This is a genomic window from Pseudomonas sp. PS02290, from assembly GCF_029960075.1.
Taxonomy (GTDB): Bacteria; Pseudomonadota; Gammaproteobacteria; order Pseudomonadales; family Pseudomonadaceae; genus Aquipseudomonas.
Genome location: NZ_JASCOY010000029.1, coordinates 1 through 54,605, shown reverse-complemented (window position 1 = coordinate 54,605; position 54,605 = coordinate 1). Strand labels below are relative to the sequence as shown.

General features: G+C 58.1%; 63 protein-coding genes and 1 tRNA gene (1 of these 64 running past the window's edge). 28 read left to right on the top strand and 36 right to left on the bottom strand.

Going from position 1 to position 54,605, the window contains the following annotated elements; all coding sequences use genetic code 11:
• A protein-coding gene (locus tag QMX88_RS15000; protein ID WP_282370598.1) for a DUF2442 domain-containing protein crosses the window boundary here: on the bottom strand, positions 1–114 show its 5' end (the start). The gene continues 435 nt to the left of window position 1, outside the view; only the first 114 of its 549 coding nucleotides appear in the window; it begins with the start codon at positions 112–114; the stop codon falls past the left edge of the window.
• Complete coding sequence (locus QMX88_RS14995; protein WP_282370596.1) at positions 111–341, bottom strand: DUF4160 domain-containing protein; 231 nt, start codon at positions 339–341, stop codon at positions 111–113. The genes QMX88_RS15000 and QMX88_RS14995 overlap by 4 nt, the downstream gene beginning before the upstream one ends.
• Positions 342–547: 206 nt before the next feature.
• Here QMX88_RS14995 and QMX88_RS14990 point away from each other — a divergent pair, with 206 nt between their 5' ends.
• The 3 genes from QMX88_RS14990 (at position 548) to QMX88_RS14980 (ending at position 3,873) form a co-directional block, all read left to right on the top strand.
• Positions 548–1,393: an AAA family ATPase gene (locus tag QMX88_RS14990; protein ID WP_282370594.1), complete on the top strand. Its 846-nt coding sequence runs from the start codon at positions 548–550 to the stop codon at positions 1,391–1,393.
• A 45-nt stretch (positions 1,394–1,438) separates the two neighbouring features.
• Positions 1,439–2,617 (top strand): vWA domain-containing protein, encoded by a 1,179-nt coding sequence (locus tag QMX88_RS14985; RefSeq protein WP_282370592.1) that lies wholly within the window; start codon positions 1,439–1,441, stop codon positions 2,615–2,617.
• Positions 2,618–2,940: 323 nt separating this feature from the next.
• Positions 2,941–3,873 (top strand): hypothetical protein, encoded by a 933-nt coding sequence (locus QMX88_RS14980; protein ID WP_282370591.1) that lies wholly within the window; start codon positions 2,941–2,943, stop codon positions 3,871–3,873.
• Positions 3,874–3,894: 21 nt separating this feature from the next.
• Here the strand turns inward: QMX88_RS14980 and QMX88_RS14975 are convergent, their stop codons facing one another.
• The 7 genes from QMX88_RS14975 to QMX88_RS14945 form a co-directional block, all read right to left on the bottom strand.
• A complete protein-coding gene (locus QMX88_RS14975; protein WP_192170916.1) occupies positions 3,895–4,494 on the bottom strand; it encodes a hypothetical protein in 600 nt (199 codons plus the stop codon).
• Between the two features lie 106 nt (positions 4,495–4,600).
• Positions 4,601–5,533 carry a biotin-dependent carboxyltransferase family protein gene (locus tag QMX88_RS14970; protein ID WP_282370589.1) on the bottom strand — a complete coding sequence of 311 codons (933 nt, stop codon included), beginning with the start codon at positions 5,531–5,533 and terminating at the stop codon, positions 4,601–4,603.
• Positions 5,530–6,234 (bottom strand): 5-oxoprolinase subunit B family protein, encoded by a 705-nt coding sequence (locus QMX88_RS14965; protein WP_282370587.1) that lies wholly within the window; start codon positions 6,232–6,234, stop codon positions 5,530–5,532. Before QMX88_RS14965 ends, QMX88_RS14970 begins: the two co-directional genes overlap by 4 nt.
• The gene (locus QMX88_RS14960) at positions 6,231–6,995 is read right to left on the bottom strand and encodes a 5-oxoprolinase subunit PxpA (RefSeq protein WP_282370585.1); all 765 of its coding nucleotides are present in this window, start codon (positions 6,993–6,995) and stop codon (positions 6,231–6,233) included. Before QMX88_RS14960 ends, QMX88_RS14965 begins: the two co-directional genes overlap by 4 nt.
• Before the next feature lie 344 nt (positions 6,996–7,339).
• Positions 7,340–7,864, bottom strand: coding sequence for a DUF2937 family protein (locus QMX88_RS14955; protein WP_282370583.1), 525 nt, complete (start codon positions 7,862–7,864; stop codon positions 7,340–7,342).
• Positions 7,865–7,877: 13 nt separating this feature from the next.
• Complete coding sequence (locus QMX88_RS14950; protein WP_282370581.1) at positions 7,878–8,651, bottom strand: class II glutamine amidotransferase; 774 nt, start codon at positions 8,649–8,651, stop codon at positions 7,878–7,880.
• 51 nt (positions 8,652–8,702) lie between these two features.
• The gene (locus tag QMX88_RS14945) at positions 8,703–9,218 is read right to left on the bottom strand and encodes an MFS transporter (protein ID WP_282370579.1); all 516 of its coding nucleotides are present in this window, start codon (positions 9,216–9,218) and stop codon (positions 8,703–8,705) included.
• A gap of 151 nt (positions 9,219–9,369) precedes the next feature.
• Here QMX88_RS14945 and QMX88_RS14940 point away from each other — a divergent pair, with 151 nt between their 5' ends.
• Together QMX88_RS14940 and QMX88_RS14935 are read left to right on the top strand one after the other, a co-directional pair.
• On the top strand, positions 9,370–11,436 hold the full coding sequence (locus QMX88_RS14940; protein ID WP_282370577.1) for a S9 family peptidase: 2,067 nt from the start codon (positions 9,370–9,372) through the stop codon (positions 11,434–11,436).
• Between the two features lie 118 nt (positions 11,437–11,554).
• Entirely contained in the window at positions 11,555–12,022 is a 468-nt protein-coding gene (locus QMX88_RS14935; protein ID WP_282370575.1) for a Crp/Fnr family transcriptional regulator, read from the top strand.
• 12 nt (positions 12,023–12,034) lie between these two features.
• Here QMX88_RS14935 and QMX88_RS14930 read toward each other — a convergent pair whose 3' ends face one another.
• A complete protein-coding gene (locus tag QMX88_RS14930; protein WP_282370573.1) occupies positions 12,035–12,322 on the bottom strand; it encodes a hypothetical protein in 288 nt (95 codons plus the stop codon).
• Positions 12,323–12,433: 111 nt separating this feature from the next.
• Between QMX88_RS14930 and QMX88_RS14925 the strand changes: the two genes are divergently transcribed.
• From QMX88_RS14925 to QMX88_RS14910, 4 genes are all read left to right on the top strand, one after another.
• Positions 12,434–13,120: a spermidine synthase gene (locus QMX88_RS14925; protein ID WP_282370571.1), complete on the top strand. Its 687-nt coding sequence runs from the start codon at positions 12,434–12,436 to the stop codon at positions 13,118–13,120.
• Between the two features lie 70 nt (positions 13,121–13,190).
• Positions 13,191–13,562, top strand: a complete 372-nt coding sequence (locus tag QMX88_RS14920; protein ID WP_074890657.1) for a YajD family HNH nuclease — start codon at positions 13,191–13,193, stop codon at positions 13,560–13,562.
• A gap of 164 nt (positions 13,563–13,726) precedes the next feature.
• Positions 13,727–14,215: an RNA methyltransferase gene (locus QMX88_RS14915; RefSeq protein ID WP_065986778.1), complete on the top strand. Its 489-nt coding sequence runs from the start codon at positions 13,727–13,729 to the stop codon at positions 14,213–14,215.
• Positions 14,216–14,300: 85 nt separating this feature from the next.
• On the top strand, positions 14,301–14,672 hold the full coding sequence (locus QMX88_RS14910) for a YgaP family membrane protein (RefSeq protein WP_108122086.1): 372 nt from the start codon (positions 14,301–14,303) through the stop codon (positions 14,670–14,672).
• A 62-nt stretch (positions 14,673–14,734) separates the two neighbouring features.
• On the opposite strand, the gene QMX88_RS14905 is transcribed toward QMX88_RS14910, so the two are convergent.
• Positions 14,735–15,184 carry a YcgN family cysteine cluster protein gene (locus QMX88_RS14905; protein ID WP_192170907.1) on the bottom strand — a complete coding sequence of 150 codons (450 nt, stop codon included), beginning with the start codon at positions 15,182–15,184 and terminating at the stop codon, positions 14,735–14,737.
• 306 nt (positions 15,185–15,490) lie between these two features.
• On the opposite strand from QMX88_RS14905, the gene QMX88_RS14900 reads away from it, so the two are divergent.
• Positions 15,491–16,084 carry a nitroreductase family protein gene (locus QMX88_RS14900; protein ID WP_282370559.1) on the top strand — a complete coding sequence of 198 codons (594 nt, stop codon included), beginning with the start codon at positions 15,491–15,493 and terminating at the stop codon, positions 16,082–16,084.
• Positions 16,085–16,208: 124 nt separating this feature from the next.
• Here QMX88_RS14900 and QMX88_RS14895 read toward each other — a convergent pair whose 3' ends face one another.
• From QMX88_RS14895 to QMX88_RS14875, 5 genes are all read right to left on the bottom strand, one after another.
• Positions 16,209–17,141: a D-2-hydroxyacid dehydrogenase gene (locus QMX88_RS14895; protein ID WP_282370557.1), complete on the bottom strand. Its 933-nt coding sequence runs from the start codon at positions 17,139–17,141 to the stop codon at positions 16,209–16,211.
• Between the two features lie 131 nt (positions 17,142–17,272).
• Positions 17,273–17,566: a YcgL domain-containing protein gene (locus tag QMX88_RS14890; RefSeq protein WP_122537448.1), complete on the bottom strand. Its 294-nt coding sequence runs from the start codon at positions 17,564–17,566 to the stop codon at positions 17,273–17,275.
• Positions 17,563–18,696, bottom strand: coding sequence for a ribonuclease D (gene rnd, locus QMX88_RS14885; RefSeq protein ID WP_192170904.1), 1,134 nt, complete (start codon positions 18,694–18,696; stop codon positions 17,563–17,565). Before rnd ends, QMX88_RS14890 begins: the two co-directional genes overlap by 4 nt.
• A 140-nt stretch (positions 18,697–18,836) precedes the next feature.
• Positions 18,837–19,496 (bottom strand): class I SAM-dependent methyltransferase, encoded by a 660-nt coding sequence (locus tag QMX88_RS14880; RefSeq protein ID WP_282370551.1) that lies wholly within the window; start codon positions 19,494–19,496, stop codon positions 18,837–18,839.
• On the bottom strand, positions 19,489–21,138 hold the full coding sequence (locus tag QMX88_RS14875) for a phosphoethanolamine transferase (RefSeq protein WP_282370609.1): 1,650 nt from the start codon (positions 21,136–21,138) through the stop codon (positions 19,489–19,491). The genes QMX88_RS14880 and QMX88_RS14875 overlap by 8 nt, the downstream gene beginning before the upstream one ends.
• Before the next feature lie 258 nt (positions 21,139–21,396).
• On the opposite strand from QMX88_RS14875, the gene QMX88_RS14870 reads away from it, so the two are divergent.
• Positions 21,397–21,741 (top strand): toxin, encoded by a 345-nt coding sequence (locus tag QMX88_RS14870; RefSeq protein WP_282370549.1) that lies wholly within the window; start codon positions 21,397–21,399, stop codon positions 21,739–21,741.
• A complete protein-coding gene (locus tag QMX88_RS14865) occupies positions 21,738–22,055 on the top strand; it encodes a helix-turn-helix domain-containing protein (protein ID WP_122623063.1) in 318 nt (105 codons plus the stop codon). Before QMX88_RS14870 ends, QMX88_RS14865 begins: the two co-directional genes overlap by 4 nt.
• 25 nt (positions 22,056–22,080) lie before the next feature.
• Here QMX88_RS14865 and QMX88_RS14860 read toward each other — a convergent pair whose 3' ends face one another.
• Together QMX88_RS14860 and QMX88_RS14855 are read right to left on the bottom strand one after the other, a co-directional pair.
• The gene (locus QMX88_RS14860) at positions 22,081–23,757 is read right to left on the bottom strand and encodes a GMC family oxidoreductase (RefSeq protein ID WP_282370545.1); all 1,677 of its coding nucleotides are present in this window, start codon (positions 23,755–23,757) and stop codon (positions 22,081–22,083) included.
• Positions 23,758–23,888: 131 nt separating this feature from the next.
• Positions 23,889–25,577, bottom strand: coding sequence for an NAD-dependent malic enzyme (locus QMX88_RS14855; protein ID WP_282370543.1), 1,689 nt, complete (start codon positions 25,575–25,577; stop codon positions 23,889–23,891).
• A gap of 397 nt (positions 25,578–25,974) precedes the next feature.
• Between QMX88_RS14855 and QMX88_RS14850 the strand changes: the two genes are divergently transcribed.
• Positions 25,975–26,205: a DUF6555 family protein gene (locus QMX88_RS14850; RefSeq protein WP_192170897.1), complete on the top strand. Its 231-nt coding sequence runs from the start codon at positions 25,975–25,977 to the stop codon at positions 26,203–26,205.
• Between the two features lie 48 nt (positions 26,206–26,253).
• Here the strand turns inward: QMX88_RS14850 and QMX88_RS14845 are convergent, their stop codons facing one another.
• The 4 genes from QMX88_RS14845 to QMX88_RS14830 all read right to left on the bottom strand — a co-directional run bounded on the left by QMX88_RS14845 (position 26,254) and on the right by QMX88_RS14830 (position 28,281).
• Entirely contained in the window at positions 26,254–26,925 is a 672-nt protein-coding gene (locus tag QMX88_RS14845; protein ID WP_282370540.1) for a class I SAM-dependent methyltransferase, read from the bottom strand.
• Between the two features lie 150 nt (positions 26,926–27,075).
• Positions 27,076–27,435 carry a hypothetical protein gene (locus tag QMX88_RS14840; protein WP_282370538.1) on the bottom strand — a complete coding sequence of 120 codons (360 nt, stop codon included), beginning with the start codon at positions 27,433–27,435 and terminating at the stop codon, positions 27,076–27,078.
• 89 nt (positions 27,436–27,524) lie between these two features.
• Positions 27,525–27,896, bottom strand: coding sequence for a hypothetical protein (locus QMX88_RS14835; protein WP_282370536.1), 372 nt, complete (start codon positions 27,894–27,896; stop codon positions 27,525–27,527).
• Between the two features lie 7 nt (positions 27,897–27,903).
• A complete protein-coding gene (locus QMX88_RS14830) occupies positions 27,904–28,281 on the bottom strand; it encodes a hypothetical protein (RefSeq protein ID WP_282370535.1) in 378 nt (125 codons plus the stop codon).
• Between the two features lie 269 nt (positions 28,282–28,550).
• On the opposite strand from QMX88_RS14830, the gene QMX88_RS14825 reads away from it, so the two are divergent.
• The 5 genes from QMX88_RS14825 to QMX88_RS14805 all read left to right on the top strand — a co-directional run bounded on the left by QMX88_RS14825 (position 28,551) and on the right by QMX88_RS14805 (position 33,971).
• Positions 28,551–30,062: a tyrosine-type recombinase/integrase gene (locus QMX88_RS14825; protein WP_282370534.1), complete on the top strand. Its 1,512-nt coding sequence runs from the start codon at positions 28,551–28,553 to the stop codon at positions 30,060–30,062.
• A gap of 889 nt (positions 30,063–30,951) precedes the next feature.
• Positions 30,952–31,464 carry a hypothetical protein gene (locus tag QMX88_RS14820; protein ID WP_282370532.1) on the top strand — a complete coding sequence of 171 codons (513 nt, stop codon included), beginning with the start codon at positions 30,952–30,954 and terminating at the stop codon, positions 31,462–31,464.
• Complete coding sequence (locus QMX88_RS14815) at positions 31,464–31,700, top strand: hypothetical protein (RefSeq protein ID WP_282370530.1); 237 nt, start codon at positions 31,464–31,466, stop codon at positions 31,698–31,700. Before QMX88_RS14820 ends, QMX88_RS14815 begins: the two co-directional genes overlap by 1 nt.
• Positions 31,697–32,101: a hypothetical protein gene (locus tag QMX88_RS14810; protein ID WP_282370528.1), complete on the top strand. Its 405-nt coding sequence runs from the start codon at positions 31,697–31,699 to the stop codon at positions 32,099–32,101. Before QMX88_RS14815 ends, QMX88_RS14810 begins: the two co-directional genes overlap by 4 nt.
• A gap of 694 nt (positions 32,102–32,795) precedes the next feature.
• Entirely contained in the window at positions 32,796–33,971 is a 1,176-nt protein-coding gene (locus tag QMX88_RS14805) for a hypothetical protein (protein WP_282370526.1), read from the top strand.
• On the opposite strand, the gene QMX88_RS14800 is transcribed toward QMX88_RS14805, so the two are convergent.
• Complete coding sequence (locus QMX88_RS14800) at positions 33,968–34,666, bottom strand: hypothetical protein (protein ID WP_282370524.1); 699 nt, start codon at positions 34,664–34,666, stop codon at positions 33,968–33,970. The genes QMX88_RS14805 and QMX88_RS14800 overlap by 4 nt on opposite strands.
• Positions 34,667–34,668: 2 nt before the next feature.
• Complete coding sequence (locus QMX88_RS14795; RefSeq protein ID WP_282370523.1) at positions 34,669–35,154, bottom strand: hypothetical protein; 486 nt, start codon at positions 35,152–35,154, stop codon at positions 34,669–34,671.
• A gap of 299 nt (positions 35,155–35,453) precedes the next feature.
• Here QMX88_RS14795 and QMX88_RS14790 point away from each other — a divergent pair, with 299 nt between their 5' ends.
• Positions 35,454–35,669: a hypothetical protein gene (locus QMX88_RS14790; protein ID WP_282370521.1), complete on the top strand. Its 216-nt coding sequence runs from the start codon at positions 35,454–35,456 to the stop codon at positions 35,667–35,669.
• A 124-nt stretch (positions 35,670–35,793) separates the two neighbouring features.
• Here the strand turns inward: QMX88_RS14790 and QMX88_RS14785 are convergent, their stop codons facing one another.
• Positions 35,794–35,922, bottom strand: coding sequence for a hypothetical protein (locus QMX88_RS14785; RefSeq protein WP_282370520.1), 129 nt, complete (start codon positions 35,920–35,922; stop codon positions 35,794–35,796).
• A gap of 216 nt (positions 35,923–36,138) precedes the next feature.
• On the opposite strand from QMX88_RS14785, the gene QMX88_RS14780 reads away from it, so the two are divergent.
• The gene (locus QMX88_RS14780) at positions 36,139–36,708 is read left to right on the top strand and encodes a recombinase family protein (RefSeq protein ID WP_282370519.1); all 570 of its coding nucleotides are present in this window, start codon (positions 36,139–36,141) and stop codon (positions 36,706–36,708) included.
• Between the two features lie 301 nt (positions 36,709–37,009).
• Here the strand turns inward: QMX88_RS14780 and QMX88_RS14775 are convergent, their stop codons facing one another.
• On the bottom strand, positions 37,010–37,384 hold the full coding sequence (locus QMX88_RS14775) for a Rap1a/Tai family immunity protein (protein WP_282370518.1): 375 nt from the start codon (positions 37,382–37,384) through the stop codon (positions 37,010–37,012).
• 270 nt (positions 37,385–37,654) lie between these two features.
• Between QMX88_RS14775 and QMX88_RS14770 the strand changes: the two genes are divergently transcribed.
• Positions 37,655–38,323, top strand: a complete 669-nt coding sequence (locus QMX88_RS14770) for an OB-fold protein (RefSeq protein ID WP_282370516.1) — start codon at positions 37,655–37,657, stop codon at positions 38,321–38,323.
• 201 nt (positions 38,324–38,524) lie between these two features.
• Here QMX88_RS14770 and QMX88_RS14765 read toward each other — a convergent pair whose 3' ends face one another.
• From QMX88_RS14765 to dapA, 7 genes are all read right to left on the bottom strand, one after another.
• On the bottom strand, positions 38,525–39,349 hold the full coding sequence (locus QMX88_RS14765) for a DUF2971 domain-containing protein (protein WP_282370513.1): 825 nt from the start codon (positions 39,347–39,349) through the stop codon (positions 38,525–38,527).
• Between the two features lie 455 nt (positions 39,350–39,804).
• Entirely contained in the window at positions 39,805–40,320 is a 516-nt protein-coding gene (locus tag QMX88_RS14760) for a DUF6945 domain-containing protein (protein WP_282370511.1), read from the bottom strand.
• 266 nt (positions 40,321–40,586) lie between these two features.
• Positions 40,587–40,676 (bottom strand) — tRNA-Ser (locus tag QMX88_RS14755).
• 104 nt (positions 40,677–40,780) lie between these two features.
• Positions 40,781–41,494: a phosphoribosylaminoimidazolesuccinocarboxamide synthase gene (purC, locus tag QMX88_RS14750; protein WP_192170882.1), complete on the bottom strand. Its 714-nt coding sequence runs from the start codon at positions 41,492–41,494 to the stop codon at positions 40,781–40,783.
• 60 nt (positions 41,495–41,554) lie between these two features.
• Positions 41,555–42,313 carry an MBL fold metallo-hydrolase gene (locus tag QMX88_RS14745; protein WP_192170881.1) on the bottom strand — a complete coding sequence of 253 codons (759 nt, stop codon included), beginning with the start codon at positions 42,311–42,313 and terminating at the stop codon, positions 41,555–41,557.
• Positions 42,314–43,429: an outer membrane protein assembly factor BamC gene (gene bamC, locus QMX88_RS14740; protein ID WP_282370505.1), complete on the bottom strand. Its 1,116-nt coding sequence runs from the start codon at positions 43,427–43,429 to the stop codon at positions 42,314–42,316.
• 17 nt (positions 43,430–43,446) lie between these two features.
• Positions 43,447–44,325, bottom strand: coding sequence for a 4-hydroxy-tetrahydrodipicolinate synthase (gene dapA / locus QMX88_RS14735; RefSeq protein ID WP_282370503.1), 879 nt, complete (start codon positions 44,323–44,325; stop codon positions 43,447–43,449).
• A 313-nt stretch (positions 44,326–44,638) separates the two neighbouring features.
• On the opposite strand from dapA, the gene QMX88_RS14730 reads away from it, so the two are divergent.
• Positions 44,639–45,202, top strand: coding sequence for a glycine cleavage system protein R (locus tag QMX88_RS14730; RefSeq protein WP_037014004.1), 564 nt, complete (start codon positions 44,639–44,641; stop codon positions 45,200–45,202).
• 10 nt (positions 45,203–45,212) lie between these two features.
• Positions 45,213–45,686, top strand: a complete 474-nt coding sequence (locus QMX88_RS14725) for a peroxiredoxin (RefSeq protein WP_282370500.1) — start codon at positions 45,213–45,215, stop codon at positions 45,684–45,686.
• Positions 45,687–45,801: 115 nt separating this feature from the next.
• On the opposite strand, the gene QMX88_RS14720 is transcribed toward QMX88_RS14725, so the two are convergent.
• Positions 45,802–46,872, bottom strand: a complete 1,071-nt coding sequence (locus QMX88_RS14720; RefSeq protein WP_133772851.1) for an AI-2E family transporter — start codon at positions 46,870–46,872, stop codon at positions 45,802–45,804.
• A gap of 37 nt (positions 46,873–46,909) precedes the next feature.
• Positions 46,910–47,161 carry a sulfurtransferase TusA family protein gene (locus tag QMX88_RS14715; protein WP_282370497.1) on the bottom strand — a complete coding sequence of 84 codons (252 nt, stop codon included), beginning with the start codon at positions 47,159–47,161 and terminating at the stop codon, positions 46,910–46,912.
• 146 nt (positions 47,162–47,307) lie between these two features.
• On the opposite strand from QMX88_RS14715, the gene QMX88_RS14710 reads away from it, so the two are divergent.
• The gene (locus QMX88_RS14710; RefSeq protein WP_282370495.1) at positions 47,308–48,744 is read left to right on the top strand and encodes a M48 family metalloprotease; all 1,437 of its coding nucleotides are present in this window, start codon (positions 47,308–47,310) and stop codon (positions 48,742–48,744) included.
• 91 nt (positions 48,745–48,835) lie between these two features.
• On the opposite strand, the gene nadA is transcribed toward QMX88_RS14710, so the two are convergent.
• Complete coding sequence (gene nadA, locus QMX88_RS14705) at positions 48,836–49,894, bottom strand: quinolinate synthase NadA (protein WP_192170876.1); 1,059 nt, start codon at positions 49,892–49,894, stop codon at positions 48,836–48,838.
• Between the two features lie 254 nt (positions 49,895–50,148).
• On the opposite strand from nadA, the gene QMX88_RS14700 reads away from it, so the two are divergent.
• The 4 genes from QMX88_RS14700 (at position 50,149) to QMX88_RS14685 (ending at position 54,543) form a co-directional block, all read left to right on the top strand.
• Positions 50,149–52,008: an ABC transporter ATP-binding protein gene (locus tag QMX88_RS14700; protein WP_282370493.1), complete on the top strand. Its 1,860-nt coding sequence runs from the start codon at positions 50,149–50,151 to the stop codon at positions 52,006–52,008.
• 145 nt (positions 52,009–52,153) lie between these two features.
• Entirely contained in the window at positions 52,154–52,756 is a 603-nt protein-coding gene (locus QMX88_RS14695) for a TetR/AcrR family transcriptional regulator (protein ID WP_192170874.1), read from the top strand.
• Positions 52,757–52,971: 215 nt separating this feature from the next.
• Positions 52,972–53,745: an alpha/beta fold hydrolase gene (locus QMX88_RS14690; protein WP_282370491.1), complete on the top strand. Its 774-nt coding sequence runs from the start codon at positions 52,972–52,974 to the stop codon at positions 53,743–53,745.
• Between the two features lie 108 nt (positions 53,746–53,853).
• Positions 53,854–54,543, top strand: coding sequence for a type 1 glutamine amidotransferase domain-containing protein (locus QMX88_RS14685; RefSeq protein ID WP_282370489.1), 690 nt, complete (start codon positions 53,854–53,856; stop codon positions 54,541–54,543).
• Positions 54,544–54,605 lie beyond the last annotated feature (62 nt).

Below are 54,605 nucleotides of genomic sequence, written 5' to 3'. Positions count from 1 at the left end.
AAATGCAGCGATGTCGCTGCTCAGGTCGAGGACGTATTTCACGTCGTTGATAAATGTCAGCGCCAATTTTTGGTGAGCCAGCGCCTCTACGGTCTTGAGGCGTGGACGTTTCATGGATGCCATCGTTTCCATTCCTCCAGCAGTTCTGTTTGGTGGGCCCTTACCCATTCGAGCGCCTCCCTGAGTACGCCGGCCGGGGCGTGGCCGAGCATGGGTTCAACCAACTGCAGACAGATCAACACATCCAGCCCGCCACCGGTGAGGTGCACGTGAGGCGGCAGGTGACCCTTTTCCCGCAGTTGAATCCTGTATTTGTCCCTGAATCTGTATTTAGTCGACATGCGCTGCAAGGTATCGCTATTTTGGCGATACCTCAACGGTCGTTACAATTTTTAGCCGGTCAGGTCGTGACGCCCCATTCAGATACTGAATAAAGCGTCTGCGTTCACAGTGGCGCGAGGTGCGCGGTATAGTCGCTGCACTCTTTGCGCCCTATCTTGCGCGGTTAAGGCCTACGGCCTGTTCGCGCTGTTCGAGGATTTTCCCGATGAAATTCGAAGGCACCCACGCCTACGTCGCCACAGACGATCTGAAGCTTGCGGTCAATGCCGCCATTACCCTGGAGCGCCCGCTGCTGGTCAAGGGCGAGCCCGGCACCGGCAAGACCATGCTCGCCGAGCAACTGGCCGAATCCTTCGGCGCGCGGCTGATCACCTGGCACATCAAATCGACCACCAAGGCGCACCAAGGCCTCTACGAGTACGACGCGGTCAGCCGCCTGCGCGACTCGCAACTGGGCGTCGACAAAGTCCACGACGTTCGTAATTACCTGAAGAAGGGCAAGCTCTGGGAAGCCTTTGAATCCGAAGAGCGGGTGATTCTGTTGATCGACGAGATCGACAAGGCGGACATCGAATTCCCCAACGACCTGCTGCAAGAACTCGACAAAATGGAGTTCTACGTTTACGAGATCGACGAGACGATCAAGGCCAAAAAGCGCCCGATCATCATCATCACGTCCAACAACGAAAAAGAGCTGCCGGACGCGTTTCTGCGCCGTTGCTTCTTCCACTACATTGCGTTCCCCGATCGCACCACGCTGCAGAAGATCGTCGACGTGCATTACCCGAACATCAAGAAGGACCTGGTCAGCGAAGCACTGGACGTGTTCTTCGATGTGCGCAAAGTCCCGGGCCTGAAGAAAAAACCCTCGACCTCCGAACTGGTGGACTGGCTCAAATTGCTGATGGCCGACAACATCGGCGAAGCGGTTCTGCGCGAGCGCGACCCCACCAAAGCCATCCCGCCGCTGGCCGGCGCGCTGGTCAAGAACGAGCAGGACGTGCAGCTGTTAGAGCGTCTGGCGTTCATGAGCCGTCGCGGCAATCGCTGAGCCTTTTTGGTCAAGCTTATTTAGATCAAGCGCGGGACGCCGACTATGTTGCTCAACCTGTTCAACGAAATGCGCGCTGCCAAAGTGCCGGTTTCGTTGCGTGAACTGCTCGACCTCATTAACGCGCTCAAGCAGCGTGTGACGTTCGCTGACATGGACGAGTTCTATTACCTGTCGCGCACGATTCTGGTGAAGGACGAGCGCCATTTCGACAAGTTCGACCGGGCGTTCGGCGCGTACTTCAATGGCCTGGAAAAGCTCGACGATCACCTGCAGGCGTTGATCCCCGAAGACTGGCTGCGCAAGGAATTCGAGCGCTCGCTGACCGCTGAAGAACGCGCGCAGATTCAGTCCCTGGGCGGCCTGGACAAGCTGATTGAAGAATTCAAGAAGCGTCTGGAAGAGCAAAAGGAACGCCACGCCGGCGGTAATAAATGGATCGGCACCGGCGGCACCAGCCCGTTCGGTTCAGGCGGTTACAACCCCGAGGGAATTCGGGTGGGCGACGCCGGCCAGCGTCAGGGCAAGGCCGCGAAGATCTGGGATCAGCGCGAGTACAAGAACCTTGATGATGGGGTTGAACTGGGCACGCGCAACATCAAAGTGGCCCTGCGGCGCCTGCGCAAGTTCGCGCGTCAGGGTGCGGCAGACGAACTGGACATCGACGGCACGATCGACCACACCGCCCGCGACGCCGGCCTGCTGAACATCCAGATGCGCCCGGAACGCCGCAACACCATCAAGCTGTTGCTGCTGTTCGACATCGGCGGTTCGATGGACGCCCATGTGAAGATCTGCGAAGAACTGTTCTCGGCCTGCAAGACCGAGTTCAAGCACATGGAATATTTCTACTTCCATAACTTCGTCTACGAATCGGTGTGGAAGAACAACCAGCGCCGTACCTCCGAGCGCACCGCCACCCAGGACCTGCTTCACAAATACGGCGCGGATTACAAAGTCATCTTCATCGGCGACGCCGCCATGGCGCCCTACGAAATCACCCAACCGGGCGGCAGCGTCGAGCACTGGAACGAAGAAGCGGGCTACGTCTGGATGCAGCGGTTCATGGCCAAGTTCAAGAAGATCATCTGGATCAATCCCTACCCCAAAGACGCCTGGGCCTACACCACCTCCACCAACATTGTGCGGGACTTGATCGAAGACCAGATGTACCCGCTGACCCTGCGGGGGCTGGAGGAAGGGATGCGGTATTTGGCTAAGTGATGCTGAGATCGTAAGAGCGTGGCTCGTCCCGCGATCGGCGGCGCAGTCGTCGTGAAACCGGATTGTGCGGTACATCAGGCTGAACGCCTTCATCGAGTCATAGGCCGCATCGCGCACATATACGCTCTCACCGAATGAGAACGTATATGTTTTTACATCCTCGGCATTGACATGGACTGCAGGTAGCTGATTACGTCATTTCATCAGTTAAGAATTAACTGATCATCGCAGCCTAACAAAGCGAGTTAGCCACTGTACTAAACGGAAAACATTCCGGCGATTACGGCTGTTTGATATTTAGAAAACAATAAATGGAATTGACAATGAAGAACAATACATCCAAAACAACTGCCCTGCACATGGCAATGATGTTGACATTCATCGGCTTCAGCAGCGGACCAGCAGGTGCAATGGGATTTTTTGGTGCGGAACAAAATAAGCCGCTCAACCTTGAGATGAGCGATCTCATTACAGCAATGAGTGGCGAACCACCTGTAGAAATTTTAAAAGCCGCCGAACCTAAAATCATGGAGCTACCCGACAAACTAACGCGCGTGTTTGGCAGAACCAATAACGAGAATGAAAAAGTGCACTATAGCTTCACAGCTGCTCGCGGGCAGAGGGTTATGATTTACAACTTACCCACTAGAGCCGAGGGACCGGATTGGAACGTCGAGTACAAAATTGATAAAGATTGGATTCAGGTACCGGCCAAGCACAGCTTCATATCCTCGGAGCTGCCACCCAACCAGAAAGTTCTAATGAGAATTTCCAGATCTCCTGGCATGACTATGGAGACTGGCGACAGTTATGTGGTGGAGTTCGGCTCAGCGCCTTATATCGACAGGAAAAGAACTGTACTCTCTGGAGATTACCAATGGTTTCTACCCTATTTTCACGACCATTTCTTTAGACACTCGTTGAGCTGGAGAACTTTGGTAACGGACTCAAAAGGACACCCAGTGGAGGGCGCAATGGTCCACCTCGTCCTGAACCCCGATGAGCACCAACCCCACAAATTAACGATCAAAGAATACATCACCGATCCCTCAGGTTATATCTCTGGCAATATGAGATTCGACGATTGCATCGGTAGAAACACAACCCCTCCCTTCACCGAAGCCCTCAACAGCGGACTAAAATGGAGGGCCACCTATAACACTGGATACTGGAATTTCTCTGTCAGAGGGAATGATATCGGCGGTCTTGAAACATCGCCCTTAACGCAAATGTGCTCAGCCACCACCGTTCGATAACTTCCGCCGAACCCAGTAGGATCAAGCTGTGCTACTGGGTTTTCCGCCTGCTGGCGAAAAAAACCTCGCATACTTTGCGTCCAACCCTTCCAACGTTCGATGAACGATCCCTGCCAAAATGAATATGTATTCCCGTGCCGCTCCACTGAGTGCTTTATCCTCATTCATCAAGCTGTACAGAACGCTCTCTTCCTGCTGCGCCAGCTCAAAACCTAACCCAACCGGTTTAATTAAACCTGCCTCATCAATGGAAAAGGTGAAGGCCTTTCTTGCCAACTCTGAGTTGTTATGCTCAAGCTTTGCTTTTAAAGCGTCTCGCATGCCTTCCATGTCCGTCGCCAGCAATTCAGCTGCCCGGCTGCGAGCATCCAGCTTTACCTGTTCGCGAAACTCCCAAGGACTCAGGGACCTAAAGAAAACACCGCCATCACCAGACGGTCTCAGCGCTCCATCAAGCTTGACTTCATGATATTCAACGTCCGGTGCAGGGGCCTTGAGCACTGCAGCCTGCGTCTGCTCTGTTCCGGAATCGAGTAGCACCTCCCGTTTTATCGTGTCGTTAGTAGTCTCAACACCCCGCGGGGAAGAGTGATTTTGATTGACGACCAATGTCAGGTCCATATCTGCACCTCATATCAAGAACACATGAAGTGCTTAACGACCCTCGCTCGAAAATAGTGACCTCTTAATCCTGACCAGAATTTCTGATAACTACGTAGGACATAAGCTACAGCGCCAAACAACCCGCGAGCGATTGCAAAATCCCCACCTGCTCCCGATGCGCTACCTCCTGCACCACCGCCTTCATCCGCACCACACTCCCCGGCAGTTTCTGCGCCAGCCGGGCCAGTGACAGCGGCGTCAGCGCGCCGAGCCTCGGATAACCACCGATGGTCTGGCGGTCGTTGAGCAGGACGATCGGCTGACCATCCGGCGGGACCTGAATCGCGCCCAGCGGAATGCCTTCGGAGATCATCGGTTTGCCCTGGTAAACCAGTTCCGGCCCGAGCAAGCGCATGCCCATGCGATCGGCACGGCTGTCGAGGGTCCAGTCGCTGTTGAACGCATCGAATAGACTCAGGCCGCTGAACTGGCCGATCTGCGCGCCCAGCACCACGTCCAGCGGACGCTGATCGGAAAAGTCGGGGATGAGGTGATCGGGAAGCGCGTGCAGCTCAAACGACGCCCCTGAATAAGTCAGTTGATCGCCTTCAGCCAGCGCTTTACCGCTTCCTTCGAGCCCGCCCAGCCCTTCGCGCGTGACGGTGGCGCAGCTGCCGAGCACATCGACTGCCGCAAATCCGCCGGGCGCGGCGAGATACGCGCGAGCACCCGTGATAGGCCGGGTAAAACGTAGTTGCTGACCTTTGCGAACGAAGAAGCTGCGCCACGGCGCAATCGGTCGTTCGTCGAGCACGGCGTTCAGATCCGCACCGGCCAGCGCCAGGCAGCAGTCGGATTCGGCCAGCAGCGTCAGACCGCCCAGGGTCACTTCGACAACGGCAGCGTCCAGCGGGTTATTCAACAGTGTGTTGGCCCACGACATCGACACCCAATCCAGCGCCCCGCCTTGGGTAACGCCGAGGTGTCTTACGCCAAAACGTCCCGTGTCCTGCAACAGGCACAGCGGCGTGCTGCTTTTTACCGTGAGCGCGCTCATGCCAGGCCCTCCAGCGGCGTGTCGTCGCCGCCCAGACGCATGAACTCGGCGTGATCAACCGCGGCAAACCGCACGGTATCGCCGGGCTGCATCAGGCTGTAACCGTCGATTTCGCGATCAAAGAGTTTGGCTGGGGTGCGCCCGAGGATGTTCCAGCCGCCGGGCGACTCCAGCGGATAGGCCGCAGTTTGCCGCTCGGCGATGCCGACGCTTCCCGCCGCCACGCGCTTGCGAGGTGTCTTGATGCGCGGCGCGGCGAGGACTTCTTCCACCAGCCCCATGAACGCGAACCCCGGTGCAAAACCCAGCGCGAAGACTTGATACTCGCGCTGGCTGTGGCGGCGAATCACCTCCTCCACCGACAACCCGCTCTGCTTGGACAACAGGCTTAACTCGGGCCCGACGCTTAAGTCGTACCAGACCGGCAACACATGCTGCCGACCGCTTTGGGTGGAGTCGGGTGCAAGATCAGTCAGCGCCTCGGTAATGATTGCCCGAGCCTGTGTCGGACTCAGCGCCAACAGATCGTAATGCACCATCAGCGTGGTGTAGGACGGCACCAGATCAATCAAATGCGCAGCGAAACCCTCGCGCAGACGCAACGTCGCGGCGAGCATCCACGGCATGTTGGCCTCGTCGATGGCGTCGAACAGGCGGACCATCAGGCAATCAATGGCGACGACTTCGATGCGCAGGTTCACAGGGCAGACGGTCCGGCATCAGCGCTGTTCAACGCCTGACGAATGCGCTGGACTGCGTCGATGGAGCTAGCGTTGTCGCCGTGCACGCACAGGGTGTGGGGCGTGAGTCGCAGCTCGCTGCCATCGCTGGCAATCAACGCTTCGCCTCGTGACAAGGTCATGGCCTGGGCGATGATGACTTCTGCATCGTGATGCACAGCTCCCGGCAGATTGCGGGAGACCAGACGCCCTACGCTGTCGTAGGCGCGATCGGCGAAGGCCTCGAACCAGAGCGTGACGCCGAATTCATCGGCAATGGCCTGCGCTGACGAGTTGTCGCGCATGGCCAGCAGCATCAGCGGCAGTTCCGGGTTGTAACGGGCGATGGCTTCGATGACCGCGCGCAGCTGGGTCGGGTTGGCCATCATGTCGTTGTACATCGCGCCGTGGGGTTTGACGTAGCTGACGTGGCTGCCTTGGGCGCGGCAAACGCCGTCGAGTGCGCCGATCTGGTAATGCAGCAGGTCTTGAATCTCTTGCGCAGAACAGGCCATCGAGCGACGGCCGAAACCCACCAAATCCTGATAAGCCGGGTGCGCGCCAATGGTGACGTTGTTGGCCAGCGCCAGCGCGACGGTTTTGCGCATGACGCTCGGATCACCGGCATGAAAGCCGCAGGCGATGTTGGCGCAATCGATGTAGGGCATGACCTCGGCGTCCAGACCCATGGTCCAGGCGCCGTAGCTTTCGCCGATATCACAATTCAATAACAGGCGGCTCAATGGCGTGACTCCTGTGCGAACGAAACGGGGAGAAGCTCGAGTGTACGCGCGGGGTTGTCAGGTTGGCAGCGCGGGAACACAGGGCTGTGCGTTGGGAGCATTCTTCGGCGCGGATGGCTCGAGCGTCCAACTAATTAAAGCGCGGGGCGAGGATAAGAAAAAGTGAACGGTGCGGGGGATCTTTGCTGACCGGGACGGCCCCTTCCTGGCTGAAGCCGGTCCCACTGGGTGCGCGGCGTGTCAGGAAGTCCCAATGGGCACGCGCGGTCTTTAGCGGGACCGGCTTTAGCCGGGAAGGCGTCAGCGAGACCACTGCCCAATCAAGCCAATGCCGGCAATGGGCCTCAGCGCCAGTCGCGACCCACCGGTCGCACGTGATGCCGACCCACAAACACCCAATCAATGAACACCACAATACTTTCGATGACCAGCGAGAACAGCAGCGCGCACATCAGGCCCCAGCCGATGACTTCCGGCGACAGCAGCACCTGCCAGGTATAACCATTCCAGGTTTCGGTGCGGATGTTGGTGTCGGCGGCGGTCAGCACATGCCAGGCGCGGGCATACCACGGGCCTTGCAGGGCCTGCCATTCGCGGTCGAGGGTCTGATTGCGGGTGAGCAGGTTGCTGATGTTGTCGGCGTCGGTGCGGAACACCGGGTCGTCGCTGCTGCGGTAATGCTGGATCAGCGCCTGGACGTCGCCATTGAAGAACCGCAGGGCGGTCTCGTTATAGCCGCGCAGGCTTTGCTGCGCTTCCAGCATGTGCGCTTCGACGCGCTTGCTGTAATCGCTGATGAAGCCTGGAATCTGCACGCCTATCAACAGGCCTGCCGTGAACAACACCAGTCGTATATAGCTGCGCAGCATAGATCCCTCTCTTTCAGGCCGAGCCTTCGGCAACGCATTCGCCGCGGCGCCAAAGACTCCAGTGACCCGGCTCGTAACGGTTCCAGGTCTCGTTTTCGGTGAGCGGCTCGGTGGCAATCACCGTCACCACATCGTTGGGCGTGGTTTCCGCCTGGAAATCGACGATGACGTCGACGTCTTTCAGACGCGCCGGCCCGAACGGGGCGCGGCGGGTGATGTGCACCAGCTTGGTCGAACAGTAGCAAAACAGCCAGTCGCCATCACTGAGCAGCGCATTGAACACGCCTTTGCTGCGGTATTCGTTGCAGGCTTCGACCAGGGTCGGCAGCAGTTGCTCGATCTCGACCGGCTCGGGGAACGCTTCGCGCACCCGGTTGAGCAGATCGCAGAACGCCGCTTCACTGTCGGTATCGCCCACCGGCCGATAGAACGTAGCGCCGGGATTGAAATCCGCGAGCTGGCCGTTATGGGCGAAACACCAGTTGCGCCCCCACAGTTCGCGCACGAAAGGATGGGTGTTGGACAGGCAGACCTTGCCGACGTTGGCCTGACGAATGTGGCCGATGACCACTTCGCTCTTGATCGGGTAACGCTGGACCAGCTGTGCGACTTCCGACTCGCTGCTCGCGGCAGGGTCCTGAAACAGGCGCAGGCCGCGGCCTTCGTAGAAACCGATGCCCCAACCATCGCGGTGCGGACCGGTGCGACCACCGCGCTGGATCAGCCCGGTGAAGCTGAACACGATGTCCGTTGGTACGTTGGCACTCATGCCCAGGAGTTCACACATGCTCAGGTCTCGGTGCGTTGACGCACGCGTCCGGGAAGACGCCGGTCACGATCACAGCTTGGGTTCGACGCGATAACGGCCGCTCGGCCCCGGCGTTGACGCAGCCACTGGCGTTGAAGCGGGCGAGTGGCTGGCGAAGCGCCCTGCCCCTTGATCGGCATAAGGCTCGTCGTGTTCCTTTTGCTCGGCAGCGGCCTGTGCAGCGGCGGCTTCGGCGTGGGCCAGACGGGCTTTTTTCTTGCGCAGGAACGGCAAGCGGATCAAGGCGAAGATGAGGTAGAGCCCCAGGGCGATGGCGCCGTAGGTGGAGAGGTCGAGCACGGCGCGCCAGACGTTGTTGCCGACTTTCAGCGCCAGATCCAGCACGCTGATCGCCAGCGCCGGGGCGTATTGGTCCTTGGCCGGATCGACGATGGTCGGGCAGAACAACAGCACGGCGCCGATCACGCGCAAGGGTTCGCGCAGGTAGCGCCACATCCAGCCGGTCAGCTTGAACCACACCAACAGACAGCCCAACGCGGCGAACGCGTAAAGGCCCCAGGCAATCAGATAGTCGTTGTCGGTCATGACGTCCGTGGTAAGGCAGGTAAAGAGGCGCTTATGATAACGACTTTTCACCAGCCCGGCTTCCCCGGCTTCAGTTATCGGTCTGCCGCGTGTCCAGCACCGGGCAGCGCGACCGATCCCGTTCAGATGAGCCCACGTGAGAGAGCCCAGCATGCCTTCCGCCCCACACACTTCCAACGCCCCCGTCGCCCCCGTTGCCCGCAAGGCTGACGGCGCCGACCCGTACGCCTGGCTGCAAAACCGCGACACCGATGAAGTGCTCGATTACCTCAAGGCCGAGAACGCCTGGCAGGAACAGCAGCTCGCCGACCTGCAGCCGTTGCGCGAAACCCTGTTTCAGGAGATCAAGGGCCGTATCCTCGAAACCGACCTGTCACTGCCCTCCCCCTGGGGCCCGTATCTTTACTACACCCGCACCACCGAGGGCGACGAATACGCCCGTCACTACCGCTGCCCGCGTCCGGCCGATGACTCCCAGACCCTCGACGAAAGCGCTGAAGAGTTGCTGCTCGACCCCAACGAACTGGCCGGCGGTGGCTTCTTCTCCCTCGGCGCGTTCAGCATCAGCCCCGACCATCAACGCTTGGCCTACAGCCTCGACACCAGCGGCGAAGAGGTTTATCGGCTGTACGTCAAAGAGCTGAGCAACGGCGCGATCAGCAGTCTGCCGTTCGAAGACTGTGACGGCAGCATGACGTGGGCGAACGACAGCCAGACGCTGTTCTTCGGCGAGCTGGACGATACCCATCGTCCGCACAAGCTGTACCGCCATAAACTGGGCGACGCATCCGCCGAGCCGGTGTTCACCGAGCCCGACGGGCGCTTCTTCCTGCATTGCTACCGCAGCAGCTCGGAGCGGCAGTTAATTGTGGGGCTGGACAGCAAAACCACCAGCGAGGCCTGGGTGCTGGACGCCGACACACCCCAGCAGAAGTTCGTGTGCATGGCGCCGCGCAGCGAGGGGCACGAATACTCAGTGGATCACGGCCTGATTGAGGGCAAGTGGAGCTGGGTCATCCGCAGCAATCAGGACGGCATCAACTTTGCGCTGTACCACGCACCCGAAAAACCCGACGGCGCACCTGAGCGGAGCGACTGGCAGAACCTGATTGCCCACAGCGAGACGGTCATGCTCGACGGCTTCAGCCTCAACGCCAAAGGCCTGACCTTGAGCCTGCGCGAAGGCGGCTTGCCAATCGTCGAAGTCCATCCCCAAGGTCTGCCGGCCTATCGCGTGCAACTGCCGGATGCGGCGTACAACCTGTATGTGCAGGACACCCTTGAGTTCGAGAGCGACAAAATTCGCCTGCGCTATCAATCACTGAATCGTCCGCCGCAGGTCTGGCAATTGTCGCTGGCCACCGGGGAGCAGGTCGTACTCAAGGAAACGCCCGTACTGGGTGTGTTCGACGCCGATGCCTACGTCAGCCAGAGGTTGTGGGCGACAGCCGCCGACGGTACGAAAGTGCCGATCAGCCTGGTGGTCAAACGCGAGCTGGCCGGTCAGACCGTTCCGCTGTATCTGTACGGCTATGGCGCATACGGCGAAAGCCTGGACCCGTGGTTTTCCCACGCGCGGCTGAGCCTGCTCGACCGCGGCATCGCTTTCGCCATCGCCCATGTGCGCGGCGGCGGTGAGCTGGGCGAGGCCTGGTACCGCAACGGCAAGCAGGAGCACAAGCAGAACACCTTCAGCGACTTCATCGCCTGCGCCGAACACTTGATCCCGGAGAACATCACCACTGCCGAACAACTGGTGATCAGCGGCGGCAGTGCTGGCGGCCTGTTGATTGGCGCGGTGGTCAATCAGCGTCCGGAGCTGTTCAAGGCGGCCATCGCTGAAGTGCCGTTCGTCGATGTGCTCAACACCATGCTCGATCCCGATCTGCCGCTGACCGTCACCGAGTACGACGAATGGGGCAACCCGCAAGAGCCCGATGTTCACGCGCGCATCAAGGCCTACGCGCCTTATGAAAACGTCACGGCGCAGCAGTATCCGGCCATGCTGGTGATCGCGGGCTATAACGACAGCCGTGTGCAGTATTGGGAAGCGGCCAAGTGGGTGGCGAAACTGCGTGATCTGAAAACCGACGACAACCTGCTGTTGCTCAAGACCGAACTGGGCGCGGGCCACGGCGGCATGAGCGGGCGTTATCAGGGATTGCGTGACGTAGCACTCGAATACGGCTTTATTCTGAAAGTGCTGAACCTTGCCTGACGAAATCTGCGCAGGCGGTGTGTCACATGGCAAGCCCCGGACGCTGTAAAGTCCGGGGCGGCTCTCACGCCAGTCAGTGCTTCACGCAATCCCCCTGAACACTCAACAAGAACTCGCCATGTCTACATTACTCAACAAAGAAATCCGCGACATGCTGATGGACTGCGGTCTGTTCATCGCCCTGACGCCCGCGGAATTTGCCGCGGCTGCGGGATACTTCAGCATCAGCAACATTGAAAAAGGTGACGCGATCTTCAACGAAGGCGACGCGGGCACGTTCATGTGCATCATTCATTCGGGCACGGTGTCGGTGCAGAAGCTCAACAGCGACGGTCATCCGGTGGAGACCGCCACTCTGCGCAGTGGCAGGGCGTTTGGCGATATGGCGGTGCTGGACGGCGAACGCCGCTCGGCCACGTGCGTTGCCGCGTCTTCGTGCGATCTGTTGAACCTGGGCAAGGACTCGCTGGACAAGATGCTCAACGAAGCGCCGAAAGTGGCGGCGAAGATCATCCGCGCGATCGCGGTGGCGATGTCGAAGCGGCTGCGCATGATGGATGGGCAGGTGGTGGCGCAGCAGGATTAAGCAGAACGGCCTTCAGGGATTCGGCTTGGCGGACGGCTGCAAGCCCGGCAACGGCTCATCGTCCTTTGGCGGACCTGGCTGGGGAATCTTCGGCAGCAGTGGCGGGTTGCCCTGTCCACCTGCGTGGGGAATGCCCGGCGGTGCAACTTGCGGGTACGGCGTTGGCGTTGCGGTGCCGGGCGAACCGGCGGACGCCGCAATGGGCTCGGGCGTATTCAGAACAGGTTGCAGGCTCTCGGCAGACGCTTGCGACACGCCGAGCACAGTGATGACAATCGTCAGTAGAATGGAGCACTTCATCGTTGGCCTCCCCTGCCAATCTTTCGCTTATCGCTCAGGCTACTCCTGCGCAACCCATCGCGCTCTGACAAATTGCGCTGTATGCGGCCCGATCCTTTTGACGAGTTATCCATGAAACGTTTTGTTCTGCTCGACACCACTCCGATCCCCGATAACGGCGGCGCCTTGTGCCTGTTCGAGTACGGCGAGGATTTTGTCATCAAGATCCAGGGTGGCGACGGCGGCCAGTTGATGAACACGCGCATGCACGGTTCCGAAGACGCCCTGGCCGAAATCCCCTGCAAGAAGGTCGCGTCCCGCCTCAACCCGCGGGTGCTCATCGGCGGACTGGGCATGGGCTTCACCCTGGCGTCGGCACTCAAGCACTTGGGCAAGAACGGCGAAGTCGTCGTCGCTGAGCTGGTGCCGGGCGTCGTCGATTGGAACCGTGGTGCGCTGGGTGAGAAGTCGGGCAATCCGTTGCAGGACCCACGCGCCAAGGTGGTGGTGCAGGACGTCGCCCAAGTGCTGAAAGCCGAACCCCAGGGCTTTGACGCGATCATGCTCGACGTCGACAACGGCCCTGAAGGCCTGACGCAAAAATCCAACAGCTGGCTGTATTCGGCCGGTGGTCTTGCGGCATGTGCCAGCGCGCTGCGGCCCAAAGGCGTATTGGCCGTATGGTCCGCCAGTGCAGATGCGGCCTTCAGCGACAAACTGCGCAAGGCCGGTTTCAAGGCCGAAGAGGTCAAGGTCTACGCCCACGGCAACAAGGGCACACGGCATACCATCTGGATCGCTGAAAAACTCAAGGGCTGATCGACGGGCAAAGCGCTAGACTTGCCTGCATTGCTCTCCATCGCCAACAGAACACGAAACAGGTGACGCCATGAGTTCGGCCAACACGCCAACCAATACTTCCAAACTGGACCGCATCCTCGCCGACAACCAGCGTGACCGTGAAATGGGTTACCGCGACAAAGCCCTGCGCATGTACCCCCATGTCTGCGGCCGCTGCGCCCGGGAATTTGCCGGCAAACGCCTGAGCGAGTTGACCGTTCACCACCGCGACCACAACCACGACAACAATCCCCAGGACGGCTCCAACTGGGAACTGCTGTGCCTGTACTGCCACGACAACGAACACTCGCGCTACACCGACCAGCAATACTTCTCGGAAAGCTCGACCAGCAGCCCGAAAACCGCCAAAGCGACTCACAACCCGTTCGCCGCGCTGGCCGGGTTGATGAAGAAGGATTGAGGCGTTGAGCTGCAAGTTTTAAGCGGCAAGCGGCAAGTAAAAGCACAGCGGCGTTTGTCGGGCCACCGTTCACCGCCTCTTGCAGCTTAAAGCTTGAGGCTTGCAGCTTCCTGCTGCCTCTTTCCCCTATAATCCCGCGCTTTCTCTGATGAGCACCCTCCCCCGTGGCCAACAAACGCTATGCCTGCATCGGCTTGTTCAATCCCAAATCCCCGGAAAACGTCGGTTCGGTGATGCGCGCAGCAGGCTGCTATGGCGTGGCGTCGGTGTTCTACACCGGCAAGCGCTACGAGCGTGCCCGTGATTTCGTTACCGACACCAAGAAGATCCACCAGGACATCCCGCTGATCGGTATTGATGATCTGCGAAAGATCATCCCGCTGGGCTGCGTGCCGGTGGCCGTGGAATTGGTCGAGGGCGCACGTGCGTTGCCGGAGTACACCCACCCTGATCGGGCGATCTATATCTTCGGGCCGGAAGACGGTTCGCTGGATAAGGAGATCCGCGATTGGTGCGAAGACGTGGTGTACATCCCCACGACGGGCTGCATGAACCTCGCCGCGACCGTCAACGTCGTGCTTTACGACCGCATGGCCAAAGGCATCAACACCCGCTCTGGCCCGCAGTTCGGACGGGAAACCGATCGCACCTGACGTTCGAGCGCTGATAAAACGCATTGAACAGTTTGCGCTGGTGACAGTCAGCTTTAAGGACCCTACCCTTCACGGAGAACGCATCATGAGCGACACCCCGATCATTGAACGCATCGAACGACCTTTGCACGATTACCCGGAGCAGAACGTACAAGGCTGGGAGCGCATCGGCTCGCTGGCAGGTGGTGTCCTGATGATGGGCAAAGGCCTGCGCCGCGGCGGGATCTTTGGTCTGGTGCAACTGGCAATCGGCGGCGCCGTTCTGGCCCGTGGCATCACCGGCCACTGCTCGGCCAAAGCGCTGATCGACAAAAGTCGCAGCGAGATGGACGTGGCCCGTTCGCGCATCGAAGAAGCCGGCGCAGAACTGAGCAAGCTGAAAACCAAGGCTGAAGTGGCTGTAGAAGATGCTGTCGACACCGGCGTCGACGCGTTGAAAGGTCCGAAAGGCGTCTGATCGACGCTGCATCGCAACCAAGCTCGTGACGGCTGAACCGACAGCCTCACGAGCTTTTTGCGTTAGCCCGCACGAAAAATCAGGTAATCCTCCCAGTCGTCCTCAGGCACGCTGCCTTCGCTGAGCATGCGCCCGGACTGAGAAATACGCTGTTTGTGCACCTGTTCCCGGTCCCCGCACACCAGATGGTGCCAGAGCGGCAGGTCCTTGCCCTCGCTGACCAGCCGATAGCCGCAGGTGGGCGGCAGCCATTTGAATTCGTCGGCTTTTCCGGGCGTCAGCTGAATGCAGTCCGGGACCTGGGCCCGGCGATTCGGGTAGTCAGTGCAGGCGCAGGTCTTCAGGTCCAGCAGCTTGCAGGCGATGCGCGTGTAATAAACGCTACCGTCGTCCTCGTCCTCGAGCTTTTGCAGGCAGCACAAACCGCAGCCGTCACACAGCGACTCCCACTCGACGGCATCGAGTTGATCGAGGGTTTTGCGTATCCAGAAGGGTTCAACGATGGCGGCCATGGTTCTCGCGCAAACAGCTGTGGGGCAATGAAAGGCCGCCAGTCTAGAGGTACACGGCAGTTGGGCCAAGCATTGGCGACTGTCGGTACGACGCGCGCGCCTGATAGATCCGGTTTGAGCGGGAAATACGGCAGGCTTGTCAGCAGCGAGGCGGCGCAGTAGCGTTAGGCCCTCGCGGGCAGCACCACCAATGCCCGCGCCTTACCCTAGTCTTTTTCGACGATGCCTGCCGTCCACGGCCCATCTGAATGATCACGTCGCCTGGCCCCAGGCGGATGGTTTTATCTCTCTTTCAGGATCGCATCCATGAGCGCCAATCCCCGTGTTGCCGAGTACGCCATCGACCCTCAATTCATCGAGCGCTGGTCGCCGCGCGCGTTCAGCGGCGAGAGCATTCCCGAGGAAACCCTGCTGAGTTTTTTTGAAGCCGCGCGCTGGGCGCCCTCTGCGTACAACTCACAGCCATGGCGTTTTCTCTACGCCCGCCGAGACACGCCGAACTGGGAGCGTTTCCTCGGCCTGCTGAATGAATTCAATCGCGGCTGGGCACAGCATGCCTCGGCGCTGGTGATCATTATTTCCAAAACCACCTTCACCGCTCCCGGCGCGACTGAAGAAACACCGGCGCTGTGGCACACCTTCGACACGGGTTCGGCATGGGGATACCTGGCGCTGCAAGCAAGTCTCAGCGGTTGGCACACCCATGGCATGGCCGGTTTTGATCAGGAGCTGACTCGCCAGGCGCTGAAGATTCCGGAGGAATACGCAGTGCATGCGGCGGTGGCGATCGGCAAGCTGGGGGATAAATCGACGCTGGCTGAATACCTTCAGGCCCGCGAGACGCCGAGCCCGCGTCGGCCGCTGACTGAACTGGCGGCTGAGGGGGATTTCAGTCTGTAGGAAAGGGACGCTGCATTTTAGTGGGACCGGCATTAGCCGGGAAGGCGTCGGGGGCCACTCCACAAAATGGATGGCGTACACACTGGCCTCTTCCCGGCTGAAGCCGGTCCCACAAGGACAGGCTTCAATACCCCTTCGCGAAATCCACTTCTCCGCGCAACGCCTCGCCGGCCTTATAGGCCTTGAGGTTGTCCACAAACAGCTGGGTCATCGCCGGCGGCGACGTCGGTGCCGAGCTGTGACCGGTGAGCAACAGGCCCCACGCCGTCCAGAACGGGTGACGCTGGGGCAGCGGCTCTTGCCGGCAGACATCAATGACCGCCCCCGCCAGATGTCCTTCCTTCAGCGCTTCGACCAGATCCGCATCCACCACCGCCGTGCCCCGACCGACGTTGATGAACAACGCCGAAGGCTTGAAGCGGGCAAACAGTTTGGCGTTGTAAAGATCCTGGGTCTGCGGCGTGTTGGGCAGCAGATTGATGACGAAATCAACCTCGGCCACCAGACGCGGCAGGTCCTCCACCGCAGCCACCTCAACAAACGGCGCTTCGGTCCGCGCACTCGACGCAATGCCATACAGCTCGACGCCGAACGGCACGAGGAACTGCGCCACGCACCGGCCAATGTCGCCCGTCCCGACGATCAACGCCTTGCGCCCGGACAGGCTGCGGCCCATTCGGTTGTCCCACTTGCGCTCGACCTGACTGACCAACCGCGCCAGCACTTCACGTTCGTGGACCAGCATGTAGGTCAGCACGAACTCGGCCATCACCTGACCGAAGATGCCAACCGCGCGGGTGAGTTGATAGTCGCGGTACAGGCCGTCAGCCAGCAGCGGCGTGATGCCGGCCCAGGTCGATTGCAGCCATTTCGGTTTGTGGCCCTGGCGCAGCAGATTCGCCAGCAGGTCAGGCTGGCCAAGCCAGATCGGCGCCTCGGCGGCCATTTTTGACAGTTCGGCGGAGTTACCGCTGCTCAGCACTTCGATCTCGGGGGCTGTCTGGCGGAGCAGTTCGGTGTAAATGGGGTAATCGTGTTCGGCGATCAGAACGCGCATGGCTTCAAAACTCGAATAAACGGGGCATGCGACCGCGCAGCGTTCCGGACCGCGCTCGGTTGAGCCGGTCAGGTCTGACGCATGCGACGGTCCGGTGTACCCCTGCGGTGGATTGCAGGGTCAGAAATCGATCACATCGGATCGTTGCGGCGCAGCAGCTCTTCGGGCAGGTGCTCGATGTAATCGTCTTCGGCCGGTGGCATCTGCAGGTGGTAACCCTGCTTGTCCAGATTGGCGAGCACCGCGTGAATGTCTTCGCGGGCCAGGGCGCGCTCCGGCGACAGGACCAGATTGAAGGCGTGCTGCGGCTTGCCGAACGCGGTCAACAATTCCTCGGGCACACGCTCCAGGGCGTCGCTCTTGAGGACATACAGGTACATTTCGTTCCTGCGCGGGCTGCGGTAGATGGAGCAAATACGTTTCAAGGCTGTTCTCCGACGTTGGCCAGGCTGTCGAGCAGCATCTGGCCCATCAATTCGCGGCGCCAGCCACGCAGCGAATCGGGCAGTTTATAGGGACCGTCTGGGTAACCGGTCTTGAGCAGGGCTTCGAGCGTCTTTTTGCGCAGCATCAATTCCGGCGCCATGTCGAGACGCTCGGCTTGCTGCTGGCCAATGACGCGCAGGCTCTTGAGCACATTGGAGGCCTCGATCGGCAGCGGCTCCGGCAACGCGGGCGGCCAAAGATCCGGCGACACGCTACCGGCTTTCTTGATCAGGTCGAGCAGAAACTCGCCGTCCTGACGCACGGTCTTGGGGTGCATGTCGTCGATCTTCGCCAGCGCGGCGAGGTTGTCGGGCTGGGACTTGGCCAGCGGCCACAGCGAATGTTCGCGCAGGATGCGATTGCGTGGCTGATTACGCAGGCGCGCCTGTTGCTCGCGCCAGGCGCAGAGCTCGCGCAGCACGGCGAGTTGCGCACGAGACAGCTTCCACGCCAGCTTGGCGTCGCGGTAAGCGTCATAAGGATCGGTTTCGCGGCGCAGATTGGCGACCAGTTCAGCACCGTCCTCCAGCACCCACGCGTACTTTTCATCGGATAAACGCGGACGCAGCAGGTTGTACACCTCGGCCAGGTGAACGGCGTCTTCGGCGGCGTAGCTGATCTGGGTTTCCGAAAGCGGACGTTGCAGCCAGTCCGAGCGGGTTTCGCCTTTCGGCAGATCGATGTTCAGCACTTCCTGGACCAGACGCGAATAACCCATCGAGAACCCGAGGTTCAGGTAGGCCGCGGCCAGTTGCGTATCGAACAGCGGCGCCGGCAGGCTGCCGGTCAGGCGCAACAGCACCTCGAGGTCCTCGCTGCAGGCGTGAACGACTTTGATGACGTCAGGGTTTTCCAGCAGCGCGGCCAGAGGCTTCCAGTCGCTGATCAGCAACGGGTCGATCAGATAGGCGCTTGAACCATCGCCGATCTGCAACAGCGCGGCGATGGGATAGAAGGTGTCGACCCGCATGAATTCGGTGTCGAGCGCGACGTAGGGCAGGGTCTGCCACTGTGCGCAATGTTCGGCGAGGCTATGGTCGTCGCGAATCCAGTGAATATCGATGGCCACACGGCTCTCCCTCGAAGAATGGCGCGCAGTATATATCGCTACAAGCAGTTACCGGGCATCCGTCCTGCAAGTCTCGAACAACTTCATCTTTGAAGCGCGCAAATAGCCGCCGTCGCGACGACCGTCCATCCGATCACTGATCACTGGCCCGCCTTGCGCAGCACATACACGCGCCACATGGCGTAGCCGGGGAGAAAGTCGTGGTGATCAACGATTCTGAAACCCGCCCGCGCGAACTCGGATTCGATGTCGCTGCGGCACACCACAAATCGATTACGGGGGGCGGACATACCGACCTCCAATCGGCCCTGCTGACGTTTGCGACGCCACGATTTCACGTTGCCATCCACCCACAGCGCGACGATGGCCGTGTCGCGGGTCACCCGGTGAAACTCGTCGAGAATCGCACCGCGTTTTTCGCTGTCGCCCAGGTGATGGAACAAACGCATGCAGAAGATGCAGTCCACCGCGTTGGCGGACAGGCCGATGGAAAACGCCGAACTCTGGAACGTGCGGATGCGCTTGCGCACCTCGCTGGATGACTGTGCCTCGGCGAACGCCAGCCTGTCGGTCGAAGGATCGGCCGCGAGGATCACCCGATTGGCGTGTTCGGCCAGCACCGGCCAGAAACGCCCGGAGCCCGACGGCAAGTCCAGCACCAGTCCGGGCTCGCCCGCATCCCGCAACGCTTTGCGGGCCAGCTGCGCATCGCGCCACAGACTCAGGCGTCGGCTGAGGGTGTGTTCATGCTGGCGCACGTACTCTTCGACGTGAACCTTTTTGCTGAGGGGCTCACTCATTGGCCAGTACCCCGTCCGTATAAATCCCCCGACAGCCCGCGAACATGTCCAGCGCCGGGTTATAGACGCTTGTGCGCACTTGCAACAGGCCCAGCATCGAATGGAACAAGTTGTCCTGACTGAGCGGCGCGTTTCGCTCTTTTTGCAGACAGTGGGTATCCACGGCGAACGACTGCTGATAGTTCTCGGAAAACCAGGCAATCATCGGGACATGTTTCTGTTGGTCGGGCGCGAGCATATAAGGTGTGCCGTGCAGGAACAGGTTGTATTCACCCAACGACTCGCCGTGGTCGGAAAGATAAACCATGGCCGTGTCTACTTTGCCCTGATTGTTGCGCAGGATGTCGATCAACATCGCGAGTACATGGTCGGTGTACAGCAACGTGTTGTCGTAACCGTTGACGATACTTTCCCGCGAGCAATTATTCAGCGCATTGCTTTCGCACACCGGGGTGAACTTCTCGAACTCTTTCGGATAACGCTTGAAGTACTCAGGCCCATGACTGCCCATCTGGTGAAGTACCAGCACGGTGTCTTTGTCCAGTGTGTCGATGAAGTGCTGCAGCCCCTGCAGCAGGATTTCATCGCGGCACTCGTTGTTGGCACACAACGCCGGATCCTTGAAGTTGCTGACATCCTGCATCGTCACCCGGTCGCAGGTGCCTTTGCAGCCCGATTGGTTGTCGCGCCAGATGACATCGAGCCCGGCGCGCTTCAGCACATCGAGCACGCCTTCTTCATTGCGCGCGGTGGTGGCGTTGTAATCCTTGCGGCCCATGTTGGAAAACATGCAGGGCACCGACACCGCCGTCTCCGTGCCGCAGGAATGCACGTCAGTAAACGTAAGCAAGCCACGCTCCTTGCTCAGCTGTGGCGTGGTGTCGCGGTTATAGCCCAGGATGCCGAAGTTCTCGGCCCGCGCACTTTCGCCAACGACCAGCACGGTCAGTGACTTGCGCTTGTGCTGCTGCCAATCGCTGGCCAGTTTGGCGTCTTGACCGATGCTCACGAACGGCCGCTGCGCAGACTTGACCTGCTCGCTCAAGTAACCCACGGACGCCGCCAGGTAATTGCTCGGCACGACCATCAGGCGCAATTCGTGGTGATTGCGAAACAGCGACGACAGCCCCTGGTAATTCATCAACGCAACACCACCGATAGCGACCGCGCACACGACGGACACCAGCGCTTTGCTCAGCAACTCGCGAGGCCAGCGCCGATAGGCAATCGGTGTTTTGAAAAGAATCACCGAAGGCACGATACCCAAAAAAAACAAATAGCCGAGTAACTTCAAAGAGAGCAGATCGCGCACTTCGGTGACATTGGTTTCAGCGAAGTTTCGGAACATGCCCGAATCAATCATCACGCCGTATTGGCTCATGAAATAAGCCACACCGGCGCTGATAAAAAAGAGACAGATCAGTACGGGTTTCAATACACGCTTGAACGCTAACAGCGTGAAAAAGATATTAAACGCGCAGAACACCATCAGCGCAAAAGCACAACGCAACAACAGGCCCTTCCCGTCCGAGTCGGTAATCGCAAATAGATGCTGCCAGAGAGTCAGGTTAAACCCGATCAACAAAAAGGCACTGGCAAGCAATGTCACAAGCTCGGGACGAACTGCTTTTACGTTGAGCATAAAAGTCTGCTTGGCTGGAAATGAGAATATAAACGCGGGAGGAACCCCGCCGATGCTGCGAACTTTAGGCATCGGGCCATCAATTTTTTGTGAAAAGGATGAGAACGATTGGTGGGGTGGGTTTGGTGTGTTGCTGCGGCATTCCATTGGACGCATCGAATCGATGCAACAGCTGGTCGCAGAAAACGAGGTGAAGCGTCTCGCTCTGACCGGTAGCTTAGAGGTCAGACCAAACATAATCAGGTTGCCTACCCTTTTATGGATGCTGTATTTTTCGAAACAACAACTTTCAGCCGGCTGAGGTCGGGCTACCTCGACGATGATGGCTATCGCGCGCTCCAGATTCATATCTTGGCAAGCCCCGAGTCAGGGGATCTCATGCCAGGAACGGGCGGATTCAGAAAGCTGCGCTGGCACGATGAACGTCGAGGCAAAGGCAAGCGTGGCGGCCTGCGGGTTATCTATTATTGGCTAATCAATGATCGCCAGATCTGGATGTTTTCGATCTATGACAAGGATGAGGTCTCGAACTTGACCGCTGATCAGCAGCGTCAATTGAAGGCCGCTATCGACGCAGAGCTGCGCAAGAGAGGCAAACGATGAGCAAGAAGCGCGACCTGTTCGCAGAAATGATGGAGGGCGTTGAGGAAATGTCTGCACACCGAGAAGGGAAGCTCACCCTTCGCGGCGATACCTTTGAAGACAGGCCTGCGCCTGAGATTTCTGCTCAGGAAATAGTGGCCTTGAGGCAAAGGCTGCACATGTCTCAGAACGTTTTTGCGCGGCGGATCCGGACCAGCACGAGCACCCTGCGCAACTGGGAGCAGGAGAAGTCCAAACCCAATGCACAGGCTGCTTTGCTGATCAAACTGGTCGAAAAATTCCCTGACATGGTTGACCGCCTGAGCGCGGTTTAGGCGTTTGCTTGTAGAGCAATAGAGTTCAGCGCTCGCCCAAATCAACCTCGGTTTCAAGAGAGGTCGTAAGGCTCGTTATTTCTGGCATTCCGTTCCTCAATTCATCCTCAACAATCATCTGCGCCGCCTTCTCGGCGATCATTACGGTCGGCGAGCAGGTGTTGCCGGAGGTGATGTTCGGCATGATCGACGCATCCACTACGCGCAGGCCGGTGATGCCGTGCACGCGCAGGCGTTCGTCGACTACGGCATCACGGCCCTGCCCCATCCTGCAGGTGCCTACCGGGTGAAAGATCGTCGTGCCAACAACGCTGGCCGCCTCGCGCAGTTCTTCCTCGGTTTGCAGGCTCGCGCCGGGCAGGTACTCAACCGGCTCGAAGCGAGCGAGCGCAGGCGCGGCGGCGATGCGACGGGTCAGGCGAATGGCGTCGGCGGCCACTTTGAGGTCGGTCTCGTGACTCAGGTAGTTCGGCCTGATGATCGGCGCGGCATCGGCCAGCGCCGAACGGATTTCCACCGTGCCACGGCTCTGCGGGCGCAAATCACACACGGACGCAGTGAATGCGGGAAATCCGTGCAGCGGCTCGCCGAAGCGCTCAAGGGACAAGGGCTGCACGTGGTATTCGAGATTGGCGCTTGTCTGCTCCGGCCCCGAGCGTGCAAAAGCACCCAACTGACTCGGCGCCATCGCCAACGGACCGCTGCGATTGAGGGCGTAGCGCAGGCCCATGTTCATCTTGCCCCACACACTGCCCGCCATCTGATTCAGCGTCTGCCCGTTGCTGACCTTGTAGATCAGGCGCAACTGCAGGTGATCCTGCAAATTCGCGCCGACGCCGGGCAGCTCATGCCGCACGCTAATGCCGAGCTTTTCCAGCAGTGGACGCGGCCCGACGCCTGAGCGTTGCAGGACCATGGGCGATCCGATGGCGCCGCAGCAGAGGATGATCTCCCGCCGGGCGCGAAGCGTCTGTTCCTGTCCGTTGACGCGTGCAACCACCCCGCTAGCGCGGCTGTTCTCAAACTCCACGCGCGACACTTCCGCACCGGTGATCACCGTCAGGTTCGGGCGTTTCAACGCAGGCCGAAGAAATGCCTTGGACGCATTCCAGCGCACACCGCGCCGCTGATTGACCTGAAAATAGCTGCACCCTTCGTTGTCGCCGCCGTTGAAGTCGGGGATCGACGGGATGCCGGTTTGCGCCGCCGCCTCACGGAACGCGTCCAGCAACGTCCATGAAAGACGCTGCTGCTCGACGCGCCATTCACCTTTCGCGCTGTGAACTTCCGAGTCGCCGGCGTAGTGGTTTTCCGAGCGCTTGAAGATCGGCAAGACGTCTTCCCAGCCCCAGCCCGAGTTGCCCTGCTCCGCCCAGCCGTCGTAGTCCCGGGCCTGGCCGCGCATGTAGATCATGCCGTTGATGGAGGAGCATCCGCCCAGTACTTTGCCGCGAGGATAGTTGAGCGCACGTCCGCCGAGGCCGGGCTCCGCTTCGGTTTTGAAGCACCAGTCGGTGCGCGGATTGCCGATGCAGTAGAGGTAGCCCACCGGCACATGAATCCAGGCGTAATTGTCTTGGCCGCCGGCTTCGAGCAACAGGACCCGGTGGGCAGGATTCTGCGACAGCCGATTGGCCAGCAGGCAGCCCGCCGGGCCTGCGCCGACGATGATGTAGTCATGGAGACCGACGTCCGTTTGCATGCATCCCTCGCTGATATTTTTTGTTTTTATGCAGGGCCCATCCTGAAGTTTTTCGCCACAAAACAAAAGACCGCCGCATGTTTCCATGGGGCGGTCCGGGTTGAAGCGTTTGCTGTCAGTAACGGATGCGATTACACCGCGCTGCGACGGTAGCTGCGGTAGTTCGGCATCCAGAAGTTACGCTCAATGGCTTCGACGAGCATCTCTTCGGTGGTCTCCAGCGCCATGCCTTCAGCCTGGGCCTGCTTGGCCACGGCCAACGCAATCTTCTTGCTCACCTGCTGGATCTCTTTCAGCGGCGGCAGGACAGCGTCACCTTTGCCCGTCACCATCGGCGAGCATTCCGCCAACGCATTGGAGGCGGCCATCAGCATTTTGTCGGTGATGCGCGTGGCTTTCGACGCCACAACACCCAGGCCGATGCCCGGGAAGATGTAGGAGTTGTTGCACTGTGCGATGTGGAAGGTGCGGTCGCCTACGGTGACGGGGGCAAACGGGCTGCCGGTCGCGACCAGCGCATCGCCGTTGGTCCAGGTCAGGACTTCCTGCGGCGTGACTTCGACCTTAGAGGTCGGATTCGACAGCGGCATGACCAGCGGCTTGGCGCAGTGCTTGTGCATCTCGCGGATGACTTGCTCGGTGAACAGGCCGCGCTGGCCGGACACGCCGATCAGCACAGTCGGCTTGCCGTTGGCGACCACGTCCAGCAACTCGGGCGAACCCTCGCCGCTCGACCAGCCCGCCACATCGGCAGACTTCTGCGCGAGGTTCTTCTGGAAGTCCAGCAGGTTGTCCATGCTGTCAGTCAGCAGCCCGAAGCGGTCGACCATCATCACGCGCTTGCGCGCTTCGGCTTCGCTCAGGCCTTCGATGACCATGGCCGCAATGATGTGCTCGGCGATCCCGCAACCGGCCGAACCCGCGCCCAGGAACACAACCCGCTGCTGGCCCAGGGTTTCGTGCTTGGCTTTGCACGCCGCCAGCAGGGTGCCCACGGCAACCGACGCGGTGCCCTGAATGTCATCGTTGAAGCAGCACAACTCATCGCGGTACTTCTCCAGCAACGGCATGGCGTTGGTCTGGGCGAAGTCTTCGAACTGCAACAGCACGTCCGGCCAGCGGCTCTGCACCGCCTCGATGAACAGAGCAATGAAGTCGTCGTACTCCTTGCCGGTGACGCGCTCATGGCGCCAGCCCATGTACATCGGGTCGTCCAGCAGCTCTTTGTTGTTGGTGCCCACGTCGAGCACGATCGGCAAGGTGTACGCCGGGCTGATGCCGCCACATGCGGTGTAGAGCGACAGCTTGCCGATCGGAATGCCCATGCCGCCAATGCCTTGGTCGCCCAGGCCAAGGATGCGCTCGCTGTCCGTCACCACGATGATTTTGATGCGATCTTTCGTTGCGCTGCGCAGGATATCGTCGATGCGGTCGCGCTCCGGGTAGGAGATGAACAGCCCGCGGTGGGTGCGGTAGATTTTCGAGAATTCCTGACACGCCTGACCCACGGTCGGGGTGTAGATGATCGGCAGCATCTCGTCGAGGTGCGAATCCAGCAGGCGGAAGAACAGGGTTTCGTTGTTGTCCTGAATCGAGCGCAGATAAATGTGTTTATCCAGGTCGCTCGCGCATTGCCGGTACTGGTTGTAAACGCGGGTGACCTGCTCTTCGATGGTTTCGACGTTCTGGGGCAGCAGGCCGACCAGGTTGAAATCGATGCGCTCTTGCGGCGTAAAGGCACTGCCCTTGTTGAGCAGCGGCATCTCCAGCAACGAAGGGCCAGCATAGGAAATATATAAAGGTCGCGAGGTCTTGGTCATTTGCAGTGATCGCCTTTTCTCTGTTTGCTCTATCAATACGACGTCGAAACGATGCCCCGGAGGTCGATGTACACGACGCTCAACGCAGGATCCGTCCGAAAAAATAGGGGGGTAAAAACAGGGTGCCTATCTTACTCGCCTGAAAACGATTGCGACATTTTGTCGCTCACCGATTGCGAAATGATGGCCGGAAGTCGTCGGAGCGGTCAGGAAATAGCCCCGTATCAGGAACAAAAATGGCGCGGCGGGTCACAGAGGAAACGACGTGCTGGCGGACTGGCTGTTTTGAGAAATGGAGTTTTGGCCGTAGTCACCTGAGGGCTTGGTACTAAACGCCTGACATATTGAACTGGCGATGAGCCACTGCAGTCACATTGATATCAAATCGGAGATATTAATGTCAGGCCAGCGCATCTTTCGTATCCACTACCGCTTTCTGGACGAGCAGCGAGTATTCCTCCAACCCGATTCAGCGCTGAACGAAGCCGATGCCTGGTACTACGCCTGCCTGCATGCGGGCATCGGCGTACTGCACAATTTGTCCAAGACCCGGGAAGAGCTAACGGCGCTGATCGCCCATGCCCGGCGGTATGGATTGACGGCGGTGCGTTGGGCGGAATGGGTCTGATTGTGTGCCCTCTCAACCGCTGCACCGACCTTTGGTGCTGGGGGAGCCCTATCCAGCGCGCTGGATCACATAGCTCGCCTCAAAGCCATGCACACACCCAATCACATTGAATCCTTTGAAATAGCCCGTGGCGCGAAGCAAATCGACCGCCGGGCCTACCTCCGGTGAGTGTTGAAAGTCCCCGTAGTCGTCGAAGACGATAAACCCGCCTGGTACGACGCTTGGCGAATACAGCAGGAAATCCAGCAGCACATTGCGCCCGGCGTGACCGCCATCAATGTGCAACAGCGCCACCTTCGGTGACAGGTTATAGAAACGCTCGGCGCACAACTCCGAATAGCCCCTCAGCACCAGGGCGTTGGAGAACAGGTTCTCCTGGTAATAGCTGAACTCTTCAAACTGATTGGGCAGCTCAAACGGATCAATCCCGATGATGCGGCGCTCGCGGTTGCAGACTTCATTCATCAGCACCAGCGACTTGCCCTTCCAGACACCAATCTCGACCACATCCCCGGGGATGCCTTCGACCAGAAGCGCCAGGTAACCCAATAGCCGCACATGATCATGAAACGACAACTCCTTGCGCGGCATCGCCCGCTCAGCCGGCAATGTGCTCTGCGCCTGCTCGAAATGCTTGCCGATCAACGTCCAGATCTGGGCCATCGAGTCATTGAGTTCCGGGTTGCTGATGAAGTCGTTGAGCTCTTGGATGGTGATCATGGCTTCTCTGACTGGCTGGAAGGATTGGGGTGGGGCGTGGAGCGATCTTGTACCGCTAGTGGGCGTGAGATCGAGAGTAGGCGGGGGTTTGGAAAAGTAAAGTTCCGGGCAAGGTGACGAAGCATTTCCCCAGCCCGGCACTGACTTGATCTAGCGAAAACCTAGCCAGCCAAATCCCTTGATCAACAGATCCTTTCGTTTTCTCTCAACATGGGCGTCGATTGAACACAATATGCTCGCGAACAATTCCCACTCTTCACAGCCAAACCTTTCTGGAATGAAGGAAAGGTCGTACCACGACAATATTTCATCTACGGAATAGTCTCCGGACTTATAAAGCCTTATATAGCTTTTGAGATCATGCCTGAGGGAACGTGCTGCAAAATACGACTTCCCATTCATCCATTCCTCTATTACCTGATCCACTGTGAGCTGTCCTACCCTCTGATCCTCAGGCAGATAATCCAGTATCCCCTCAGCCAGATGTTTCATGAAGTCGATTAGTTCCATAAATCCGCGCGTGGACACCTCTAGGGATTGCGAAGAAGTGACACTGTATTCAGGGGGCCGAGCCTTCGACTGAGGACCTTCGGTATCAGCTACTTGAAACCGATCCATCCAAGGTGTTTCCCAGCCAGAGCTGCTTTTTTCCTACATATGATCCTGTCGAGCATCTGGACGACACCTGCCAGAAAAACCGGATCTTCACTGCCGACTCGTTCATACACGAAGCCTATGTCGTAATAAAAAAACAACTCATCTACGGTGTAATCACCGGCAGTGTGCTTAACCAAATATGACCTGATGTCGCTACGCAGCCGATAAAGCTCGATAAGCGAAGTTCTTGAAGTCCATTCATCCAGAAAGGATTTAAAGTCAGGGACGTTGGCGCGCTCATCTTCAGGCAAATAATCCTGGATGGCCGTGCCTAAAGCCAGCATGAAATCAATCAACCGTACGTACTGACGCATGATTACCTCATGCTTCCTGATAACCTAACCAACCAAAGTACTTAACAAGCATACCTTGACGCTTTTTCTCGATATGCAAATTAATCAAATCAAGGATACCGGTGAGAAAAATGTGATCCTCACAACCAAATCTTTCCGGGATAAAGCACAGATCAAAGTCATCGAGAAGCTGATCAACAGAGTAATCGCCTGCCTCATCAAGCTTTGCGTAGGTCACTATGTCTTTTTTTAAAGAAAGGGCTTGAAGATATGACTTCCGCTGCATCCAAAGCTCGACAATGTCCTCGACACTCAGAATTGCTACCCTTTGCTCCTCCGGGAGGTGGTCAAGAATGCCATCGCCCAAATCCTGCATAAAATCAATTAACTGGGTATATCCGCGCATCACCGCCTCCAAGCGAAAAAATGCAAAGCACCCTCAGCTTACCAGTGATGCAGAAAACAGCGGAAGCCGGCTGTGCTCCTCACGATTTCCGGTATTCCAAACGCCAGAAACGAAAAAGCCCCAGAAGCATAACTTCTGGGGCTTTTCAAATAATGGCGGAGAGATAGGGACTCTCATATCAGCGCCCTCGCGCCCTTCAAACCCCGTGGCTATTGCCTTTCACACCCAATAGTGGGCAAAGTGAGTGGGCAAACCACAGGAAAAAATTGATGGCTACCCACCTCTTCCAGAAGCCGAATGAAAGCACTTGGTATGTACGCATGACGGTTCCCGTCGAAGTGCGCAGTGCGTTCGGCGGCTTGACCAAGCTGGTCAAAACAACCGGCACCAGTAACAAGTCTGAGGCGATGGATAGGCGCCTGCCGATTCTTGCGTTGTGGAAGCAGCAGATTCAGGAAGCGAAAGATGCGAAAGCGGCAGGCCGTGACGTGTGGCGACCTGCTCTGGCAGAAGGTGGGAAGCGGCTGGAGCAAATGCTTGACGAAAGCCTGCTCAAGGCAGTCAAGCATCCTACGAATCCGAACACCGGCATATTCAGCGAGATTGCAGGTGATGCAGTAAGGCCCGGTCGAGAACAGGACTTGTTGCTGGGCATGCTGCGAATGGTGGAGAAACAGGGAGCCATTGGGTTCACCGACCGCCTACGCACCGCTTTTGCCATGGACCCAGCTCTGCCGGTGGAGCGAGTGAAGCAGGAAGCGGCGATTATGGAGGATGCGGTGATACAACTGGCGGAGCGCAGCCACGGACTGTCACCGTCCGAGGTAATCGAGGCCCGCGACATCCTGCGCACCCCGTCGGCTTACAAGCCTGTATCACCGATCACCCCTTCTCGCCTTGCAGCGTTTCGGGTGTCCCGAGAGAAGTCTGGCATCGCGGCTAAGACAATCGACCAGCAGGAAAGCAAGCTGGAAAATCTCTCAAAGTACATTCGTGACCTGGGGAAGTCGCTCGATGCTGACCTTGTGGCGGCATGGCTAGAATCGCTGCCACTGTCGAGCAAGACAAAGGCTCAATATCTGTTGGCGGGCTCAACCTTCTGGCTTTGGGCAGCGAAGCATGACGCCCGATGGCGCGAAGACTTCGCCGGGAAAGACAATCCGTTCCGAGGTCAGTCTCTACCCAAGGTGCGAGGTAGGGCCAAGTTAGAGGCAGCACGTAAAGCGTTCACGACTGAGCAGATAGAGAGTCTGTACGCCGTCGCGGGGGCTCAGGGAAATCGAACGCTCTGTGACTTGATGACGTTGGGCGCCCATACCGGTTGCCGCATCGAGGAACTTGCTCAGCTTCGGAAGGAGTCGGTGGTAAAGGTTGAAGGTGTACTTAGCTTCAAGATAGAAGACAGCAAGACCGCCGCAGGCATTCGGGAGATACCCATCCACCCTGCCCTGACGACTACCGTAGATCGTTTGATTGCAGACAGTACAGATGGATACCTGCTACCGAGTTCGGGAGGCAACAAGTACGGGATACGTTCCGACTCGTTGAGTAAAGCGTTTGGGCGGCTGAAGACTGCACAAGGATTCGGCAGACAGCACGTGTTCCACAGCGTACGGTCCATGGTCGTCACGTTACTACTACGTGCAGGCGTGCCCGGCCCAACTGTCGCAAACATTGTCGGACACGAAACGGGTCTAGTTACATTCGACGTGTACGACGAAGGCGCCAGCCCCAAACAGAAGTTGGACGCCATCCAGAAACTCCACTTTCACTTCGATTGATCAATCCGGCAGAGTTGCTGCACTGACAACTTTCGTCGTTTTCGGCGGTAATCCCCGGATATGTAGCAGGGCCGGGGATTACATACGAAGAAAATGCAAAAAAGTTCTTGACTTTTGCAGATATACCTTGACAGGAACAGTATATCGTGCGATAATAGTGCACAGTGATAGATAAACAAGACGTGAAATTTTCGCCCTCCTGCTTACACCCCCCACTTTACCCAATTAACCTCGAACCGACTCCTGCCTCTTCTCAGGAAAGTTGCGTTCGAGTTGATAGACCAGCGTTCCAAGACGTGTTCCCTTGCCCAGCAGTGCAAGTTGGTCGATTACTGCCAGATCAAAAGGTGACTCAAGAACATCTTTGCTTGTATCTCGCTGTGATACTGATCGAATCAGCGAGTGCCGCCCTCACTTTAACCGGGCACAAATTCCTGAAGTAAGAATGCTCCGCATGGAGCTTTTAAGGCCAGCCTGAAACTGGCCTTTATTTTTGTATCGGATTATCCGCGTAAGCGCTCGTACCCAAATAAACCAATTCACTCACCTAAGTCTATAGGAGATAAAATCTATGGCTACAAGAAACTGTGCCCGATGTGGCACGCCCTTCCAGCTACGCCCGCAAGGTCAACATGCGAAGTTTTGCTCGACAGTTTGTAGAGTCGCTAATCACAAACTGCGTACCCGTAGTGATGATCCCACATCTGAAAGCCAACTCCCCGTACACATCGTTTATGACGATGGACGAGAACAGCAGACAAATATCAGTCGTGCCGAGCTGTCCGATATCATCAGCAGCCAGCGCCTTGCAGGCTCAACGATTCGGAGTCTTCGATTTATACCGGCAATTCATCCGGCACAAATCCAACTAAACTAAGAGGAACAAAAAATGAACCCAACACCAAGATTCACCATTGACAAAGAACAACTGAAGCTGCGCCAAGCTGCCGCCGTCAAAGCCTACAATGCCAGTACATGTTTGCATCAGCTCGATGATGGCAAAGCAGCAATTCTGTCATTTGACTTTGGACGCGTAGCCGAAGCCTTTCAAGACTTTCACGACAAGCTAAGCACTGGCTGGAGCATCCCAGAGGCTATGGGCGTCAGCTTCGTAAGTGTTGCACCGGGTGTCATGGGTGTATCGCTTGGCGGGTATACAGTCGTGCACCTTTTGAAACCTGAGCCAGTACGAGAAAAGGAAATCGCTGCAATCAATAAAGAAGTTGAAGCTGATTATAGTGCTGAACTTGAGGCTCAACGAAACGCTGAGATTGAACGAGTAACCGAACAACAGATAGCTCTAGCTCGACGCCTACGTGCTCAAGAACAAGCTGCTGCCGAACAGGCAGAGCGTGAAGCCGTACGTGCAGAAGTTGCTGCTTCACTCGCAGGAGGCAAGTAATGATCAGTGCGACCATGCGGCTACTTCTTGAGAAGTACGATCCGAAGAACCCTCTACTTATTGAACCTGCACAGGAGCCTCTACAAGCTCCTGTGAGCGTCGAACTCAACAAGCAGGCAACTACGCTAACACTCGCACAGAGAATCGCTGTAATGAAGGCTCAGGGCTATCCACACCTCAGCATAGAAATCCTCGAACAGCAACTGAAAGTGAACATGGCAAAGGAGAGCAAATGAAGGAACATGTAGTACCGATTCAATTGCTGGCTCGCATCAGCGATGTAACAAGTAAGGAGTTTCAACGTCACGCCATCTTCACCGTTTCCACCGATAACACATCACCAAAACGAATCTTCAGTGCGTTTCGTGCCGACCTTAAAAAGCTTGGCATCAGTGCACAACACAAAGTCGTGTGGTTCCGATGTGGTGCATTCATCACTATTATGGTTTCTGGCACTCCTGCGATTACCAATTACGTCTTCGCGTTTATAGCCAAGGGCAAACAACGCAAGTTATTCCAGTGCGGCGAGGTGGTATTCGAAGGGGTTAGTACACTCAAGTTCAAGACTGAAGTGGACGAGCTACTACAAGAGTACGCAGCGCCATCCGTGAAGCATTCTTTCGGCGGTACAAACTGATGTTCATCGGTGATAGCAGGCGCGCTGTTCCTTACGGTCAAATCGCCCTGCAACCGGAACTTGAACGGGCATGTGCCGACTATCTCGCCGCTATATACGGTGACGGCGTTGCCCACGCAATACCAATCGCCCAACGTGAGATACATGTCGGGGTACTGTACGGACACACCGAATCACAAGTGCAGGAAACGCTTGGCGGCCTGTACGGCATCTACCCGCTTCGAGAGAAGTAAGACGCCCTTAGTAGATTCATCTGCAAGATGGATTACGCCGCAAAGCCATATCCCATAAGGGCTGTAGCCACTTTTAATGACTCAAACTCGTGTGCCCGAGCACACAACATTACCCCTTACAGGAGAGAGCATCTATGGCAACGCCATACCAGTTCACAACCCAATCAGCGGCGATGTCTGCCGCTCTTACTTTGTGCGGCACAACCCGCAAGCGTTACACCGTCAGGGAAGTGATGAACCGCTACGGCCTACGCCGTTGGATCGTCACCCACCCAGATGGCAACCCAGCAATCCCATACGAGGTGTTCACAGCATGAAGACTCTAGCCTGCCGCCAATGCGGCCATGTGTTCTGCACCAGCAAATTCAAACCGTTCTGCTCGCCATCCTGCCGCCATGCGGCAACGGTGGAGAACCCAACCGCCAAGAAATCAAATCACGCTTACCCTGAGGGAGCCTTTAATGAAGTCAGTAACACCCGCAACAACCAATAAGGCAATCCGCCGCCCCCGCTGCAAACACTGCAAGACCCAGTTCCGCACCACCTCTGCCGTTAAAGCCTACTGCAACATAGTCTGCCGACAAGAAGCCACCAAGCTAAAACGCCTGGTGTCCTACACCTATCGTGCCACCAATAGTGGGTTCCTCTACTGGATCGCTGGTGAGTGTGAACGAGCAGGCACCTTGCAGATTCTCACAGGCCACACAGTTGAATCACTGGTAGAGCTTCACACCGTCTACAAGCTGTCACTAAAGGCCAATAGATACGGCGACATCACGATTTCACAGCCCGGCTTCTTTGAGGTCAGCCACATCTGTGCTGTGAAGGCCAAGCACACTATAGGCCTGCTTCACCCTGCAAACTTGGTGGTAGCTCCCCAAGCTCTCAACCGTGCCCACGGCACCAAGCATTACGGCCACGGCCTTAGCATTTCCCGCGTAGACCTTCACCCACGCTTCAGCGTTGAGAAAGGATCAAGCCGAAAGGCCACCATTGAGCGTGCCATCAAGTTCCTGGGCGAGAGCATCGTTTCCGAAGCCGTACGAGCCGGGAAGATTCAGGCCACTCAGCGCCACAAAACCCTATCGTGGCTGCATGACAACCTTGACCCATCTAACCCTGATCACCGCGCCCATCTTGGAACCATCGACACCATGAGTGGCAAGTTGTTGAACGCCCTTAAGGCAGAGGTTCAGGGGAAGCAGCCGACAGGGTACAAGGTTAAATCGCAGAACATGTCGCCGCTTCGTGTGCTCATGCTTGAACTGGAGCGGCACACAGCGTACAGGCCAGACCTTGCAGGTATTGCCCGCTTGATCACCAAGCTGGTGCCGGAACACCTGATCACGTTCGCAAGCAGACCATTGGTCAGCGAAGACGAGCTTCAAGCGTTGTTCGACGTGTTACACGGAAGGTCTGTAGATGATGTGCAGGAAGCGTTCTACATCGTCGAACATGGCGAACGTATCCCACCATACGCCCCGATCAGGTTCACCACGCCAGTGGCCCCAGTTCGAGTGCTGAAGGCGTTCACCAGCTTTGCCGATGAGCTTGATGGATATGTGCCAGACGTAGCGCCAGCGCTGATACAAGGTCACAGGGTGCCGTGTGAGATTGATCCGCTCCCATGGGACTAACTAGTCCATGCGGAAAAGTCTGGGGCAGCAGGGGCAGGAGTAGCAGCATAAGCTCTAAGCCAACCATTACAGTCATGCAGGAAAGGGTTGTAGTCAGATACCAGTCGTGACAACGGAACAATGTAAAATTTCGGCTCGCTGACTTGGGCACCGTGTTTCTGAGTCAAAGCAGATATCGCAGGTTCATCTGCGCCAGCGACAGTGACGTCTGAGTCGATAAAAGAGTGCTTCTTAGCATTGCTGATGTCGTTCAACGCACGAAGCATATTGTGGTGGGGCTGGAGCACGCTTTCCGGGCCCGGATAGTCTTTTTTTCTGAACATCGTTCCGATGGAATCAATCTCTATCCGCTCCGGGTATTGTCCTTGTTGGCGGTAGGTATCGAGGCACCACAGAAGAGCGATGAACTCATCTGCAACGCGGCGAAGTTGGGTCGTCGCGTATTCCATCGCAAACCTGTGCAGCTCAAAAGCGTTCGTAAGCTCCACCCCCGGCCTCGTTCGTTGAGCCGTGAACTTGTCCCATTCGGCGTATGCAATTCCAATTTGGCGATTCGCCTCGTCGAGTCGGCTCATGATCGTGATGTGTTTGAGCTGCAAATTGCCGTATGGCGTTGATGCCGGAAGCGGGATTATCAGCGAGAAGTTCATCGGCTCGTCGTGCCGTTTTCCGGTTTCAATCTGCGGTATCGTCATGGCTAGGTCCTAGAACGGTCGCAAGAATGGGCTGCTGCGGTTTCCATGAGCTGGTTAAACCTACGCTCTGCCTCGCCCTGATTCCGTTTCAGCTTTTCGAGGCTAACTTCAACGGCAGTAAGTCGCTCCCGACATTCCTTCTCGGTGTAGCGGTCACGATTCGTATGTGCATGCTCAGCAAAAGCAGATGCCTCCGCAATGCATTGGCGGAAGAACTCTTGCCGATCTCGGAGGAAGTTGGACGTGATCTCTCGAAGCTCAGGATTCAAGTCGTTGTTGAGGGAGAGACGATGGGCCAACGTATCGGTTTCCCGATCCAGCTTGTACCACTCTGAACGTGCAGCCTCGGCCTTGAGTAATAGGTTTTGCCTTAGCAGGTAGAGTTCGTTTGCCCTCGACCTGTTTTGCACACGCTCTGTACGCAGTAGCGCGAACAAGGAGACGGCCAGTGCCAGTAATGATGCAGCCGGAATTGATGCAAGGTCCACAGTGCTCTCCATTCGCGTGGTGACTTCGCAGTATGTGGCGCTTCACGTCTTGGGACAACGTGTGCAGATAATTCGATTTAATCCCCCAAAATCCCCACGAAATAGGATCAGAAGCCCTGTTACGGCGGGCCACGTCGACGACTGTAGAAGCTGTTGCACGCCTGTAGCCCGGTAACGGCGTGGGCTGTGCTTATCTCAGGTCAAACCGGGCGCGTTGAAAGATAGTTTCCGGACGTTTCGAAACGGGAAAAGCGCTCCAACTAGGCCAGACTCAAGGTTTTCCGCATGAGGAACGCCTAATGGAACTGCTATCTGTCGAAATCAAGCTTCTGCTCGCCATCCATGCAGGTCAGCCTGTTGTGAGAGGCGAGGACGTGCACACGCTTCGGCAATTGATCGCGAAGGGTTACGCAGCGGGTGTGGACGCTTCTGACGGAGATGGTGACGAGTACATAGAAGTGCGACTGACGCCGTCAGGTCGAGAGATCGCAAGCGACCTCTACATGGACGAGTGATAGCCGTTGCCGTGACCGCAGGGCACTACTAAATCCTCTCTGTGCCCCGCCTTGAGAGAGGTCTCATGTGTAGCGCCCCCACAGTGCTCCGTGCTAACAGTCCCCTCTAAGCCATGTCACAAAATCACTTGCTCGGCTTGTGGACCGGCAATGTTGGGTGCTTAGGTTTTGTTTCCGGGTTTACATGGTGACGGCGATCATCTTTGCCGTCGTCACGTTTCGGCTTTGGTCCCGGGTTGATATCGGTAAACATATACAGCTCCTCATGGTCGCCATTGGATTGTGGCGCATGGAATATAGCAATATGCCACCTAGATGAGTCTGGTCCATTGGTCTGGTATCAACAATCGACCGTTAAACGATCCTTCTCTGATAGACGGTATTAGGTATCAAAAAAATAGGCTTATTGATTTATCGATACCTTTGTACACTGGTACTACGTTAAACGATACCAAGGAGTTTCCCCGCCATGTCCCGCACCTTCCTCTACGCACGAGTCTCTACATCAAACCAGTTCACCGAGAACCAGTTGCAGGAAGTTAAAGCCGCAGGGTTCGACGTGCAGGCGAGTCGGGTAGTGCAGGAAACCATTTCAGGCAGCATTGCCGCCAGCGAACGTCCCGGATTCCAAAAGCTAATGGACCGCATGGAATCAGGAGACGTGCTGATCGTTACCAAGCTCGACCGCTTGGGCCGTAATGCCATGGACGTACGTCAGACAGTTGAGCGTCTTGATGAAGGTGGCATTCGCGTTCATTGCCTCGCCCTTGGCGGTGTAGACCTCACCAGTGCAGCAGGCAAGATGACCATGCAAGTGCTGGGGGCTGTAGCTGAATTCGAACGTGACTTGTTGATAGAGCGCACTCAACAGGGGCTCACTCGTGCCAAGGCTGAGGGCAAGAAGCTGGGACGCCCTGAAGCAACTGATACCACAGCATCGGTGCAGCGCCTTAAGGCAAGAGACATGACACAGGCTCAGGTTGCTGCTGAGCTTGATGTTGGCATTGCTACCGTCAAGCGTCACTGGAACAAGGTCTGATCGTACTCGCTGTACATAAGCCTACCTCGCTGGTGGGCTTTGTCGTATCTGTTCTTGGCGGAAGGTGTGACCCAGCCCCTCAGCAGTGAGCACACGCCGCCAGCGAGGCCAGCAGAGCCGTTAGGGGTTATTCTAAGAAAGCGGTGAAAGCCGATGGCCCCCTGCGTGCTGTGTTAAGCCGATAGGATGAAAATCTGCCGCCAGCATCAGGGCTTACTTTCCAGCCAGCACAGTCAACCGCCATCGAATGTGCTCACCGTCCGCAGCCGGAAATTAGAAATCGCCAGAAAACGGGCCTACCTCACTTGCAGGGGAACGCTTGCATGAATGCCTTAATGGTCAGGACCGTGCTGTCTTGCGTCAGTAGGGCAGGATTGTCGTCAAGATACTTCACCACAATTCTCGCTGCCTGAGCATTCGTGAGTGATTCTTCAGGCCAGCAGACTTGCACTTCTGGGTCGAGACGCTTGTTCATATAGAACATAGTGTTCATGACGCCTTCCACTACTCCCAGACAATGGCCGAATCCTATCCTACTCGACCCTTGGGGCCACTCAGGAGCGTCAATCGCCGCTACGGCCTGCTTGCATTCGACAATGAATTTATTGCCGTCAGCCAATGCGGCGCTAGAAGCTAAGACGCCAACTACTGCAATGATCCCGATCCCTGCTTTCATCCTGCCACATCCTCAAAAGTGATCGCGGATTCTAACCGTTGCTGTCGGCAAGCTACTACACGTTGGCGGGCTCTCACCTCAGATCGAACGCCACTGGTGCAGGCTGATCCTGTTCCTGGCCGTCAAGTGCTCCAGTCGCACGCTCTCGACTCTCATGCACCACTACTTCCAGCGCCTCCTTGGTTTTCAGTCAAACACTCTGCCAGTCGTTGTGGGCCATTACTGCATTGTGCCACCATGCGGTCCCTATACTCATATCAAGGAACGATGATGGCCCTCATCGAGTGCAAAGAATGCTCGAAACAGGTAAGTGATTCTGCTGCCGCCTGCCCCCATTGCGGTGCTCCAGTCGCTCCGCCCCAAATCGCGCGTACCCCTGACGAGACTAAGAAAGTCGGTGTCGGTTTTGCTTTGGGAATATTCTTCTTACCGTGGCTGTTTGGTTGGTTCTTATTGGGCCGGGGTTACAGCATCGCAGCACGGATATGCGGTCTGACATGGCTCGCGCTGTCGATATTCGTTTTTCTGGGTGCGCGAGATAAGAGCCCATCCGACACCACCGCTTCTGTTCCATCAAAGCCAACTATCAGCCGGGAAGATGAACGTGCGGCAAGGCTCGCATCTTTGAGCACATTCACAGCGGCTCAGCTTGCGGCTGCTTACGACCGCAACACTGTAGCAGCTGACCAGCAGTTCAAGGGTAAGGCTTACAAGGTGACTGGCACTGTAAGTTCTATCAACACCGACTTCCGTGGCCGTCCTTACGTAACACTCCAAGGTGGCGTGAACCAGTTTATGGAGCCTCAGTTTTCATTCGAGAATGCCAAGGACCCAGCCATCGCACAGCTACAAAAGGGCAGTCGCGTTACCTTGGCTTGCACGGGCAGAGGCGACATTGCGAAGACGCCCATGTCCGAAGACTGTCAGTTCGTACGCTGAACAATCTGAATCGGGACAATGGAGGCACTGTAGTTAGTTTATGCAGTGCTTCAACTACCCTTTGGGCGGTGTATTCAGCAGGTAGGGCGATGATCTGTCGCCAGTCTCGGTGCCAGGGCAGTGCTTATTCTCGCCAGCTTTGCACACAGAGCGACTCCGATCCCCATGCAAGGTCTGAATAACGGGGGCCAGAATCTAGCGTCAGTGGTAATGGCTGCGTCCGAAATCATACCAAGGACTGTGGTTTTTCCACTGGAGTGAGCGTAGCTCGACGCCTTTACCACTCGTGAGCAATGCCACCTCACGCTTGTGCTTATCGGAGGTATCATCCCCAAACATGACCCCCACCAGTGCATCGCCATAGCTAAGGTAGAGGGGCTCGGGCGACTTTGAGAAAGCAATCCAACGGAATTCATCCTCCGCTTGCCAGTCGCTCATCTTTTCAAAGAAGAGCCTGTGGTGGTGATGCTTGAGATGAACCATCGGGTAGTTCTCTCTTCCATGCTGCTTCAACTCGTCGATATTGATAGTGAACGCATGGTCGTCGTAAATTTCGCCCTCGATGCCCCGGTTCTGGTACTGCACTGCTCCCCTCATTAGCTGTGCATGGGCGAGCAATTGACCACGTATCTGTTCCTGTAAGCGCTCGCTGTCGAACACGAGGCATACGCCCTTGTGCTTGTCGCCATACTGCGCCCACATCCGAGGTTTGCAATATCCACGATTGAAGATGTCGGTGAGGTGGTTGCCGGTTAGAGGTGGGGTATCACGTGAGAAGCAGATAAGGCGAGTGTCTCGCTTCAGCGCCCCAGAGAGCCATTCAGATAGCTCATCGCGGTTCTGTGCTGCTAGGTCGGAATCGTCTACATACGATATGAAATCGAAAAGCCACTGCTTGCTCTCTTTGGGGTCGTTGGTGCTGGTGTAGGGACTCAAGAGCAACGTCTGATTTTTCAGGATGTAATCAATCGCCGTTGGGGCGCTGGTGTAGTGATACAGATATTGCTCTGGATTTTTGACGTTCATTATCATCATGCGATCGCCCTCCGCTGGTCTGCCAGAGATTAGCGTTTGCGGTTTTCAGGCGCTACGGTTTATCTCTTGCCGCGCCAGTAACGGCAACACCTTGTACGAACAACAGTCCTTGGTCTGGAGCACGCCAGCGGCGATTGCATTCTGACGCCCGGCGATTCACTCGCCACTCAGACAATCCCACTCAGGCCAGCGGCCTCACCACTGTCATTCCTGATGCACCTCGACCAATGACAATGAATCCTCAATCCAGCTCTTGCCTTGCCCTTGCTGGTGATCTACAGCTTGACCGTGCAAAGCTCCTGAAGGCACCACGTTACTAATCTTTCTTACTCTCTCTTTGTTATTACTCTTTCTTACTACAGTGGGTTTCTCCTACACGACAGCAGTAAAATTCCTACTCGTGGCGTGTAGGTGTTTCCGACTCGTGCATGGGTTGAACCCACACGCTACGCCGCCTCACGGGTAGGAAGAACCGACACGTTGGCGAATGGATCGTCTTCAAAGTCAGAGTGAGGCGACGTGCTCACCGGTAGCTTCGGTGCCACTGGCGCTGCTGCCGTCACTTGAACTGGCGTTGTCACTGGCGCCGCTGCAGCTACACGCGCTGCCTTTGCCTGCTTGGGCACGTGTGTAACCTTCAGATCAGCAAGGATGACGTATGTGTTCTGCAGTTGGCTTCCGCGTACAGTGCGACGAGCCACCTCAAGATATCCGTGCTGCTCCAGTGCTTGCATGAAGGTGATCACGGTATCGCGACTGCAATTGACAGCCTCACCTATAGCCTCGTGACTCTCGAACCAAGATTTGCCAAGGCCAGTGAAGAAATCGTGTCGGTCTTTGATGTGCAGCCACAGAATTTTTTGCATGGGCGTAAGTGCGATCAACTCGCCGGTATCTCGTGATATCCAGTGCGAGGCGTGCATGAGGGATTTGTGGAAGATTACGTAGGCGTGGTCGTTCACAGGCGGGTTCTCCTTTGTCAGTTCGTTGTGTTGGTCACTTCCTTCGGCGTGTCGCCGTGCTGGATGTTTTGTCGCCGTTGTGGCGAGGTAGAAACATACGCTTATTTGGGGCATTTTGTCAACATTTAGGGTTGACATCTGATATTCACTTGATCTCGCCCATGCGATCAGGTCAGGTAGAGTGGGCAATCCAAGTGGGCAAAGCGAAAAGTGATCCGGCACAAAAAAGCCCCGTAAATCAGTGACTTACGAGGCTTTTCAAATAATGGCGGAGAGATAGGGATTTGAACCCTAGGTACTGTCGCCAGTACAACGGATTTCGAATCCGTCCCGTTCGGCCACTCCGGCATCTCTCCAACGGCGCGCATCATAACAGTTCGTTCGAGGAACGCGAACCCTTTTTAAGGATTTTTTCGCGTTCTTTCAGATGCTTGCAGCGTTTTCCGCTTGAAGCGTTGGATCAGAGCGGTACGCCGAGACGCTGGGCGACTTCTTCGTAGGCTTCGATGACATCACCGAGGCCCTGACGGAAGCGGTCCTTGTCCATTTTCTTGCGGGTTTCTTTGTCCCACAGGCGGCAGCCGTCCGGGCTGAACTCGTCGCCCAGGACGATCGAGCCGTCGCTGAAGACGCCGAATTCAAGCTTGAAGTCGACCAGCAGCAGGCCGGCGTCGTCGAACAGTTTGCTCAGGACTTCGTTGACCTTCAGGGACAGCTCTTTCATGCGAACCAGTTGCTCGGCGGTGCCCCAACCGAACGCGACGACGTGGGAGTCGTTGATGAACGGGTCGCCTTTGGCGTCGTCCTTCAGGAACAGCTCGAACGTGTAAGGGTTGAGCTTCATGCCCTCTTCTACGCCCAGGCGCTTGACCAGGCTGCCGGCGGCGTAGTTACGCACGACGCATTCGACCGGGATCATGTCGAGCTTCTTGACCAGCACTTCGTTGTCGCCCAGCAGTTTGTCGAACTGGGTCGGAATGCCGGCGGCTTCGAGCTTCTGCATGATGAAGGCGTTGAACTTGTTGTTCACCATGCCTTTGCGGTCGAGTTGTTCGATGCGCTTGCCATCGAACGCCGAGGTGTCGTTGCGGAACACCAGGATCAAGCGGTCAGCGTCATCGGTCTTGTAAACCGACTTGGCTTTGCCGCGGTAGAGTTCTTCACGTTTTTCCATGATGGGCTCCGCTTGCTGAGTCTTGCTGAATAGTGGGGGGCGAGTCGCCCGTTTGGGACGCTAGGCGATTTCGCGCCAGTCGAGCCCTGAATCCTGATCGGCCAATTGTAGCCAGTCCTCGTCGCACCCAAGGGTGTCGACAAAACATTGCCGGGCCAGATGCGGCAGGTTGTTCTTGCTGCTCAAATGGGCCAGCACCAGGTGCTGCAGATCCTGCCATCCCAACTCGTTCACCAGACTGGCGGCCTGATGATTGTTCAAATGACCGTGATCTCCGCCCACCCGCTGCTTGAGAAAGTACGGGTACTGACCCCGGGCAAGCAGATCGCGACAGTGATTGGACTCGACCATGAGCGCATCGAGCCCGCGGTAGCTGTCGAGCACCGTCGGGCAATACGAGCCAAGGTCGGTCAACAGGCCGAAGCGTCGTCGCCCGTCGTTAAACACGAACTGCGTGGGCTCCAGCGCATCGTGAGCCACCGACACCACGTCGATGCCCAGACCACCAATGCGCAGACCCTGCCCGCCCACCAGCCGAAGCCCTGCTTCAACCGGCTTGCGCATGCCGCGCAGCGTGCCGTCACTGAGATACACCGGCACATCGTAGCGCCGAGACAGCAAACCCACGCCATGCACATGATCGGCATGTTCGTGGGTCACTAGAATGGCGCTCAGCTGCTTGCCGCTGACGCCCAGCCTGTCGAGCCGTCGTTCGGTTTCTCGCAGGGAGAAACCGCAATCGACCAGCACGTACGTGTCGTTGCTCGCGACCAGCGTGGCATTGCCGCGACTGCCGCTGCCCAGAACCGCGAAGCGCACTTAACCCAGGTTGTCCTGAATGACGCTCAACACACGACGAGCGACTTCAGTCGGCGCAACGGTGTTGATGTTCTTCTCGACCGTGACCTGAACGTTCTCGCCGACCTTGCTCAGGCGAACCTGATACCGCTCGGCGCGGGCCTCCTTCTCTTCCTTGGACTCTTCACTGCCGAATACGCGACTGAGGAAGCCAGGCTTGTTTTCAGGCTTGTCGGCTTTTTCCGCCAGGTTGATGTAGTAAAGACCCAGGCTGCGGTTGATGTCCTCAACGCGCCAGTCGCCCTGGTTAAGCGCACGACCGACGCTCGACCACGCGCGATCCAGATCCGCGCCCAGGTTCAGCACCGGGTTGCCGCTGCCGTCTTCGCTGAGGGAAACTCGGCTTGGGGTGTCGAAATCACGCGCCGCCAGCAGGGACACCGAACCGCCCTTCTCGGCAGTGCGGGTCAGGCTCGCCAGCATGTCATCGGTCAGCACGGAGTCGAGGCCAACGTTGGTGCTGCGCGACGGGAAGGCAGGGTCATCGCGGCTGCCGGCCGGACGTTGCACGCTGACCACATAGATTTCACTGGTGTTGCGCTGCACGCCCGGCTCGATACGAACGCGCACGCGGGTCTCGGTGTTGGCAGCATCGCCACTCGAACCCATGCGCTTGGCAACCGATGCCGACAACTCGTCCATGCGCTGCCAGGTGGTGTTGAATTCACCGGTCTGCGGACGATCTTCGGCGATGCGGAAACCGTTGTCTTCAAAGTACTGATGCGCCACAGGCCAGACTTCGGCCGGTGCGCGCTGGGCAAGAATCCAGCGGTTGTCGCCGCTCTTCTGCAGCGTGTAGTCCCCGGAGTCCTGAGCAGTAGTCAGAGGTTGCGGACGCGGCACGGTGAATTCACCCTTCTGGGTGTCGTCGGCGACGTTGCGCGGGATCGGCAGCAACGGGTCCAGTCGTTTGACTTCCTGAACGCCCTCGGGCATTTGCATCAGCGGCTTCTGGGTCGCTTCCAGGTAATCGCTGCTGCGATCGCGGAAGTAACCGTCCTGGCCAAAAAGCCAGCTGCAACCGCTGGTGCTGGAGATAATCAAGGCTAGTGCGGAAAGTCCGGCCAGTCGCTTCATTGCGTAATGCTTCCTCATTAGACCAATACACCGGACTGGCGCAGGGCCTGACGCAGCGGCTCGCGGCAGGACTCGCTGAGCCAGGTGAGCGGCAGACGAATACCGTCTGGCATCAAACCCATCTCATGCAGGGCCCATTTCACGGGAATAGGGTTCGATTCGATGAACAGTGTCTTGTTCAGCGGCATCAGTTTTTCATGGATTTTGCGGGCGGTGTCGGCATCACCGGCCATCGCGGCTTTGCACAGGTCGGCCATGGCGCGCGGCGCGACGTTGGCGGTGACCGAGATATTGCCTTTGCCACCGAGCAACATCAGCTCGACGGCAGTTGCGTCATCGCCGGAATAGACCAGGAAGTCGCTGCTCACGCCGGCAAGAATATCCTTGGCGCGCTGCAGGTCTCCGGTGGCTTCCTTGATCGCGATGATGTTTTTGACTGTCGACAGGCGGATAACGGTTTCGGCTGACATGTCGCAGGCGGTACGGCCCGGCACGTTATACAGAATCTGCGGGATGTCGACGGCTTCGGCGATGTGTTTGAAGTGCTGGTACAAGCCTTCCTGAGTCGGCTTGTTGTAGTACGGGGTGACCAGCAGGCAGGCATCGGCACCGGCGTTCTTGGCGTTGGTGGTCAGTTCGACCGCCTCGCGGGTGGAGTTGGCGCCCGTGCCGGCGATGACCGGAATGCGGCCAGCGACCTGCTGAACCACGCGGCGGATGACTTCGATGTGCTCGTTGACGTCGAGCGTCGCGGATTCACCGGTGGTGCCGACGGCAACAATGGCGTTGGTGCCCTCTTGCAGGTGAAAGTCCACCAGTTTGCTCAGGCTGTCCCAGTCGAGACGACCTTGTGCATCCATGGGTGTGACCAGTGCCACCATACTGCCCGCAATCATGCAAACCGCTCCTGCCGGAAAAAGAGAGCGGTAATGGTACTGGCGCCATGATCCTTGCACAAGGCGAGCATTCCCCTCGGCGCCGGTTTTCGCTACCCTTCGGTCTTTGATCGGTACGGGTCATCTGCCCGGCTCGTTCGACTGCTCGATTTTGTCGTCACTTACCCCGCCCTGCGTCGTTATCGCGCGCCATGACAGGCTCATGGCCGCGATTGACGGCTGCGGGTCGGGGCGACATCACGATGCCTTCGTCCGTCGAGCCCGCCGGCACAGGCCTGCTGCGTACCGACCGCTCATCGTTTAGGAATGCTGCATGTCATCCATCCCCACAGTTCGCGAACAATTCCTTGTCATCAGTGCCCTTGGCGCCAACCCAATGGAGCTGACCAACGTCCTGTGCCGCGCCAGTAACGAAAGCCGTTGCTCGGTCGTCAGCTCTCGCCTCACTCGCCACGGTGAGTGCAGCGCGCTGATCCTGCAGATCTCCGGCAGCTGGGACGCCCTGGCGCGTCTGGAAACCGGCCTGCCCAACCTGGCGAAGAAACACGCCTTCACCGTCAATGTGGTGCGCAGTGCTTCGCTGGAAAACCGTCCGGAAGCCCTGCCTTACGTGGCGTACGTCAGTTCGGCGTATCGCCCGGACATCATCAACGAGCTGTGCCAGTTCTTCATCGACCACAACGTCGAGCTGGAAAACCTGATCTGCGACACCTATCAGGCCCCACAGACCGGCGGCACCATGCTCAACGCGACGTTCACCGTGACATTGCCGGCCGGTACCCAGATCAGCTGGCTGCGTGACCAGTTCCTGGACTTCGCCGACGCACTCAACCTCGATGCGCTGATCGAACCATGGCGCCCTCAAGCACCGATGTAAGGAGTCTCGAATGGCTGTAGAACTCGACCAAGCGGTTGCCGACTTTCAGGTGCAGGCCACGAGCGAACAGGCGGTCAGCCTGTCGGCGCTCAAAGGTCAGCAAGTCGTTCTTTATTTCTATCCGAAAGACAGCACCCCGGGTTGCACCACCCAGGGCCAGGGATTCCGTGATCATCACGCCGACTTCACGGCCGCCAACACGGTGGTGTTCGGGGTTTCGCGGGACAGCCTGAAATCCCACGAGAACTTCAAGGCCAAGCAGGAATTCCCGTTCGAGCTGATTTCGGACAAAGATGAATCGCTGTGCCAGCTGTTCGATGTGATCAAGCTGAAAAAGCTGTACGGCAAGGAATACCTGGGCGTCGACCGCAGCACCTTCCTGATCGACAAGGACGGCGTGCTGCGCAAGGAATGGCGCGGCGTGAAAGTGCCGGGGCATGTGGCGGCGGTGCTTGAAGCAGCTCAGGCGCTGAACAAGGCTTGATCACCATCATGTAGTCCTGAGCTTGCCCGCGATCGGGGGCCGTTTAGTCATCGTAGGTTGACCATGACGACGCCGATCGCGAGCAAGCTCACTCCTACAAAAAGCGAGGCAACGCCTATAACAAAGGCGCCACCGTCGGTTCGTTCCGAGGCCACGCATCCAGTACGGCCTTGAATAGAGTCGCCAGCGGAATCGCAAAGAAAATCCCCCAGAACCCCCATAGCCCTCCGAACAACAGCACGGCGCAGATGATCGCGACCGGGTGCAGGCTCACGGTCTGGGAGAACAGCAGCGGCACCAGCACATTGCCGTCCAGGGTCTGGATAATGCCGTGGACCACCATCAGATAGATGAACTGATCGCTCCAGCCCCACTGGAACAGCGCGATGAACGCCACCGGCACTGTCACCACGACTGCGCCCACGTACGGCACGACCACCGAAATCCCCACCAGCATCGCCAGCAACGCCGAGTAATTCAGCCCCATGGTCACGAAGGCGATGTACGTCACCCCGCCACAGATGAAGATCTCAATGACCTTGCCGCGAATGTAGTTGGCGATCTGCCGATTCATTTCCTCGGCCACATGGGTAATCAGCGTACGTTCACGGGGCAGATAGCCCCTCGCCCAACGGCTGATCATCCGACGATCCTTGAGGAAGAAGAACACCAGAATCGGCACCAGCACCAGGTAGATCATCATGTTGACCAACAGCGGCAAGCTGGACAGGGAAAACGTCAGCGCCCATTGCCCGAACTTTCCGACCTCGCCGCGCGCCACTTCTATCGCCTGCAGGACCTGTTCGTCCGACACCAGATGCGGATAACGCTCCGGCAGCAGCAACAGCAACGACTGCCATTTGGCGAGCATGCCGGGCAATTCGTTGAACAAGGTGATGAGCTGTCGCCACAGCAGTGGGACCAGAACCAGCAAAAACAGCGCCAGCGCCCCCATGAATAAAGCGAAGACCAGTCCAACTGCGCCACCTTCCGGGACCCGCAGGCGTTCAAGCAGGTTGACCAACCCCTGCATCAGAAAGGCGAGCACCAGTCCGGCCAGCACCGGGGCAAGCATGCCGCCGAGGGTGAGAACAACGGTAAATCCGAGAACCAACAGCACTGCCAGCACTACCGCTTCCTCGTCGGAAAAGTAGCGCTGTATCCAGTCGCGAAGCACTTTGAACATCAAGAATCCTAGGAGGGTTGCGAGGGGTCAGAAACGCTCAGGCCTTGCGTAGCCAATACCGATAAATGCCGTCAGCGTTTTCTTCGTGCAGCAGCGCGTGCCCGGCCAGTTTTGCGAAGGTACGGAAGTCGCGCTGCGAGCCTGCATCGGTGGCCGTCACTTTGAGGACCGCGCCGCTGGCCAGACGGTTGAGTTCCATCTTGGCCTTGAGCAAGGGAAGCGGGCAGTTGAGGCCGCTGGCGTCGAGCTCTGCATCGCAGGGTGCGGGGTGTCCTACAGCGTCAGACATCGTTTCTCTCCGGATAGACACATCCGCCCTCGCATAAAAGCAGTCAGGCGGAAGAGCATTCTTACAAGTTTTCCAGAATACCCCACTCTGGTCAGCAAGCCATCGAGCCAGCTACAGTGGCGCCTTTCTGCCCCAGAGTTTCGTGCATGAATTTTTTGCGCCCCACGCTGCTGACCCTCGCATGCCTGCTGGCAGCGCCGAGCTTCGCAGAAGATGACCTGCCCTCCCTCGGCGACGCGAGTTCATCCATCGTTTCTCCCCAGCAAGAATATGACTTGGGGCGTGCCTGGCTCGGGCTGCTGCGCTCTGAAGTGGCGCAGCTGTCCGACCCGTTGCTCAAGGACTTCGTCGAGTCCTCGGTCTACCGGCTGGCCGAAACCAGCCAGGTGCAGGACCGCCGGCTCGAATTCATCCTGATCAACACGCCGGAGATCAACGCCTTCGCAGCGCCCGGCGGGATCATCGGAGTCAACGGCGGGTTGTTCCTCCATGCCGAGACCGAAGGCGAATACGCCGCGGTCCTCGCCCACGAATTGGCTCACTTGTCGCAACGGCACTTCGCCAGGGGCGTGCAGGCGCAGCAGCGCATGCAAGTGCCGGTGATGGCGGCGATGCTCGCCGGTATTGTCATGGCCGCAGCGGGCGCGGGGGATGCGGGGATTGCCGCGATTGCCGGCACCCAGGCCGCCGCGATTCAGGAGCAGGCGCGGTTCTCCCGGCAAAACGAAGCAGAAGCCGACCGCATCGGCATTCTCAATCTTGAAAAGGCCGGCTACGACCCGCGCAACATGCCCACCATGTTCGAGCGCTTGGCGCGCCAGTATCGCTATGACGCCAAGCCACCGGAATTCCTGATGAGCCACCCGGTGACCGAATCCCGTATTGCCGACACGCGCAACCGCGCCGAGCAAGCCAAGCCCGGCGGCAAGGAAGACAGCCCTGCGTATCAACTGATGCGCGCACGCACCGTGCTGATATACGAAGAAACCCCGGGCATGGCGGCCAAGCGTTTCCGTGCGCAACTGGCCGAGAACCCGAAAAACGATGCGGCTCGCTACGGTCTGGCACTGGCGCAGACCAAAGCGGGTCAGTTGAATGAGGGCCGCGAGACGCTGAAGCCCTTGCTCGACAAAGCGCCGGACAACATTCCCTACAACCTCGCCGCCGTGAATCTGGACATCTCCAACAATCGCCTGCCCGACGCTCAACAGCGGGTGGACCGGATGTTGAACCTGTACCCGGACAACTACCCGCTCAATCAGGCGAAAGTCGACGTCCTGCTCAAGCAGTCCAAGGCGCCGGAAGCGCTGAAGTCTCTGGAGATTCTGTTGAAGAGCCGCCCGGACGATCCGGACATCTGGAATCAGGTGGCGGATACCCGTGGTTTGTCGGGCAACACCATCGGCCTGCACCAGGCCCGTGCCGAATACTTCGCGCTGATGGGCGATTTCAAGCAGGCGATTCAACAGCTTGAATTTGCCAAGCGACGGGCGAACAACAACTTCCAGCTGGCCTCACGCATCGAGGCGCGGCAGCAGGAAATCATTGCTCAGGAGCGGGCGGTGAAGGACATGATGAATTGAGGTGAGCTACGGTCAGCTCCAAGCGGCAAGCCATAAGATGCAAGATGGAATGCAGCAAATCGGCTTGAGGCTTGCCGCTTGCCGCTGTGAATCAGGCGTTACCAGAGCTCTTCATCCGTGCCGCCTGGGTAAAGTCGAGCATGCGCTGCAACGGCCGAACGGCATGAGGGATAACCGCAGGGTCGACGAAGATTTCGTTGGTACCTTCGCGCAAACACTGAAGCGTGCGCGCCAGCGTGTTCATCGCCATCCACGGGCAATGGGCGCAACTGCGGCATGCGGCGCCATTACCTGCGGTCGGTGCCTCAATGAAGACCTTGTCCGGGCACAGCTGCTGCATCTTGTAGAAGATGCCGCGATCGGTGGCGACGATGAAGGTGGTGTTCGGCAGCGTTTGTGCGGCCTTGATCAACTGGCTGGTGGAGCCCACGGCGTCAGCCAGATCGATGACCGACTCGGGGGACTCCGGGTGCACCAGAATGGCAGCGTCCGGGTACAACGCTTTCATGTCCTCAAGCTGCCGGGACTTGAATTCCTCGTGCACGATGCAGGCGCCGTCCCACAACAGCATGTCGGCCCCGGTCTCGCGCTGGATGTAACGGCCCAGATGCTTGTCGGGCGCCCAGATGATTTTCTCGCCGTTGTCCATCAGGCTTTCGACGATCTCCAACGCACAGCTGGACGTCACCACCCAATCAGCACGGGCTTTTACAGCGGCTGAGGTATTGGCGTAAACCACCACGGTACGCTCGGGATGCTGATCGCAGAACGCAGCGAACTCGTCGACCGGGCAACCAAGGTCCAGCGAGCAGGTAGCCTCAAGGGTTGGCATCAGAATGCGTTTTTCGGGAGTGAGAATTTTTGCGGTTTCACCCATGAAACGCACCCCGGCCACCAAAACGGTTTTCGCCGGATGGTTTTTGCCGAATCGCGCCATTTCCAGAGAATCCGAAACGCAACCGCCGGTTTCTTCCGCCAGCGCCTGAATCACCGGATCGCAGTAGTAGTGAGCGACCAGCACAGCGTCCTGAGCCTTGAGCTCGGCGGCGATCAAACGGCGGTACTCAGCCTCCTCTTCCGGGCTCAGGGTTTTGGGCTGTTTGGCGTCCAGGTGCGCTTGGACCAGAAGGCGTTCGGAGATGTGTGTCATGTCGGTGGACCTGAATGCGCGTACGGACGGAAGGTCCGCATGATAGAAAACGGCCGGGAAGTTAGCACGGGATCTGTTGAGCGATCACTTACCGGCAGTCACCGACTGCGGATCTTCAACCATCATGTTGGCGTTCCGGACGCCGCGAGACCGTCTCGCAATCGGGCGGAACGACCCACCCGCGAAAGCCTCGAACCCTCAAGTTAGCCATTCAATGGCAGAATCTGCGCCACTGGACAGTTTTGGAGACCCTCATGCTGCGCGTATTTGAACGACGGCTCGACCCCTTCCCACCTGACGAAGCACCGCCGCCACCCGTAGGTCTGACGCGTTTTCTGTGGGCCTGCACCCGTGGAGCGCGTGGCTATATCCTCGCCCTTGCGGTGCTCAGCGCCTGTGTATCGCTTTACGAAGCCTGGCTCTTCTCGTTCCTCGGGCAAGTGGTCGATCTGCTCTCGACCTGGAAGGACGGCGGCGCCACCGCGGGCGAGGAAAGTCGAGCGCTGTGGGGCATCGGCATTGTGCTGGTGATCAGCATCGGGCTGGTGGCCATGCGCACGATGGTTCAGCACCAGGTGCTGGCGATCAACCTGCCGCTGCGGCTGCGCTGGGATTTTCACCGACTGATGCTGCGGCAAAGCCTGTCGTTCTTCTCCGACGAGTTCTCCGGTCGGGTCACCACCAAGGTGATGCAGACCGCGCTGGCGGTGCGGGACGTGCTGTTCACCCTGATCGAAATCGCGCCCGGCATCGGCGTTTATTTCATTGCGATCATCGCGCTGGCCGGCGGCTTCGCCTTGAAGCTGATGCTGCCGTTCATGGCCTGGATCGTATTGTTCGGCCTGGCCATGCTGTACTTCGTGCCGCGCCTGGGCAAAGTCGGTCAGGAGCAGGCCAACGCGCGGTCGTCGATGACCGGGCGGATCTCCGATGCCTACACCAACATCACCACGGTGAAACTGTTCTCCCACTCCAAACGCGAAGCGCAGTTTGCGCGTGCGGCGATGGAGGACTTCAAGCAGACCGGCTTTCGCCAGATGCGTCTGGTGAGCCAGTTCGAGATCGTCAATCAGGCACTGGTTGTCGCGCTGATTCTGGGCGCAGGCGGTTATGCCCTGTGGCTGTGGCATCAGGGTGACGTCGGCACCGGCGCGGTGGCCGCGATTACCGCCATGGCGCTGCGCATCAATGGCATGTCCCACTGGATCATGTGGCAGATGACCTCGCTGTTCGAGAACATCGGCACGGTGCAGGACGGCATGGCGACCCTGACTCAGGGCCCTAAAGTGCAGGACGCGCCGGATGCAGCCGTGTTGAAGACCACCGGCGGCGCCGTGACCTTTGACAACGTCAGCTTCAACTACAACGGCGAGCGTCAGGTGCTGGAGGGTTTGAATCTCGCCATCCGCCCCGGCGAGAAGATCGGGCTGGTCGGACGTTCAGGCGCCGGCAAATCCACGCTGATCAATCTGCTGCTGCGCTTCTATGACGTGGACAGCGGCGAGATTCGCATCGATGGGCAGAACATCAGGCAGGTCACGCAAGACAGCCTGCGCAGCGCCATCGGCATGGTCACGCAAGATACGTCGCTGCTGCATCGGTCCATTCGCGACAACATCGCGTATGGCCGACCTGATGCCACCGATGAGGAAATCCACACCGCTGCGGCCAACGCCCAGGCCGACGGCTTCATCAGCCAGCTCAGCGACAAGCATGGTCACAGCGGCTACGACACGCTGGTGGGTGAGCGCGGCATCAAGCTGTCGGGCGGCCAGCGCCAACGGGTCGCCATTGCTCGCGTGATGCTGAAGAACGCGCCGATCCTGCTGCTGGACGAAGCCACCAGCGCCCTGGATTCGGAAGTCGAAGTGGCGATTCAGGAAAGCCTCGACGAAATGATGAAAGGCAAAACCGTCATTGCCATCGCCCACCGGCTGTCGACCATTGCGGCCATGGACCGGCTCATCGTGATGGACGACGGGCGCATCATCGAACAAGGCACCCACTCTGAACTGCTCAGCAAGAACGGCACGTACGCGCGGCTGTGGCATCACCAGAGCGGCGGGTTTCTGGGCGAAGATCAGGGGGTGCCTGAAGCGGTGGATCAGGTTTAGCGGGCAGGCGCGCTTTATAACCGCAGCGACACGACGGCGATGGGGCTTAAAGCTGTCGTGTCGAGCCGGGCCCCGCCGACACACGACAACATCGTCCATCAGAATCCGCTAGTAGACCGACTTACTAGGATGTATTCTCCGAGCCATGAATACTCCCCAAACACGTGGTTCATCTGATGTCCGTCAAGGAATCCTCGACGTCGGCCAACGCATCATGGCCGCCAAGGGGTATTCCGGCGTAGGCCTGAACGAAATTCTGGCCGCGGCGGGCGTGCCGAAAGGCTCCTTCTATCATTACTTCGGTTCCAAGGATGCCTTCGGCGAGGCGTTGCTTGAGCACTACTTCGACGACTACCTCGCGGATATTGATCGCATCCTCGGCGAGCCCGGCCTGCCCATGGGCGAGCGCCTGATGAGTTACTGGCGGGTCTGGCAAGACACCCAGTCGTTCCAGGAATGCCAGGGCAAGTGCCTCGCCGTGAAGCTCGGCGTTGAAGTGGCCGATCTGTCGGAAACCATGCGCGCCGTGCTCAAGCGCGGCACGGCCGGGATTACCGACCGGCTCGGCAGCGCGATTGAGGCTGGCATTGCCGACGGCTCGCTGCCCGCCTGCGAGAACCCTTACGCCGTTGCGCAAAGCCTGTACCAGCTTTGGGTCGGCGCCAGCGTGATGGTCAAGATCGAAAGAAGCCTCGCGCCCTTCGAAACAGCCATGGCAACCACGCGCGTGATTCTGCGCCTGACCTGATCAGCGCCCCGCAATGTCCCGCCGCTCTCTTTGTCTTCGTTCCTCTTCTGCATAGCGCCTGCCGGTCTCTCCAGACCGGCTTTATACCTTCGCCGCCTCCACTGCCAAGCACGTCAAAAAGGGCTCCTGAAATAATTTGAAAATACCTCTAGACGACTGGTCTACTCAGAGGTAAGGTGTACCCACATTAACCCGCCACCACAAGGACTGACGTGATGAAAACCAGAACAACGATCACCGCTCTCGCCACTGCCGTGACATTGCTCGCCGCCGCTGGATTCGCGTCAGCCCAAGACCGCCCTGCCGCTCCCCTGACCGCCAAGACTGTAGTGCTGGTCCACGGCGCTTTCGCCGACGGCTCCTCCTGGAACAAAGTGATTCCGCTGCTGGAAAAAGCCGGCCTCAATGTGGTGGCAGTGCAGAACCCGCTGGATTCCCTGGAAGGCGATGTCGCTGTCATCAACCGCGCCATTGCCGCTGCTCCAGGCCCGGTGGTTCTGGTGGGTCACTCCTGGGCTGGCGCGGTCATCACCGACGCTGGCGTCAACGACAAAGTCCGCTCGCTGGTCTACGTCGCCGCTTACGCCCCGGATGATGGCCAGTCAGTATTCGATGCCGTTAAAGGCTATCCCGACATGCCCGGCCAGGCCTCCTTCGTCAAAGATGCAGACGGCTACGTGAAAGTCAGCGACGAAGGCGTCGCCAAATTCTTCGCCCCTGATCTGCCCCGCGCCGAACAGAAACTCGTCGCCGCGACCCAAGGCGCGCTGAACATCAAAGCGCTGAGCCAGCCAATTCCCCACGCTGCCTGGCACAAGGTTCCTTCCTACTTTGTCGTGGCTACCCATGACCAAATCATCTCGCCACAACTGCAGCGCGATCAGGTGCAGCGCCTGCACGCCGATTCCATCGAAGTCCCTTCAAGCCATGTTGCGATGCTGGCCTATCCCAAGGCCGTGGCTGACCTGATCATAAAAGCCGCCAAGTGAATTTCGTTTTGCCGCTGAACTAGACGACTAGTCTATTAATCCAAGTGAATGACGCTTTACCTTTTGGCTGCTCGGCAGTCTCAAACCTAATCGAAAAGGAAATACCCGATGAAAGTTCTAATGGTTCTGACTTCCCACGACACCCTCGGCAACACCGGCCGTCCTACCGGCTTCTGGCTGGAAGAACTGGCCGCGCCCTACTATGCGTTCAGCGACATCAACGCCGAAATCGTACTGGCTTCGCCACAAGGCGGTCAGCCTCCGCTGGACCCGAAGAGCAATGAGCCTGACTTCCAGACCGACCTGACCCGTCGCTTCGAGAAAGACGAAACCGCCAAAGCCCTGCTCGCAAATACTGTCCGCCTGGACAGCGTGTCCCAGGCAGATTTCGACGCTGTGTTCTACCCAGGCGGCCATGGCCCGCTGTGGGATCTGGCTGAAGACAAACACTCCGTCCAACTCATCGAATCGTTCATCGCCGCCAACAAGCCCGTCGCTGTCGTATGTCACGCCCCTGGCGTGCTGCGCCACGTGAAGAACGTCGACGGCACGCCGCTGGTTAAAGGCAAGAAGGTCACCGGCTTTGCCAACAGCGAGGAAGAAGCCGTCGGCCTGACCAACGTGGTGCCTTTCCTGGTGGAAGACGAGCTGAAATCACTGGGCGGCGTCTACTCCAAAGGTCCGGACTGGGGCTCGTACGTCCTCACCGATGGTCTGCTGATCACCGGCCAGAACCCTGCTTCGTCCGGTCCTGCGGCAGACGTGTTGATCAAGGCACTGCAGAACAAATCGGCCTGATCACCGCCCGGCGCGCGGGGGGTTGGCCCCCCCCGCCGCGTGGCACCCGCGGCCCGCGCTAA

Excerpts from the sequence above, each read along its gene's own strand:
- QMX88_RS14995 (WP_282370596.1), bottom strand. The coding sequence starts at position 341 with ATGTCGACTAAATACAGATTCAGGGACAAATACAGGATTCAACTGCGG.
- QMX88_RS14990 (WP_282370594.1), top strand. The coding sequence starts at position 548 with ATGAAATTCGAAGGCACCCACGCCTACGTCGCCACAGACGATCTGAAG.
- QMX88_RS14985 (WP_282370592.1), top strand. The coding sequence starts at position 1,439 with ATGTTGCTCAACCTGTTCAACGAAATGCGCGCTGCCAAAGTGCCGGTT.
- QMX88_RS14980 (WP_282370591.1), top strand. The coding sequence starts at position 2,941 with ATGAAGAACAATACATCCAAAACAACTGCCCTGCACATGGCAATGATG.
- QMX88_RS14975 (WP_192170916.1), bottom strand. The coding sequence starts at position 4,494 with ATGGACCTGACATTGGTCGTCAATCAAAATCACTCTTCCCCGCGGGGT.
- QMX88_RS14970 (WP_282370589.1), bottom strand. The coding sequence starts at position 5,533 with ATGAGCGCGCTCACGGTAAAAAGCAGCACGCCGCTGTGCCTGTTGCAG.
- QMX88_RS14955 (WP_282370583.1), bottom strand. The coding sequence starts at position 7,864 with ATGCTGCGCAGCTATATACGACTGGTGTTGTTCACGGCAGGCCTGTTG.
- QMX88_RS14950 (WP_282370581.1), bottom strand. The coding sequence starts at position 8,651 with ATGTGTGAACTCCTGGGCATGAGTGCCAACGTACCAACGGACATCGTG.
- QMX88_RS14945 (WP_282370579.1), bottom strand. The coding sequence starts at position 9,218 with ATGACCGACAACGACTATCTGATTGCCTGGGGCCTTTACGCGTTCGCC.
- QMX88_RS14940 (WP_282370577.1), top strand. The coding sequence starts at position 9,370 with ATGCCTTCCGCCCCACACACTTCCAACGCCCCCGTCGCCCCCGTTGCC.
- QMX88_RS14935 (WP_282370575.1), top strand. The coding sequence starts at position 11,555 with ATGTCTACATTACTCAACAAAGAAATCCGCGACATGCTGATGGACTGC.
- QMX88_RS14930 (WP_282370573.1), bottom strand. The coding sequence starts at position 12,322 with ATGAAGTGCTCCATTCTACTGACGATTGTCATCACTGTGCTCGGCGTG.
- QMX88_RS14925 (WP_282370571.1), top strand. The coding sequence starts at position 12,434 with ATGAAACGTTTTGTTCTGCTCGACACCACTCCGATCCCCGATAACGGC.
- QMX88_RS14920 (WP_074890657.1), top strand. The coding sequence starts at position 13,191 with ATGAGTTCGGCCAACACGCCAACCAATACTTCCAAACTGGACCGCATC.
- QMX88_RS14910 (WP_108122086.1), top strand. The coding sequence starts at position 14,301 with ATGAGCGACACCCCGATCATTGAACGCATCGAACGACCTTTGCACGAT.
- QMX88_RS14905 (WP_192170907.1), bottom strand. The coding sequence starts at position 15,184 with ATGGCCGCCATCGTTGAACCCTTCTGGATACGCAAAACCCTCGATCAA.
- QMX88_RS14900 (WP_282370559.1), top strand. The coding sequence starts at position 15,491 with ATGAGCGCCAATCCCCGTGTTGCCGAGTACGCCATCGACCCTCAATTC.
- QMX88_RS14895 (WP_282370557.1), bottom strand. The coding sequence starts at position 17,141 with ATGCGCGTTCTGATCGCCGAACACGATTACCCCATTTACACCGAACTG.
- QMX88_RS14880 (WP_282370551.1), bottom strand. The coding sequence starts at position 19,496 with ATGAGTGAGCCCCTCAGCAAAAAGGTTCACGTCGAAGAGTACGTGCGC.
- QMX88_RS14875 (WP_282370609.1), bottom strand. The coding sequence starts at position 21,138 with ATGCTCAACGTAAAAGCAGTTCGTCCCGAGCTTGTGACATTGCTTGCC.
- QMX88_RS14870 (WP_282370549.1), top strand. The coding sequence starts at position 21,397 with ATGGATGCTGTATTTTTCGAAACAACAACTTTCAGCCGGCTGAGGTCG.
- QMX88_RS14865 (WP_122623063.1), top strand. The coding sequence starts at position 21,738 with ATGAGCAAGAAGCGCGACCTGTTCGCAGAAATGATGGAGGGCGTTGAG.
- QMX88_RS14860 (WP_282370545.1), bottom strand. The coding sequence starts at position 23,757 with ATGCAAACGGACGTCGGTCTCCATGACTACATCATCGTCGGCGCAGGC.
- QMX88_RS14855 (WP_282370543.1), bottom strand. The coding sequence starts at position 25,577 with ATGACCAAGACCTCGCGACCTTTATATATTTCCTATGCTGGCCCTTCG.
- QMX88_RS14850 (WP_192170897.1), top strand. The coding sequence starts at position 25,975 with ATGTCAGGCCAGCGCATCTTTCGTATCCACTACCGCTTTCTGGACGAG.
- QMX88_RS14845 (WP_282370540.1), bottom strand. The coding sequence starts at position 26,925 with ATGATCACCATCCAAGAGCTCAACGACTTCATCAGCAACCCGGAACTC.
- QMX88_RS14840 (WP_282370538.1), bottom strand. The coding sequence starts at position 27,435 with ATGGAACTAATCGACTTCATGAAACATCTGGCTGAGGGGATACTGGAT.
- QMX88_RS14835 (WP_282370536.1), bottom strand. The coding sequence starts at position 27,896 with ATGCGTCAGTACGTACGGTTGATTGATTTCATGCTGGCTTTAGGCACG.
- QMX88_RS14830 (WP_282370535.1), bottom strand. The coding sequence starts at position 28,281 with ATGCGCGGATATACCCAGTTAATTGATTTTATGCAGGATTTGGGCGAT.
- QMX88_RS14825 (WP_282370534.1), top strand. The coding sequence starts at position 28,551 with ATGGCTACCCACCTCTTCCAGAAGCCGAATGAAAGCACTTGGTATGTA.
- QMX88_RS14820 (WP_282370532.1), top strand. The coding sequence starts at position 30,952 with ATGAACCCAACACCAAGATTCACCATTGACAAAGAACAACTGAAGCTG.
- QMX88_RS14815 (WP_282370530.1), top strand. The coding sequence starts at position 31,464 with ATGATCAGTGCGACCATGCGGCTACTTCTTGAGAAGTACGATCCGAAG.
- QMX88_RS14810 (WP_282370528.1), top strand. The coding sequence starts at position 31,697 with ATGAAGGAACATGTAGTACCGATTCAATTGCTGGCTCGCATCAGCGAT.
- QMX88_RS14805 (WP_282370526.1), top strand. The coding sequence starts at position 32,796 with ATGAAGTCAGTAACACCCGCAACAACCAATAAGGCAATCCGCCGCCCC.
- QMX88_RS14800 (WP_282370524.1), bottom strand. The coding sequence starts at position 34,666 with ATGACGATACCGCAGATTGAAACCGGAAAACGGCACGACGAGCCGATG.
- QMX88_RS14790 (WP_282370521.1), top strand. The coding sequence starts at position 35,454 with ATGGAACTGCTATCTGTCGAAATCAAGCTTCTGCTCGCCATCCATGCA.
- QMX88_RS14785 (WP_282370520.1), bottom strand. The coding sequence starts at position 35,922 with ATGTTTACCGATATCAACCCGGGACCAAAGCCGAAACGTGACGACGGC.
- QMX88_RS14780 (WP_282370519.1), top strand. The coding sequence starts at position 36,139 with ATGTCCCGCACCTTCCTCTACGCACGAGTCTCTACATCAAACCAGTTC.
- QMX88_RS14775 (WP_282370518.1), bottom strand. The coding sequence starts at position 37,384 with ATGAAAGCAGGGATCGGGATCATTGCAGTAGTTGGCGTCTTAGCTTCT.
- QMX88_RS14770 (WP_282370516.1), top strand. The coding sequence starts at position 37,655 with ATGGCCCTCATCGAGTGCAAAGAATGCTCGAAACAGGTAAGTGATTCT.
- QMX88_RS14765 (WP_282370513.1), bottom strand. The coding sequence starts at position 39,349 with ATGAACGTCAAAAATCCAGAGCAATATCTGTATCACTACACCAGCGCC.
- purC (WP_192170882.1), bottom strand. The coding sequence starts at position 41,494 with ATGGAAAAACGTGAAGAACTCTACCGCGGCAAAGCCAAGTCGGTTTAC.
- bamC (WP_282370505.1), bottom strand. The coding sequence starts at position 43,429 with ATGAAGCGACTGGCCGGACTTTCCGCACTAGCCTTGATTATCTCCAGC.
- dapA (WP_282370503.1), bottom strand. The coding sequence starts at position 44,325 with ATGATTGCGGGCAGTATGGTGGCACTGGTCACACCCATGGATGCACAA.
- QMX88_RS14730 (WP_037014004.1), top strand. The coding sequence starts at position 44,639 with ATGTCATCCATCCCCACAGTTCGCGAACAATTCCTTGTCATCAGTGCC.
- QMX88_RS14725 (WP_282370500.1), top strand. The coding sequence starts at position 45,213 with ATGGCTGTAGAACTCGACCAAGCGGTTGCCGACTTTCAGGTGCAGGCC.
- QMX88_RS14720 (WP_133772851.1), bottom strand. The coding sequence starts at position 46,872 with ATGTTCAAAGTGCTTCGCGACTGGATACAGCGCTACTTTTCCGACGAG.
- QMX88_RS14715 (WP_282370497.1), bottom strand. The coding sequence starts at position 47,161 with ATGTCTGACGCTGTAGGACACCCCGCACCCTGCGATGCAGAGCTCGAC.
- QMX88_RS14710 (WP_282370495.1), top strand. The coding sequence starts at position 47,308 with ATGAATTTTTTGCGCCCCACGCTGCTGACCCTCGCATGCCTGCTGGCA.
- nadA (WP_192170876.1), bottom strand. The coding sequence starts at position 49,894 with ATGACACACATCTCCGAACGCCTTCTGGTCCAAGCGCACCTGGACGCC.
- QMX88_RS14700 (WP_282370493.1), top strand. The coding sequence starts at position 50,149 with ATGCTGCGCGTATTTGAACGACGGCTCGACCCCTTCCCACCTGACGAA.
- QMX88_RS14695 (WP_192170874.1), top strand. The coding sequence starts at position 52,154 with ATGAATACTCCCCAAACACGTGGTTCATCTGATGTCCGTCAAGGAATC.
- QMX88_RS14690 (WP_282370491.1), top strand. The coding sequence starts at position 52,972 with ATGAAAACCAGAACAACGATCACCGCTCTCGCCACTGCCGTGACATTG.
- QMX88_RS14685 (WP_282370489.1), top strand. The coding sequence starts at position 53,854 with ATGAAAGTTCTAATGGTTCTGACTTCCCACGACACCCTCGGCAACACC.